Origin of the sequence: Actinotalea fermentans, assembly GCF_007991475.1 — a bacterium.
GTDB lineage: Bacteria > Actinomycetota > Actinomycetes > Actinomycetales > Cellulomonadaceae > Actinotalea > Actinotalea fermentans.
In genome coordinates this window covers 1-57671 of sequence record NZ_BJYK01000012.1, presented here as the reverse complement: position 1 = coordinate 57671, position 57671 = coordinate 1, and the positions used below count along the sequence as shown (strand labels likewise).

40 protein-coding genes and 1 pseudogene (1 of these 41 running past the window's edge) are annotated in these 57671 nt (G+C 74.0%); 23 read left to right on the top strand and 18 right to left on the bottom strand.

Annotated elements, in window-relative coordinates; translation table 11 throughout:
* A protein-coding gene (locus tag AFE02nite_RS15930) for a hydrogenase large subunit (protein ID WP_034246906.1) crosses the window boundary here: on the top strand, positions 1–806 show its 3' portion. It extends 694 nt beyond the left edge of the window; only the last 806 of its 1500 coding nucleotides appear in the window; its start codon lies beyond the left edge, outside the window; its stop codon occupies positions 804–806.
* Positions 807–913: 107 nt separating this feature from the next.
* Here the strand turns inward: AFE02nite_RS15930 and AFE02nite_RS15925 are convergent, their stop codons facing one another.
* The 8 genes from AFE02nite_RS15925 to AFE02nite_RS15890 form a co-directional block, all read right to left on the bottom strand.
* A complete protein-coding gene (locus AFE02nite_RS15925; RefSeq protein ID WP_034246908.1) occupies positions 914–2263 on the bottom strand; it encodes a glycoside hydrolase family 6 protein in 1350 nt (449 codons plus the stop codon).
* Positions 2264–2357: 94 nt separating this feature from the next.
* Positions 2358–5348: a glycoside hydrolase family 48 protein gene (locus AFE02nite_RS15920; RefSeq protein ID WP_052113755.1), complete on the bottom strand. Its 2991-nt coding sequence runs from the start codon at positions 5346–5348 to the stop codon at positions 2358–2360.
* A gap of 248 nt (positions 5349–5596) precedes the next feature.
* Positions 5597–7567, bottom strand: a complete 1971-nt coding sequence (locus AFE02nite_RS15915) for an allophanate hydrolase-related protein (RefSeq protein ID WP_146820021.1) — start codon at positions 7565–7567, stop codon at positions 5597–5599.
* Positions 7564–8277 carry a cysteine hydrolase family protein gene (locus AFE02nite_RS15910; RefSeq protein WP_034246909.1) on the bottom strand — a complete coding sequence of 238 codons (714 nt, stop codon included), beginning with the start codon at positions 8275–8277 and terminating at the stop codon, positions 7564–7566. The genes AFE02nite_RS15915 and AFE02nite_RS15910 overlap by 4 nt, the downstream gene beginning before the upstream one ends.
* Positions 8274–9320 (bottom strand): carbamate kinase, encoded by a 1047-nt coding sequence (locus AFE02nite_RS15905; RefSeq protein ID WP_052113756.1) that lies wholly within the window; start codon positions 9318–9320, stop codon positions 8274–8276. Before AFE02nite_RS15905 ends, AFE02nite_RS15910 begins: the two co-directional genes overlap by 4 nt.
* On the bottom strand, positions 9317–10693 hold the full coding sequence (locus AFE02nite_RS15900) for a YlbE family protein (RefSeq protein ID WP_034246910.1): 1377 nt from the start codon (positions 10691–10693) through the stop codon (positions 9317–9319). Before AFE02nite_RS15900 ends, AFE02nite_RS15905 begins: the two co-directional genes overlap by 4 nt.
* Positions 10690–12162, bottom strand: coding sequence for an acyl-CoA synthetase FdrA (fdrA, locus tag AFE02nite_RS15895; RefSeq protein WP_146820020.1), 1473 nt, complete (start codon positions 12160–12162; stop codon positions 10690–10692). Before fdrA ends, AFE02nite_RS15900 begins: the two co-directional genes overlap by 4 nt.
* Positions 12159–13034 (bottom strand): oxamate carbamoyltransferase subunit AllH family protein, encoded by an 876-nt coding sequence (locus tag AFE02nite_RS15890; protein ID WP_146820019.1) that lies wholly within the window; start codon positions 13032–13034, stop codon positions 12159–12161. Before AFE02nite_RS15890 ends, fdrA begins: the two co-directional genes overlap by 4 nt.
* A gap of 96 nt (positions 13035–13130) precedes the next feature.
* Here AFE02nite_RS15890 and AFE02nite_RS15885 point away from each other — a divergent pair, with 96 nt between their 5' ends.
* Positions 13131–14648, top strand: coding sequence for a PucR family transcriptional regulator (locus tag AFE02nite_RS15885; RefSeq protein WP_034247848.1), 1518 nt, complete (start codon positions 13131–13133; stop codon positions 14646–14648).
* A gap of 56 nt (positions 14649–14704) precedes the next feature.
* On the opposite strand, the gene AFE02nite_RS15880 is transcribed toward AFE02nite_RS15885, so the two are convergent.
* Positions 14705–16327, bottom strand: coding sequence for an MFS transporter (locus AFE02nite_RS15880; RefSeq protein WP_186814588.1), 1623 nt, complete (start codon positions 16325–16327; stop codon positions 14705–14707).
* Between the two features lie 120 nt (positions 16328–16447).
* On the opposite strand from AFE02nite_RS15880, the pseudogene AFE02nite_RS17965 reads away from it, so the two are divergent.
* Positions 16448–16633: pseudogene (locus AFE02nite_RS17965) on the top strand (TetR family transcriptional regulator); the annotation flags it as partial.
* Between the two features lie 143 nt (positions 16634–16776).
* On the opposite strand, the gene AFE02nite_RS17960 reads toward AFE02nite_RS17965, so the two are convergent.
* A complete protein-coding gene (locus tag AFE02nite_RS17960) occupies positions 16777–18708 on the bottom strand; it encodes a bifunctional lysylphosphatidylglycerol flippase/synthetase MprF (protein WP_034247847.1) in 1932 nt (643 codons plus the stop codon).
* A gap of 95 nt (positions 18709–18803) precedes the next feature.
* Between AFE02nite_RS17960 and AFE02nite_RS15865 the strand changes: the two genes are divergently transcribed.
* Complete coding sequence (locus AFE02nite_RS15865) at positions 18804–19970, top strand: alpha/beta hydrolase (RefSeq protein ID WP_052113918.1); 1167 nt, start codon at positions 18804–18806, stop codon at positions 19968–19970.
* Between the two features lie 14 nt (positions 19971–19984).
* Here AFE02nite_RS15865 and AFE02nite_RS15860 read toward each other — a convergent pair whose 3' ends face one another.
* The gene (locus AFE02nite_RS15860; protein WP_146820016.1) at positions 19985–21085 is read right to left on the bottom strand and encodes a hypothetical protein; all 1101 of its coding nucleotides are present in this window, start codon (positions 21083–21085) and stop codon (positions 19985–19987) included.
* 94 nt (positions 21086–21179) lie between these two features.
* Positions 21180–22988 carry an alpha/beta hydrolase-fold protein gene (locus AFE02nite_RS15855; RefSeq protein WP_146820015.1) on the bottom strand — a complete coding sequence of 603 codons (1809 nt, stop codon included), beginning with the start codon at positions 22986–22988 and terminating at the stop codon, positions 21180–21182.
* 403 nt (positions 22989–23391) lie between these two features.
* On the opposite strand from AFE02nite_RS15855, the gene AFE02nite_RS15850 reads away from it, so the two are divergent.
* The 5 genes from AFE02nite_RS15850 (at position 23392) to AFE02nite_RS15830 (ending at position 28919) form a co-directional block, all read left to right on the top strand.
* Positions 23392–24462: a LacI family DNA-binding transcriptional regulator gene (locus AFE02nite_RS15850; protein ID WP_052114024.1), complete on the top strand. Its 1071-nt coding sequence runs from the start codon at positions 23392–23394 to the stop codon at positions 24460–24462.
* A 39-nt stretch (positions 24463–24501) separates the two neighbouring features.
* Positions 24502–25680 (top strand): ROK family transcriptional regulator, encoded by a 1179-nt coding sequence (locus AFE02nite_RS15845; protein ID WP_146820014.1) that lies wholly within the window; start codon positions 24502–24504, stop codon positions 25678–25680.
* Between the two features lie 185 nt (positions 25681–25865).
* Positions 25866–27197: a hypothetical protein gene (locus tag AFE02nite_RS15840; protein WP_146820013.1), complete on the top strand. Its 1332-nt coding sequence runs from the start codon at positions 25866–25868 to the stop codon at positions 27195–27197.
* A 164-nt stretch (positions 27198–27361) separates the two neighbouring features.
* On the top strand, positions 27362–27775 hold the full coding sequence (locus AFE02nite_RS15835) for a YciI family protein (RefSeq protein WP_034249013.1): 414 nt from the start codon (positions 27362–27364) through the stop codon (positions 27773–27775).
* Positions 27776–27785: 10 nt separating this feature from the next.
* A complete protein-coding gene (locus AFE02nite_RS15830) occupies positions 27786–28919 on the top strand; it encodes an RNA polymerase sigma factor (protein ID WP_146820012.1) in 1134 nt (377 codons plus the stop codon).
* Between the two features lie 104 nt (positions 28920–29023).
* On the opposite strand, the gene AFE02nite_RS15825 is transcribed toward AFE02nite_RS15830, so the two are convergent.
* Positions 29024–30649 (bottom strand): methyl-accepting chemotaxis protein, encoded by a 1626-nt coding sequence (locus AFE02nite_RS15825; RefSeq protein WP_034249229.1) that lies wholly within the window; start codon positions 30647–30649, stop codon positions 29024–29026.
* A 148-nt stretch (positions 30650–30797) separates the two neighbouring features.
* Between AFE02nite_RS15825 and AFE02nite_RS15820 the strand changes: the two genes are divergently transcribed.
* Positions 30798–31274, top strand: coding sequence for a PPOX class F420-dependent oxidoreductase (locus tag AFE02nite_RS15820; protein WP_034249230.1), 477 nt, complete (start codon positions 30798–30800; stop codon positions 31272–31274).
* Here the strand turns inward: AFE02nite_RS15820 and helR are convergent.
* Positions 31201–33417, bottom strand: a complete 2217-nt coding sequence (gene helR / locus AFE02nite_RS15815; protein ID WP_261765668.1) for an RNA polymerase recycling motor ATPase HelR — start codon at positions 33415–33417, stop codon at positions 31201–31203. The two genes, AFE02nite_RS15820 and helR, sit on opposite strands and share 74 nt — an antisense overlap.
* Before the next feature lie 217 nt (positions 33418–33634).
* Here helR and AFE02nite_RS15810 point away from each other — a divergent pair, with 217 nt between their 5' ends.
* Positions 33635–34060: a DUF3237 domain-containing protein gene (locus tag AFE02nite_RS15810; protein WP_052113754.1), complete on the top strand. Its 426-nt coding sequence runs from the start codon at positions 33635–33637 to the stop codon at positions 34058–34060.
* Between the two features lie 33 nt (positions 34061–34093).
* On the opposite strand, the gene AFE02nite_RS15805 is transcribed toward AFE02nite_RS15810, so the two are convergent.
* Complete coding sequence (locus AFE02nite_RS15805) at positions 34094–35155, bottom strand: LacI family DNA-binding transcriptional regulator (protein ID WP_034246890.1); 1062 nt, start codon at positions 35153–35155, stop codon at positions 34094–34096.
* A 359-nt stretch (positions 35156–35514) separates the two neighbouring features.
* On the opposite strand from AFE02nite_RS15805, the gene AFE02nite_RS15800 reads away from it, so the two are divergent.
* From AFE02nite_RS15800 to AFE02nite_RS15775, 6 genes are read left to right on the top strand one after another with little or no spacing between them, the layout of a single operon-like run.
* Positions 35515–36882, top strand: coding sequence for an ABC transporter substrate-binding protein (locus AFE02nite_RS15800; protein WP_052113753.1), 1368 nt, complete (start codon positions 35515–35517; stop codon positions 36880–36882).
* A 1-nt stretch (position 36883) separates the two neighbouring features.
* A complete protein-coding gene (locus AFE02nite_RS15795) occupies positions 36884–37849 on the top strand; it encodes a carbohydrate ABC transporter permease (RefSeq protein ID WP_052113752.1) in 966 nt (321 codons plus the stop codon).
* Complete coding sequence (locus AFE02nite_RS15790; RefSeq protein ID WP_034246886.1) at positions 37846–38670, top strand: carbohydrate ABC transporter permease; 825 nt, start codon at positions 37846–37848, stop codon at positions 38668–38670. Before AFE02nite_RS15795 ends, AFE02nite_RS15790 begins: the two co-directional genes overlap by 4 nt.
* Positions 38671–38676: 6 nt before the next feature.
* Positions 38677–39669, top strand: coding sequence for an alpha/beta hydrolase (locus AFE02nite_RS15785; RefSeq protein WP_052113751.1), 993 nt, complete (start codon positions 38677–38679; stop codon positions 39667–39669).
* The gene (locus tag AFE02nite_RS15780; RefSeq protein WP_186814587.1) at positions 39666–40631 is read left to right on the top strand and encodes a nucleoside/nucleotide kinase family protein; all 966 of its coding nucleotides are present in this window, start codon (positions 39666–39668) and stop codon (positions 40629–40631) included. Before AFE02nite_RS15785 ends, AFE02nite_RS15780 begins: the two co-directional genes overlap by 4 nt.
* Complete coding sequence (locus tag AFE02nite_RS15775) at positions 40624–42315, top strand: alpha-amylase family protein (protein ID WP_034246883.1); 1692 nt, start codon at positions 40624–40626, stop codon at positions 42313–42315. The genes AFE02nite_RS15780 and AFE02nite_RS15775 overlap by 8 nt, the downstream gene beginning before the upstream one ends.
* 6 nt (positions 42316–42321) lie before the next feature.
* On the opposite strand, the gene AFE02nite_RS15770 is transcribed toward AFE02nite_RS15775, so the two are convergent.
* The 3 genes from AFE02nite_RS15770 to AFE02nite_RS15760 form a co-directional block, all read right to left on the bottom strand.
* Positions 42322–43356, bottom strand: coding sequence for a LacI family DNA-binding transcriptional regulator (locus AFE02nite_RS15770; RefSeq protein WP_034246881.1), 1035 nt, complete (start codon positions 43354–43356; stop codon positions 42322–42324).
* Between the two features lie 449 nt (positions 43357–43805).
* Positions 43806–46016, bottom strand: a complete 2211-nt coding sequence (locus tag AFE02nite_RS15765) for an alpha-galactosidase (protein WP_146820009.1) — start codon at positions 46014–46016, stop codon at positions 43806–43808.
* Positions 46017–46020: 4 nt separating this feature from the next.
* Positions 46021–48435 carry a glycosyl hydrolase family 95 catalytic domain-containing protein gene (locus AFE02nite_RS15760; RefSeq protein WP_146820008.1) on the bottom strand — a complete coding sequence of 805 codons (2415 nt, stop codon included), beginning with the start codon at positions 48433–48435 and terminating at the stop codon, positions 46021–46023.
* Positions 48436–48600: 165 nt separating this feature from the next.
* Between AFE02nite_RS15760 and AFE02nite_RS15755 the strand changes: the two genes are divergently transcribed.
* The 6 genes from AFE02nite_RS15755 (at position 48601) to AFE02nite_RS15730 (ending at position 57644) form a co-directional block, all read left to right on the top strand.
* Positions 48601–50235 carry a GH39 family glycosyl hydrolase gene (locus tag AFE02nite_RS15755; protein ID WP_261765666.1) on the top strand — a complete coding sequence of 545 codons (1635 nt, stop codon included), beginning with the start codon at positions 48601–48603 and terminating at the stop codon, positions 50233–50235.
* Positions 50236–50387: 152 nt separating this feature from the next.
* On the top strand, positions 50388–51407 hold the full coding sequence (locus AFE02nite_RS15750; RefSeq protein WP_034245023.1) for a LacI family DNA-binding transcriptional regulator: 1020 nt from the start codon (positions 50388–50390) through the stop codon (positions 51405–51407).
* 357 nt (positions 51408–51764) lie between these two features.
* On the top strand, positions 51765–53978 hold the full coding sequence (locus AFE02nite_RS15745; protein ID WP_186814586.1) for an alpha/beta hydrolase: 2214 nt from the start codon (positions 51765–51767) through the stop codon (positions 53976–53978).
* A gap of 416 nt (positions 53979–54394) precedes the next feature.
* Entirely contained in the window at positions 54395–55720 is a 1326-nt protein-coding gene (locus tag AFE02nite_RS15740; RefSeq protein WP_034245001.1) for an ABC transporter substrate-binding protein, read from the top strand.
* Between the two features lie 14 nt (positions 55721–55734).
* Entirely contained in the window at positions 55735–56745 is a 1011-nt protein-coding gene (locus tag AFE02nite_RS15735) for a carbohydrate ABC transporter permease (RefSeq protein ID WP_034245003.1), read from the top strand.
* Positions 56745–57644: a carbohydrate ABC transporter permease gene (locus tag AFE02nite_RS15730; RefSeq protein WP_034245005.1), complete on the top strand. Its 900-nt coding sequence runs from the start codon at positions 56745–56747 to the stop codon at positions 57642–57644. The genes AFE02nite_RS15735 and AFE02nite_RS15730 overlap by 1 nt, the downstream gene beginning before the upstream one ends.
* Positions 57645–57671: the final 27 nt, after the last annotated feature.

Sequence of the window (57671 nt, the reverse complement as noted above, 5' to 3'; positions counted from 1 at the left end):
AGGCCGCGCGCGCGGCGCTGCTCGAGCTCGAGCGGCTGTACAACCACGTCGCCGACATCGGCGCGCTCTGCAACGACGTCGGGTACGGCGTGCTGAACACGCACGCCCAGCGGGTGCGCGAGGGCCTGCTCCGGCTCAACGAGGAGGTCACGGGTCACCGGCTGCTGCGCGGCGGCGTCGTGCTCGGCGGGGCGCGCCTCGCTGCGGTGCCCGACGCCGCGCGCGTCGCGCGGATCGGGGACGAGATCGCGGAGATCGTCGACCTCGCGCTGCGCAACAGCGTGGTGGTCGACCGGTTCACCGGCACGGCCACCCTGGCCGCCGAGAACGCGCGTGAGATCGGGGTGCTCGGCTACGTCGCCCGCGCCAGCAGCGTCGACGTCGACGCGCGCCGGGACCACCCCTTCTGCGAGGCGACGACGGCGGTGCGGTCCGCGGTGCGGACCGAGGGCGACGTGCTCGCGCGGTTTCTCGTGCGAGCCGAGGAGGTGCGGGCGAGCGTCGAGCTCCTGCCGACCCTGCTCGCCGGCCTGTCGGCGGGCGACCTGGTCGCGCCGCCCCCGCGCGTCGGCCCGGCCCGCGCGGCCGGCGCACGAGCCGGGGTGGGGCTGGTCGAGGGCTGGCGCGGCACGATCGCGCACCGCGTCGAGCTCGGCGCGGACGGGCGCCTCACGCGCCTCAAGGTCGTCGACCCGTCCTTCTTCACGTGGCCGGCGCTCCCGGTGGCGTTGCGGCAGACGATCGTCGCCGACTTCCCGGTGACCAACAAGAGCTTCAACCTGTCCTACGCGGGCAACGACCTGTAGCGCTCGCCGGGGACGAGGCTCGCGCGCCGGAGGTCCCCCGGTCGGGACCGAGGGACCACCGGCGCGTCAGCTCACCGGCGAGTGGCGGCTCACCGGTGAGCGTCAGTTCACCAGGCGGCGTTGCGGGCGAGCTCGAGCGCGATCTCCTGCCACCACTGCCCGGCGGCGGGGCCGCCGTTGCAGGTGCCGTCGGACTCGCCCGGCAGCTTCACCCACAGCAGGGCGTCGAGGTTCGTGCCGTCGTCGACCAGGCGCGGACGCTCGCCGAGGGCGCGCCCACGCGGGTTGCACCACTCGCCGTTGGAGCCGTTGCCGTTGCGCGAGGTGTCGACGACGAAGTCGCGCCCGCCGACGAGCGCGGAGATCCGCTCGCCGTAGGCCCGCGACTCCGTGGTGGTCCGGTAGTTCGACGTGTTCAGCGCGAAGCCCACCGCGTGGCTGAAGCCGACGAGGTTCAGCCGGCGCGCGGCCTCCTCGGCGGACAGCCAGGCGGAGTGGCCGATGTCGAGGTAGACGCGCCCGCCGGCCTCGGTGAGGGACTGCGCGGCGTAGCGCAGGTAGCCGACCCGGTCGCCCTGGCCGCTGCAGTCGCCCAGCTGTGCGAGCGCGTCGGGCTCGAGCACGACGATCGGGTTGCCGACGATGGCGTCCGCCACCGTGTCGACCCAGCGTGCGTACTCGGACTCGGCGACGCCGCCGCCGGAGTAGGAACCGCAGTCACGGCCGGGGATCGCGTAGATCACCAGGGTGCCGGTGGCGCCGGCCTGCTGGGCGCGGCGCGTGTAGTCACCGGCCGCCGAGGCCGCCGCCGACGGCGACACCCAGCTGCCGATCCAGGTCGCGGCGGGCGTCGTCGAGATCTTCTCGATCAGCCGCTTCGTCTCGCCCGTGGCCGTGGCCGCCGCACGGGCCGCCTGGGTCGTCGGGTCGACGTAGAGCGCGCCCGACGGCGTCGGGTCCGGGGTGGGGTCGGGCGTCGGGTCCGGGGTCGGGTCGGGCGTGGGATCCGGGGTCGGGTCGGGCGTCGGCCCGGGGTCCACGACGCCGGTGCACGCCACGCCGTCGAGCTCGATGCCGGAGGCCGACAGCGTGCTCTGCCCGCGCGTGCCCTGGAAGCCCACGCTGATCGTCTGGCCCGTGCCGAGGCGCGCGTTGTAGCCCGCGTCCCGGACCGTGACCTCCCCGCCGGACTGCCCGGCGAGCGTCGCGTTCCACGCGTTGGTCACCCGGGCGTCGCCGGCGAGGTCCCAGCCCACGGTCCAGCCGTCGAGGGGGTCGCCCAGGTTCGTCACCGTGACGGTCGCGGTGAAGCCGCCGGGCCACTGCGACGTCGGGGCGAAGGTCGCCTGGCACCCCGCCGCGGCCTGGGCGGGCGTCGCGGCGACGAGCGCGATCCCGATCAGTGCCGCGGCGGTGCCGGCGGCGGTGGCCGTCCGGGTCCGTCGTTGCGTCGTCATGAGTCTCCTTGAGGTCGTCGTTGCATCCGCTTTCACGGCCGGTGGTGCCCGGGGTGGCCCGGTCCGCCACCGGACCGGGCCACCCCGGGGGTCGTCACGGCGTCGTGCAGGTCACGGCAGGCCCCGTGGTGGGCGCCGAGCCGGAACCGATGAAGCCGTAGCTGGTGGACGCCCCGGCCGCGAGCGCGCCGTTCCAGGCCGCGTTGGCGACGGTGACGGCGGAGCCGGAGCCGGACTGCGTGCCCGACCACAGGTGCGCCACGGTGGAGCCGGACAGCGAGAACGCCGTCGTCCAGCCGGTGATCGCCGACGTGCCCGCCTTCACCTCGACCGTGGCCTGGTAACCGCCGGGCCAGCTGTTGGCGACCGTGAACGTCGCCGTGCACGCACCCGTGCCGGTGCTCGGCAGGGTCCGGAACGAGACCGTGGCGGACGGGACCGACACGTTGCCGGCGGCGTCCGTCGCGATCACCCGCACCGCGTACGCCGTGTCGGGCGTCAGCGAGCCGAGCGTCACGCTCGTGGTCGTCGACGTCGCGAGCCGCGTGCCCGTGGCGGACTGCACCTCGTAGCCGGTCACCCCGACGGCGTCGGTGGACGCCGCCCAGGTGATCGTCGCCGACGTCTGGGTGATGCCCGAGATCGCCGGGGTGCCCGGCGCCGTGGGCGCCGTCGTGTCGCCACCCGCGGCCGTCCGGAACGTGACGGTGCCCGACGGCACCGAGACGTTGCCGGCCGCGTCACGGGCGACGACCCGCACCGTGTAGGACGTGTCAGCGGTGAGCCCGGTGAGGGCCGCGCTCGTGGTGCTCGACGTCGCGAGCCGCGTGCCCGTGGCGGACTGCACCTCGTAGCCGGTCACCCCGACGTCGTCCGTCGAGGCGGCCCAGGTGAGGGTGGCCGACGTCGCGGTCACGGCCGACGCCGTCGGCGTGCCCGGCGCCGTCGGGGCCTGCGTGTCCGGGTCGCCGGGGTCCTCGCCGCCGAACATCCGGTCGTAGTCCGCGAGCGCTTTGGCGATCTCGGCCTGTGCCCAGAACCGGTGGTAGCGGAACTCGGGCGCGGCACCGCCGTCGAGGTAGGCCTGGACCTTGGACCAGTCGGGGTCGTCCTCGTAGAACGACCGGATGTCCAGGAAGCTCACGCCCGGGGTGATGACGTCGCCGTTCGGCATGGTGCCGGACCAGCCCTGCGGCACGTAGACGCCGTCGCCGCTGGTGCTCGTCATGACGTCGTCGAACCGGCGGTAGTCCTCGCGGACCTCGGGCGCCGAGACGCCCTTGTCGTCCTGGTTGTTCGCCCAGATGGAGTCGAGCAGGTCCTTGGCGTTGGCCTGGGCCTCGTCGTCCCCGGACGCGGCCGCCCAGTAGATGAGGGTGCGGGCCAGGGAGCCGGCGACGCCGACGTCCTGGCCGTGGTCGCGGACGGTGACGTGCAGGTTCGCGTTGGCGCCCGGGTTCGCGGGGTTCCACGTGTCGGGCGCCCCGCTCCACGCGAGGGTGCCGGGCACGCGCCAGTCCGCGCCGGAGAAGGTCGTGTTCGCGGTCACCCACGGGACCCACGTGTCGAGCAGCGCCTCGGCCCGCTCGTCGCCGGTCTCGTAGTACAGCTCGGCGATGCGCTCCATGCCCCAGACCTGCATGCCGAACCACTGGTTGCTCGGCGGGTCGTTGTAGACCGGGGCCACCGTGTAGGCCATGCCGTAGAACGTCGGCGTGCCGGCCGGCGGCGTCGCGTAGGCGCCGTCCCAGCTGTTCGTCGCGCCGCCGGCGATGGCGCCGTCGGCCGACTGCAGCCAGCGGTAGAACTCGAGCTGCCGGTCGAAGCTCGCCGTCCAGTCCGCGACCGCCGTCGCGCCCTCGGGCTGCAGCGCCGGGACGGTCGACAGGGCGTAGGCCGCCATCGGGTTCTGGTAGCCGAAGTGCGCGTGGCTGGAGCCGATGCGCCAGGCCCAGGCCGAGCTCGTGTCGACCGCACCGCCCCAGGCGTAGTACCAGGACAGCAGGTAGTGGGCGCTGTCCTTGCCGGAGCCCGCCGCGCAGCTCGGCGACGTGCAGCCGATCGTCTTGAAGTACTTGTCGAACAGCGCGTACCGCAGGTAGTCGCCCATCCGTGCGGCCTTGGCGACCGTGCCGGCGATCTCGGCGGCCTTGCCCTGGTCGGTGGCCCACTCGTTCGCCCAGTAGATGGCCTGGATGGCGCGGGCGTCGGCGTCGGGCGCGTTCGTGTACTTCCACTGCTTGGCGTAGCTGCTGTCACCCGTGAAGAGGTCGAGGTAGCCGTTGCGGCCGCCGAACTCGAACTCCTCGCAGGACGGGTGCGGGATCGTCTCCCACACGGACTCCTGCGGGCCGCGCTGGAACGTGTTGATGTACGACGTGCCCTCGTAGTCCGGGCCGAGCGTGCAGCCGGCTCCCGGCGCGGCGCCGAAGCCGTAGACGTTGTCGACGTCGGCGAGCCAGTGCATGCCGTAGATGTCGCTGGTGCCGTAGGCGGACCGGAGCTCGGCCGCGATCGGGTCGCGGCCCACGGACACCCCGGAGCTCAGGGCCGACGGGTAGCGGCTCGGGTGGTTGTACTCCGACGCGTAGGTCGCCGGTGACGACGGGTTGTACGCGGCGTTGGTCGGCTGGTCCGCCTGCTGGGGGATCATGTACCGCTCCATGGTCGCCCACGCCTCGTTCAGCGGCTCCCACTCGCCGGTCACGTACCCGTAGACGGCCTCGAGCTCGATCCAGTAGCTGTAGGCCTCCGACGTGGTCTCGTGGCCGTAGTCGGGAGCCTCCACCATGAGGGTCTCGACGGCGTGGTACGGGATGCCCTGGTCGCTGAAGTAACCGTTGGCCGGGTCCTTGATCGTCGAGTACAGCGCCAGGAAGCGGTCGCGGTACTCACCGTCCACGGCGTCGGGGTCGGCGGCGGTGGCGACCGTCGTCGGTGCGGAGACCGGTGCCGCGACCTGCGTCGCGGGCGAGCCGGTCGCCGCGGGAGCGGCGGTGGCCGGTGCCCAGGCCGCCGCGGTCACGAGGCTGCCCAGTGCGCCGATGGCGATCCAGGCGTGGCGTCGTCGTCTCGGACCTGACATGTGTTCCCCCATCTCGGTGCCCGGCCGCGCTCGCGGCCCGGCCGAGCCAGGGGACGCGACGGTGCGGCGTGTGGTGGCGCCGTCGTGCGCTGACGACGGCGCTGCACCGACGGTGCGGCAGTGGGAGCGCTTCCGGTACCGCCTGAACCGTTTAGCCCTCGACGTTGCCGCCGGTGCCGCACGCCCGTCCGCCAAACGCACGAGGCCCTCCCGACGGTCGTCGGGAGGGCCTCGTGGTGGGGTGGCCGTCAGGCGGTGGTCACCGCCGCGCGGTACTGCCGCCAGCCGCCGTGCTCGGTGATCTCGGGGTGCTGCTCGGCGAGCTCGCGCCGGTAGAGGATGCCCGGGACCCTCCGGCCGTCGGCCAGCTCGACCGGGCCGCGGTAGAGCCCGGCGGGCTCGCCCTCGATGACCCGGAGCAGGACCTCGGCGGGCACGTGGTACAGCTCGCCGTGGATGGCGGCGCCGCCCTCCTCGTCGTCGGCCACCTGGTACATGCCGGGGTGGACGTCCCCGATGGTGTGCACCCGGTAGCGCGGCGCCGTGGTGGTCTCCTCGAGCAGCTCGGCACCGTCGAGGTTGCCGTGCAGCTCGAGCCCGCGCATGAGCGTCCCGTTGACGAACAGCAGCTCGTCGTCGAGGGTGTCGTCCTTCTCCCTGCGCAGGTACCAGCCGAAGGCCGCGAGCAGCGCCGCGAGGAAGAGATAGCCGAGGGTGACGCCCGGGGAGGCGTTCACGGCGACCTCGACCGCGTTGATCAGGCCGAAGAACGACAGCACCGCGGCGATGACGGCCGTCAGGGCGGCCGCGTACATCTTGCGGTCGATGACGAAGCAGGCGACCGCACCGAGCAGGATGCCCACGAGCACGGCGCCCTGGCCGAGCAGGTGGAGCCCGTCGTAGATCACGCCGTTCGCGATGAGGGAGTCGTGACCCACCTCGGCCGCCGTCGTCCCGGCCGCAGCCAGGGCGTTGTTGATCTGGCCGGTCGCCCACTCCGCGATGCTCGGGATCATCGCCAGCACGATGGCCGGCGCGTACCGGCGCGCGTTCACGTTGAACGCCTGGCCGCCGATGACGAGGCCGATGTAGAGCAGCACGGGCACGAGGGCCTGCATCGGGAAGACGGCGAGGAAGGTGCCGACGAGGCCGGTGAAGCAGACCACCGCGACCACGATGCCCGTGGCGAGCGAGTAGCCGACGCGACCGCCGACGGCCTTCCAGCCCGGGTGACCGATGTAGACGGCGGGCGGGAACGGCGAGCCGAGGAAGGAGCCGACGACGGCGCCGAGGCCGTCCGCGGCGAGCACCTGGCGGGTCGAGTACCGGTCGCCGGCCGCGGCCGCCGACTCGACGTTCGTCATGCCCTCGGTGAAGTTGTAGATGCCGAGCGGGATCGCCGAGGCGAGGAGCGGCGCGATGTCCGCGAGGCCGGTGACGACGTCCGTCGTCGGGAACGGCAGGTGCAGCGCGAGGTCGCTCAACGACTGGGAGACCGCGCTCGGCTCGAGGATGCCGGACCAGCCCAGCGCGACCGCGACCCACGCGATGGCCGTCGAGACGAGGACCGCGACCAGCCCGACGGGCGCGTCGAACGGCATCCGCCGCCCGCCGAGCCAGCCCACCAGGATGAAGCCGAGCGCCACGAAGGCGATCCACGGCGCCTGCCACATCTGGGCGGCAGGGCTCATCGAGATGAAGGTGATCGAGATACCGGCGAGGGCGCCCAGGAGCGCCGCGCGCGGGGTCCAGCGGCGGATCCACGGCCCGAACACGGCCCCGAGCAGGACGATGCAGCCGATGATGAACGCCCACGCCAGGCCGGCGCGCCAGGCCGCGATCGCGTCCTGCCGCTGCAGGTACACCGGCAGCATGACCACGAACACGACGATGAACGTGTGCGGGACGCTCGGCCCGTAGGGGAGGGCCGTCACGTCGGTGCGGTTCTCGCGGCGGGCGAGCCGGCGCGCCAGGATCGCGTACCAGATGTTGCCCAGGGGGAGGGCGATGCCGAGCGCCGGCAGGATCCGGCCGTAGACGGTGTCCGACGGGATCTGCACCACGGTCAGGCACAGACCCGTCAGGACGATGACGTTGAGCAGGACGTTGGTACCCAGGCCGAAGAGGCCGTTCCAGTCGCCCTTGGTCCACCAGGCCAGGCGGACCCGGGGCTCGGTGGAGCCGGTGGCGGCGGGCGCCGCCGGTGCTGTGGTGCTCACTGCCCGACCTCCTCGTCGGTCGTGACGGTCCCGGCCTTCGCCGGGGCGTGGGGGATGGCGTCGAGCAGGGCGTCGGACGTGCCGACCCAGCCGACGATCGCGCCCTGGGCGGAGAACATCGCCAGGGCGGACTCGTGGAACTCCGGGAAGTACGACCCGGTGCAGTCGGCGAGGATGAGCGACTCGAAGCCGCGGTCGTTCGCCTCCCGCACGGTCGACTGAACGCAGACCTCGGTGGTCACGCCGGTGACGACGAGGTGCGTGATGCCGCGCGCCCGCAGGATCGTCTCCAGGTCCGTCGCGTAGAACGAGCCCTTGCCCGGCTTGTCGAGCACGACCTCGCCCTCGACGGGCGCGAGCTCGGGCACGATGCCGTGGCCCGCCGAGCCGCGGACCAGGAGCCGGCCCATGGGTCCCTCCTCGCCGATGCGCAGGCTCGGGTTGCCCCGGTCGCGCTTGCTCGGGAAGAGGTCGGTGAGGTCGGGGCGGTGGCCCTCGCGGGTGTGGATGACCGGCCAGCCCTGGCTGCGGAACAGGTCGAGCACGCGCTTGGTCGGCTCGATCGTGGTGCGCAGGCGCGAGACGTCGTTGCCGAGGGACTCCCCGAAGCCGCCGGCCTCCATGAAGTCCCGCTGGAAGTCGATGCAGAGCAGCGCGACGTGGTCGGGGTCGAAGGTGAACGGGAACGGGTCAGCTGTGACGGTGATCATCGGTCCTCCTGTGTCCTCATCGGTGAGGCTGGCGCGGTCGGTGCGGTTCCGGGAAGCCCCCGGGCGGTCAGATGGGTCCCGGTGCGTCCGGCGAGCGCGTCGCGCAGGCGGGGCAGGGACGTGATGACGGCGTGCCGTCCGCCGTCGGCGACGAACTGCAGGGCGGACTCGACCTTGGGGCCCATCGATCCGGCCGGGAACTCCCCGGCGGCCAGGTGGGCACGGAGCTCGTCCGGTCCGACGTCGCGCAGCGCGCGCTGGTCCGGCGTGCCGTAGCCCACGTAGACCTCGTCGACGCCGGTCACGAGCACGAGCGTGTCGACGCCCGCGGAGGCGGCCAGGAGCGCGGAGGCGCGGTCCTTGTCGATGACGGCGTCCACGCTGTGCCAGGCGTCCTCCCGCTGGACGACCGGGATGCCCCCGCCGCCCGCGGCCACGACGACGGCACCGGACTCCATGAGCGAGCGGATCTGCGCCGACTCGACGATGAGTCGCGGGCGCGGGCTCGCGACCACCCGGCGGAACGTGCCGGGCGTCGTCTCCGTCACCGACCAGCCCTCCTGGGCCTCGCGCAGGCGGGCCGTCTCGGCGGTCATCGTGGAGCCGATCGGCTTGGTGGGGTGGGCGAAGGCCGGGTCCGCCGGGTCGACCTCGGCGTGCGTGAGGACGACGACGGCGCGCGTGGCGAGCCCACGTCGCTCGAGCTCGCTGTCCATCGCGAGGGCGAGGATGTGCCCGATGCCGCCCTGGGAGTCGGCGACCGCGAGCCACAGCGGCAGCTCGGGCAGCCCCTCGAGGGTCGTCTCGGGCGCGACGAGCTCGCCGCGGCGCAGGATGAAGCCGACCTGCGGGCCGTTCCCGTGGGTGACGAGGATCGTCCAGCCGTCCGCGACCAGGTCGGCGACCTGCTCGGCGAAGCGCGCCGCGCGCTCCTGCTGCCGGACGATCGAGCCGGGCTCGCCGTCGAGCACGAGCGCGTTGCCGCCGATGGCGACCAGCGCGGTGCGGGACGCGCCCGCCGGGGCGAGGGGGGTGGCGGTCATCGGGCGACCCTCGCCTGGTGCAGCGCGCGGACGGCCAGGACGAACACCTCGGACGGCGCCGTGACGATGCCCGCCCCGATCTGCCCGACGCCGGCCTCCTTGTGCGCGATGCCGGTGTTGATCACCGGCAGGACGCCGGTGTCCAGCACCTTGAGCACGTCGATCCCGCTGGGCGAGCCGGCGAAGTTCAGGGGCGGCAGCGGGAACGCCGGGTGCGGCCCGGTGGTGATGCGGCGCATCCGGCGGGTCGTCTCGACCGCGTCGTCGGGGGTGCCGCCCACGAACTGGGTGATGGCGGGGGAGGCGGCCATCGCGAAGCCGCCGATGCCGAGCGTCTCGGTGATGGCCGAGTCGCCGAGGTCGGGGTTGGCGTCCTCGATGCCGTAGCCGGGGAAGAAGAGACCGTCGGCGGGACCCACGGGCGCCGTGAACCACCGCTCGCCGGTGCCGGCCACGCGCAGGCCGAACTCCACGCCGTTGCGGGCCATCGCCGTGACGACGGTCGAGCCCTCGACGCCGACGGCGGCGTCCATGGAGAGCTTGGCGCCCGCCATCGACAGGTTGAGCGCGAAGTGGTCGTTGCCCGCGAGGAAGCGCAGCGCCTCGACGCCGTGCTCGTGCTGGGCGACGAACGGCGCGAGCCGACGGGTGAGCAGGCTGGTGGCGGCCATGTTCCGGTTGTGGCCCTCGTCGCCCATCGCCAGCGCCTGGCCGATGAGGGAGGTGACGTCGACCGGCCCGGCCGCCGCGAGGGTGGCGTCCAGCACCGGCCCGAGGACGTCGCGCATCCAGCGCAGCCGGGTCACGACCTCGTCGTCGAACGCGCCGAAGCGCAGCACCTTGCCGAGACCCTCGTTCAGGGAGGCGTACGCCTGGCGACCGCCGTCCTCCACGACGAGCACCGGCATCGACGGCGCGACCACGCCCGCCATCGGCCCGACGGCGCCGTGGTGGTGGCACGGGTCGACGGCGATCTGGCCGGTGTCGAGCAGGTGCTCCGCCTCCGCGGGCGTCGCCGCCCAGCCCTCGAACAGGGCGGCGCCGACGAGGGCCCCGCGCATCGGGCCGCACATCCGCGCCACCTCGATGGGCGGACCCGCGTGCAGCAGGGTCCGGCCCTGGTCCATGCCGGGCACGACCTCGCGCGCGGGCCGGATCCGGACCAGCTGGGGTCGCACCGCGTGCACGGCCGCCATGGCGCGCCGGTTCGCCTCGCGCGTGACGTCGTCGTCGAGCGCCACGGCGAGCCGCGCGGCCTCGGCGTCGCCGAAGGCCGGGGGACGCCAGTCCAGCTGGACCACGTCCTGTGCCGGGACGCCCTCCACGATGACGGGCAGGCCCACGTTGAGGACCCGGATGCCTCCGGTGATCATGCGAGCTCCTTCCGGGTGGCGACGGCCGCTGCCGTGCGGGCCGCCGCGGCGTTCGAGGGGTGGACGACGACGCCGGCCGCGGCGAGGGCCCGGCGCGCGGCGTCGACGTCCTGCGGGTCGGCGTCGGTGCCGCAGACCGAGCCGACGACGAGCAGCTCTCGCCCGTCGGCGCGCGCCGCCGCGACGGCGGCGGCGACGGCCTCGGCGAGCGGGGTGGCGGGGTCCGCGGCGGCCCCGTGCCCGAGCACCAGGTCGACGAGGAGGATGCCGATCTCGGGCCGGCTGCCGGCCTCGACGACCATCGCCGAGCGGCCGCTGGGGTCGATCATCGGATGCGGTCGGCCCTGCGTGTACTCGTCGTCGCCCAGGTCGAGGATCTCGGGCGTGACGCTGGCGCGGCCGAGGACGACCTTGGCCTCCGAGGCGAGGGTGCCGCCGGTGTACAGGCCGAGCACGCCGCGCGCGGCGGGCAGGGCCACGCCCTCGGGCAGGCGCGGCTGCTCGTCCCCGAGGTCGAGCTCGGCGCCCACGAGTGCGGCGGCGGTGCGGGCCCCGGCCTCGAGGGTGCCGCGCACCGGCACGGGGCCGTCGGCGTCGTCCTCGCCGAGCAGGCAGGCGACGGCGGGCTTGCCGAGGGTGGCCAGGCGCGCGAGCAGGCGCTCGGCGACCTCCGCGGCCGGCGGCTTGGAGACGACGACGACCACCTGCGTCGCGTCGTCCTCGGCCAGCAGGTCCAGGGCCAGGTGCGTCATCGTGCCGCCCACCGCGAACGAGAGGTCGCGGCCGCCGACGCCGACGACCTGGGACACGCCCGTGCCGGCCCGGTGCAGCAGGCAGCTGACCTCCTGCGCACCGGTCCCGGAGGCGGCGACGATGCCCACCGGCCCGCGCCGGACGACGTTGGCGAACCCGAGCGGGACGCCGTCGAGGATGGCCGTGCCGCAGTCCGGCCCCATGAGCAGGAGCCGTCGCTCGGCCGCCATGGCCTTCAGCCGCACCTCGTCCTCGAGCGGCACGTTGTCCGAGAAGCAGAAGACGTGCAGGCCCGCGCGCAGCGCCTGCTCGACGACGACGGGCGCGTACGTCCCGGGGGTCGACACGGTGGCGAGCGTGGCGCGGTCGCCGGTCGCGAGCCCCTCCGCCACGGTCTGCGGGGCCGGTGCCTCGTGCGCGCTGCGCGCCGACTCGACGGCGGTCAGGCCGGCCTCGGCGGCGTCCAGGGCGGCGGCGACGGTCTCCTCGTCGACGGCGCGCACGACGACGACCAGGTCGTCCGGCGCGGTGGCGAGATCGGCGGGTCGCATGTCGGACCGGTCGAGGATGTCGAGGTTGCCGGGGGTGCCCATCACGGCGCCGACCCGCACGACGCCGTCGCGCTTCTCGATCGTGGACGCGAGCGCCATGAGGGTCACGGAGTCGCGGTAGAGCCGCGGGAAGACCCGCGCGGCGAGAGTGGTGGTGGCGCTCATGCGCTGCTCCTCATCAGGAACGGGACGGTGGACGGGGAGGCCGTCGCGGCGGTCCCCAGGACGGCGGCGGCGGCGCCTGCCGCGAGGTCGAGGCCGGAGCTCGCGCCCCAGGTGCGGGCCTGCCGCACGACGGCGGGCACCAGGTCGGGGTGGGCGGTCGCGTCGAGCAGGCGGTGCACGCGCTCGGCGACCTCGCCGTGCAGGGCCGCCCGCAGGTCGTGCTGGGAGACGAGCGTCGTGCGCCGCAGGAGGGCGGGCAGCGCCTCGCGCACGCGCTCGGCGGCCGCGCGGGACCCGTGGTCGCCGCGGCGGTCGAGGCCCGCCAGCACGCCCACGACGACGTCGTCGCCGCTGGGGGTCGACCCCGGGCCCACGCCGACGAGGTGGCCGAGGGCGGCGTCGAGCGCCGTGCCCGGGCCCGTCACGGCCGCCGCCACGAGCGCGGGCGCCTGGCGCCGGACGGGCCGGGGGTCCATCGGGCCGCCGGTGCCACCCGGCGTGTCGCGCGGCGCGCGGACCGCCTCCGCCCACAGGGCGCGGGCGGCGCGGACGTCGGTGGCCCCGGGACGCACGACGAGATCGGTCCGCCGGGCGGCGGCGAGGACGGCGGACCAGGCGGTCAGGTCGAGCACCGGCAGGCGGCCGGCCGCCCGGGCGAGGTCCGCGGCGTCGTCGTCGGTGGTCAGGCACAGCCCGCCCGGGACGAGGCCACGGGCGGGTGCGGTGATCGGGAGCAGGCGTCCCGTCGTCGTGCGCAGGAGGATGCCGGTATGTCCGACATGGACGGTGGACAGCGCGGCCAGGTCAGCGGCGACCGGGCCGGTCGTCGCTGCGCGCAGAGCCCGAGGGCTCGCGGGCTGCCGTGTCGTCATACTGGGAAGGTACGAAGGTGGGGCGCTCCGGCGCTGCGTCCGCTTCGGACGGCGTTTGAGACGGGCATTGTCCTGAAAGGACAACAGGAGAGGGCCATGGCGACAGTCACGGTGCGCGAGATCATGACTCTCGCCCCCTTGCACGGGACCTACGTCCTGGCGGGTGCGAGCGGTCTGGACCGGGTGGTCACCGGGGTCAACGTCATGGAGGTCCCGGACATCGAGCGGTACGTCAAGGAGGGCGAGCTCCTCCTGACCACCGCCTACCCGGTGCGGGACCGGCCCGAACGCCTCGTGGAGCTGCTGCCCGTCCTGCACGCGCGGGGCCTGGCCGGCCTGGCCATCAAGCCCCTGCGCTACCTCGAACGCCTGCCGGACGGTCTCACCGAGCGCGCGGACGAGCTCGGCTTCCCGGTCCTCGTCGTGCCCGACGACACGTCGTTCAACGAGGTCATCGGCGCCGTCCTCGCCGTCGTGCTCGCCGAGTACGGCGCGGAACCGGCGCGGACGGAGGCCATCCGCGAGCGGCTGACCGGCATCGCCCTGTCCGGCGGCGGTCTGGAGGAGATCGCCCGGACCCTCTCCGCCGCGCTCGACCGCTCCGTGACGATCGTGGACCACGACGCGATCGTGCTCGGTGGGCAGGCCGGCCCGGTCGCGGGTGGCGGCGACGACGGCGACGGCGACGGCGACGACGCCGCGCACGGGCGCTGGCAGTTCCCGATCACCGTGGCCGGGGTGCCGCGCGGGCGCGTGCTCGTCGGCGGGCAGGACGAACCGACGCTCGGGCAGCGGCGCCTCATCCGCCAGGCGTGCTTCGCCGCCGGGATGCACATCGCCCAGGCGCTCGCGAGCATCGAGCTCGACCGGCGGCTCGGCGTGGTGTTCCTCGAGGAGCTCGTGGCGGGGACCCGCCTGGACGACGCGGCGCTCCGGCGTCGGGCGCGGCTGTTCGGCTGGGATCTCGAGGGGGCGACGGTCGTCGTGGTCGCCGCCTGCTCGGCCGAGCCCGCCGAGGCGGAGCTGCAGGCGGTGGTCCGTCGCGTCCTGGGCCCGCGCGCGGTGGCCTGGCTACGCGGGACGCAGGTGGTGGCGATCGCGCCCGTCGCCGACGCGCGGTCCGCCGTCACGACGCCGGAGGAGGCGCTCGTCGGGGCGCTCGAGGGGACGGGCGCGGGGCGCGCCGTCGTCGCGTCGGGGGCACCGGCCGCGGACCTGACGCAGCTGCCCGTGAGCCACGCGACGGCGCAGGAGGCGCTGCGGATCGCGCACGTGACGCACCGCACCGCGGCCCGGCACGCCGACCTCGGCTTCGAGCGGCTCGTGCTGAGCCTGCCGCGGGCCGAGCTGCTCGCGTTCGTCGAGGACCAGGTCGGGCCCCTGCTCGCGCACGACGAGCACGGCGACGGCGACCTGTGCCGCACGCTCGACGTGGTGCTGGGTCTGGGCAACGCCGCCGAGGCCGCCCGGCGGCTGTTCGTGCACTACAACACGATGAAGCACCGGCTCCAGCGGATCGGCGACCTGCTCGGGGCGGACCTGCACGACCCTCGCACGCGACTCGCGCTCGCCCTCGCGCTCGAGGCGCGGCGGCTCGTGGCGGCCGCGCACTGACGGCGCCCGGTGGACCGTGGGGTCCCCGGGCGCCGACGGTGCGGGTCTGCTGACTCTCAGTGCTGGGCCGTGCCCGCGCCGCGGGGCCGGCGGCGGGACGCCGAGGAGGCGGCGGCGTCACCGGCAGCCTCCGGCGGGGTGTGCGGGAGCGCGAACGTGGCGGCGAGGCCGATGAGCAGGACGCCCGCGGCGATGCCCGTGGTGATCCGGCTCGCCTGCACCAGGGCCTCCTCGGCGTCGACGGCGGCGTCGGCGGTCGCGGGGTTCGCGACGAGCGCCGGGATGCCTGCGCCGGCCGTGTCGTGCACCAGCGTGACCACCTGGTCCTGCTGCTCGGGCGGGAGGCCGGAGTCGGCGAGCCGGTCGCTGGTCTGGGACGTCGTCGTGGCGATGAGGAGGCCGCCGAGCAGGGCGACGCCGAGGGCCGAGCCGAGCTGACGGATGGTGGTCTGGAAGCCCGACGCCTGGCCGCTCTCGGCGACCGGCACGTCCACGAGGATGACGCTCGTCAGCTGTGCGGTGGCCATGCCGACGCCGACGCCGTAGAGGAAGAGCCAGACGGCGAGCAGCACGCTCGAGATGGACGTGCTGAGGGTGACGGCCAGCCCGGCGATGGCCAGGGCCTCGAGGCCGAGACCCACGCGGACGACGGCCGTCTGGCCCATCCGGGCGGCGAGGCGGGGGGTGGCGCCGGAGACGAGGAAGGTGCCGAGCGCCAGCCACAGGAGGAGCCACCCGGTGCCGAGTGCCGTGTAGCCGAGCGCGCCCTGCAGGAGCAGCGGCAGGGTGAACAGCAGGCCGAACTCGCCGAGCGCGACGATGAGCGCCGCGATCACGCCGAACCGGAACGAGCGGATGCGCAGCAGGCCGAGGTCGACCAGGGCGACCTTCCCGGCGAGCACCCGCCGCTTCTCGACGGCGACGAACGTGGCGACCAGGGCGACGCCGATCACCAGGGCGAACGGGACGGGCGAGAGGCCGCCGGAGGCGCTCGTCCACCAGCCGTAGTAGTCGCCCTGGATGAGGCCGAAGACGATGCCCGCGAGGCCGAGGCTCGACAGCAGCACGCCGGGGACGTCGGAGCCGCGGACCAGTGTCGTGTCGCGCGTCTCGTCGAGGGTCTTGACGATGCCGACGAGGGCGAGCAGCCCGAACGGGATGTTCAGCCAGAACGCCCAGCGCCAGCTCACGTCGGTGGCCAGCCACCCGCCGACGAGCGGGCCGACGGCGGCCATGCCGCCGATGGTCGAGCCCCAGATGGCGAAGGCGATCCCGCGGGTGCGGCCGTGGAACATCGCGTTCAGCGTGGACAGCGTGCTGGGCAGCACCATCGCCGCGCCGAGCCCCTGGACGAAGCGTGCGGCGATGAGCATGGCCGGGCCGGTCGCGGCTCCGGCGAACAGGCTCGCCGCCATGAAGACCACCAGGCCGATGCCGTACATCCGCCGCCGCCCGTACAGGTCACCGAGCCGCCCGACGGTGAGCATGAGGGACGCGAACACGAGCGAGTAGATGGCGTTCATCCACTGCGCACCCGAGGCGTCGAGCCCGAGGTCCTCGATGACCACCGGGAGCGCGACGTTGACGATCGTCGCGTCCATGATCACGAGGGAGACACCCAGGGACAGGGTGCCCATCGCCAACCAGTGACGACGAGGGATGGGGGCGTTCTCCGACATCGACGTGCTCCTCGAGGAAGACAGGAACGGCCGGGCGCGATCCCGACGCGACTGACGGTAACATGCCGACACAGGTGTCGGGAAATTGCCAGGTGGCGCTTCGTTGGACACAATGGCCAGATGCCCCGGATCGAGGCTCCCACCGTCGCGGAGCACCACGTGATGCGCCGCAGCGCGCTCGTGGCCGCCGCGCGGGAGCTGCTCGCCACCGGCGGTGCCTCGGCCGTGACGCCCGCCGCGGTCGCCGCCCGGGCCGGCCTGGCGCGCACGAGCGTCTACCAGTACTACCCGTCGACGGGCGCCCTCGTCGCCGCGGCGGTCGAGGCGACGTTCGCCGAGGGGAACGAGGCGCTGGCGGCGGCCACCGACGACGGGGACCCCCGGGCGCGCATCCACGGCTACGTCCGCCAGGCGCTGCTCCTGGCGGCGCGCGACCACGGCCCGTTCCGTCAGCTCTCGTTCGTCGACCTCCCCCCGGAGTGCGTCGCACGGGTACGCGAGCTGCACGCCGCGATGCTGGCTCCGCTGCGCTCCGCGGTCGAGGACCTGGGCGTCCGCGACGCCGCCCTGGGCACGGCCCTGGTCTTCGGCGCCGTCTCGGCGGCCGCCGAGGTGGTCGAGCGCGGCGCCGACGCCGAGGAGACGGCGTCGCGCGCTCTCGCGTTCATCGACGCGGGACTCGACGCCGCCCGCTGACCTCCCGCCGGGCCGAGGAACCGCCCGAGCACGGGCACCTCGGTCACGCCCTCGGCGCCGGCCATCACCAGCGCCTGCGTGGCGACGAACTCGACGGCGTCGACGACGACGAACCTCGGCTCCCAGCGGGGACCGAACTTCTCGTTGAAGGAGGACAGCGAGGCCATCTGCGTGCGCTCCGACATCTGCAGCAGCATGGAGCGGAGCTGGGCCGACCAGGGTCCCGTCGGCGCGCCCTCGAGCCGCTCGCGCAGCACCGCGAAGTTCAGGCTGAGGCCGTGCTGTCCCCGGCGGGCCACCTCGGCGATCGTCGCCACGACGCACGCGTCCATGACGCCGTTCGGCACGTCGTCGGCGATCCGGCGGCGCATGACGTCCAGGGACCAGCCGTCGACGCCCGGCGCGGGCACCCACTGGCAGAAGGCCTCCACGCGGCCCGCCGGGTTGCGTGTGACGGCGAGCAGGAGCCCGGTGTCGGCCGGGTCGAAGAGCCGCGACAGCGTCATGGAGAAGCCGCGCTCGGCGCCGCCGCGACGGCTGTCGTCGCACATCGCGAGGATCTGCGCGCGCAGGTCGGCATCGACGGCCGCGGGGTCGTGGAACGTCGTCGTGCAGCCGGCGCGGGCCACCCGGTGCACCGCCTGGCGGAGCGCGCGCCGCGCCCGCCCGTCGAGCGAGAAGTCGGGGCAGTCGACGACGGCCTCGTCGCCCAGGTAGACGGCGCGCAGGCCGCTGGCCTCGTACATCGGCACGGTCGCCGCCGTCGCCCCGAGCACCGCGACGGACCAGCCGTGCTCCTCGGCGTGTGCGAGGAAGTCGACCCAGGCGCCGAGCCGCTCGTCGGGGGGCCCGACGGGATCGGGGGAGACCAGGCAGACGCCCGACCGGACCGTGTGCGCGACCAGCGTGTCACCGGAGAAGTACCAGTCCTTGTCGTCGCGCAGCGCGAAGTAGTCGAGCGTGCCCGCCGACCATCGCTGCACGACGCCGCGCGCCCGCTCCCGCTCCTCCCGGTGCTCGGCGGCCGTCGGGCGCCGCGGCGGGTGGGGCGACGCGAGCACCCACAGCGTGGCCCCGGCCAGCGCGAGGACCGTCGCCGTCGCCATCGGTGTCGCGAGGTGCTCGCCGAGCAGCAGGCCGCGCGGCGCCTGGCCGTGGTCGTGGCGGACCAGCATGCTCAGCCCGACGGACACGCCGACGACGACGCCCGTCACGGGCAGACCCCAGGCGAGCACCCGTCGCACGACGGCGCGTGCGGGACGCACGGGGAACGCCTCGCGCCGCCGGGCGAGCCACGCCGCACCCAGCCCCGTGGCGATCGCCTCCGCGAGGTCCGGGCCCTTCGTCAGGTGCAGGATCGTGGACGCGCCGAGCAGGGCCAGCGTGACCGCCCACGCGAGGCGCTGCCCCCGGCGCAGCCCGCGGGAGGTCAGCAGCAGTCCGACGGAGACCCACACGAGCGTCGTCCCCGCGGTGCGCGAGAGCAGGTGCGGCTGACCCGGGACGAGCGGCAGCAGGGCGTCGACCGCCCGCAGCTCGCGCCAGGCGGGCCGGGACACCGCGGAGACCAGGCCCAGGACGCCGAGCACGCCCATGACGCGCGCCGTGAGCGCACGCGTGCGCACCCGGCGGCGGTGCGCGCGGATGCCGGACGGGAGCTGGCTCGGCCCGATCGCCCGCGTCATGCCCCCGACGGTCGCGGGCCTGGCTGAGCGGACGCTGAGGATCCTCTCAGCGTCCGCCAAGCGCACGCTGGGCCGACCCGACCTAGCGTCGCGACGTGACGACTGGATCCGGGACGCTGCCGCCGGGCTTCTCGACCACCCACGGGGGCTGGGTCGCCTCGATGCCGGTCGCCGTCGTGGTCGTCCTGGTGGCGATCGCGCTCGCGGTGGTCGCCGTGCTCGTGCGCCGACGGGCGCGTCGTCGTGGGGGGCGGGCGCGCTCGCCGTGGCTGCTGTGGCCCGCCGCCGTCCTGGCTCTGGTGGTGGGCGTCGCCGTCGGGGTCAACGCCTGGGCCGGCTACCTGCCCGACGTGATGGCGGTGCGGACCTGGCTCGCCGGGCAGGGCATCGGGACGTCGCCCCTGACGGCCGCTGCGACGCGCGAGGGCTCCACGACGTCGGGCGCCGTCCAGCGGGTCGCGGTCGACGCCCCCGCCGGGCTGGGCGTGCAGGACGACCCGATGTGGGTCTACACGCCGCCGGGCTACGACCCCGACCATGCGCGCTACCCGGTGGTGTACCTCATGCACGGCTCGCCGGGGACCCCGGCGGACTGGTTCGCGGGCGGGGACGCCGCAGCCACGCTGGACGCCCTCATCGACGCCGGCAGCATCCAGCCGGTGCTCGTCGTCGCCCCGGACCTCGACGGCACGCACAGCACCGACACCGAGTGCCTGGACTCCACCACCGGCGGGCCCCAGGTGGAGACGTACCTGCTCGACGTCGTCGTGCCGTACGTCGACGCCCACTACGCGACCGTCGCCGACCGGTCGGGCCGGGCCGTCGGCGGCATGTCGTCCGGCGGGTTCTGCGCCGTGGACCTCGGCCTGCACCACCAGGACGTCTTCTCGGCGATCGCGGCGATCGAGCCGTACACCGAGCCCGGCGACGGCGGCCGCGCGATGCTCGCGACGCAGGCCGAGTTCGACCGGCACGACGCCGCGCACTACCTGCCCGGGCTGGAGTTCGCGCACCCGATGCACGTGTTCGTCGACATCCCCGGCGCGGCGCGCGACACCATCAGCGGACGCGAGTCCGCGGCCCTGGTGCGGATGCTCGAGGACGCGGGCCAGGACGTGCACGTGCGGACCGAGCCCGGCCAGGGGCACACGTGGACGACGGCGCGGCTCGCGCTGCCGTACGCGCTCGTGGACCTCGTCCCGGACCTCGCGCCCGGTCCGGCCACCACGGCCGGGGCCGCGAGGTCGGCGTCCCCGCCGTGAGCCGGCCCGGCTGGTCAGGCGTCCCGCGCCTCCACGGGCTCCGGGGCACCGGCCGCACCGGCGGCCGTGGCGGCCGCGACCGCCGCGTCGATCCGGGCCTGCACCCGGGCCGCGCTCCGTCGCCGCGCCCGACGGGCGAGGAGCACCCCGGCGACGAGGGCGAGCAGCAGGGCCAGCTGTGACCACGGCACGGTCCAGACCGTGAACGACGCCGTCGCCGGCGACAGGGCCGCGCCACCGAGGTCGTCCTCCCCGACGACGACGGGCGTCACCGTGACCTCGCCCCACGCCATGACCAGGGGCGGGACGGCGACCTCGACGGTGCTCGTCGTCGTCGTGCCGGGCAGCACCTCGCGCTGCTCGTCGGCCGCCGAGGTGGGTGCCACGCCCGCGGGCCCGGCCAGGGACGTCGTCGTGCGCGCGCCCAGGCGCACGTTGCCGGCGTTGGTGACGGTCGTCGTCACCGTCAGCGTGCCCGGCGCGAAGGGGTTCCAGGACGGTGTGTAGGAGGCGGTGACCGTCTCGGGTGCCAGTGCGGCGGCGACGTCGCCGGACACCCGCAGGTGCACCCGCACACCGACCCGGGACGTGAGCTGGACCGCGCTGCCGGCCCCCTGGACGAGCTCGGCGACCACGCCGGCCGGGTGGTCGCCGGGGGTGGCCTGCGCCGGGACGGCGATCCCGACCGGCACCAGGGCGGTCGCGCCGGCGGCCAGCTCCAGGACCAGGCCGCCGCCGTCGCGAGCCTGCGCCCCGTCGACCGGCCCGACGGTGATCCAGGCGCCGCCGTCGACGGGCGCCTGCCCCGAGGCGAGGACGTCGAAGCTGCCGTCGGCGGTCACGACGCCGTCGCTGGCGTACACCGCGAACGTCGCGGGGCGGTCGCTGAAGTTCGTCAGGGCGACCAGGTCGTCGGCGCGAGCCCCGCCGTCGACGACGTGGCGCAGCGAGATCCGTCCGTCCGGGCCGTCGGCGGTGGCCGGCTGCAGGGCCCAGGTGGTCGACGTCGCGGGGTCGGGTGCGACCGCCGCGGTCGCCGTCGGGGCCGCGGCGACGGGCAGGCCCAGGACGGAGCCGAGAACCACGGCGAGCAGGGACAGGGCGCGGAGCGGCACGGCAGCCTCGATCCTCCTCGGGCGGGCCGAGTGGCCGGCCGGCGGGTGCCGGCCGGCCACACGGACCTGCAGGGGTGGGTCTCCCGTCGACGGGTCAGTCGACGGGGAACAGGGACAGGGTGAGCATGCCGGTGTAGGTGCCCGGCTGGGTGTCGGTGGGGACCTCGAGGGTGAGGTCGGCACCGAGGGTGGCGGTTCCCCAGCGTCCTTGGGTGTCGGCGGAGGCGAGCCGGGCCGGGGTGGCCAGGCCGGGTCCGCCGTCCAGGACGGTGGTGATGGTGGCGCCGGCGTTCAGGCCGGGTCGTGGGGTGAGTACCTTCGGGGTCCAGCCGAGGTGGTCGGCGGTCAGTGGGCGGCTGGCCGAGGTGAAGGTGTCGGCCTGGCCGGAGACGGCCCATCCGCCGGTGCCGGCCTGGGTGGCGGTGCGGGAGTCGGTGATCTTGACCTCGGGCAGGGTGCCGGTCATGCGCAGGCGGTCGCCGACGTTCTCGGGCGCGGACAGCTGGACGGCCTCGCCGAAGTCGGCGACGGTGAGCGCGAGCGCGCCGTCCTCGCCCTCGGGGATCTCGGCCTGGATCGGCACGCCGTCACGGGTGTCGGCGTTCGCCCACAGGTAGTCGCGGGCGTAGATCGTGAACAGCTGGCCGGCGGTCATGCCGTCGTGCGCACCCGGCACCTGGGCCGTGGCGGCCGGGATGCCGCGCGACCGGAAGTTGTCCGCGATGGCGTTCGCGGACGCGAGGGTGCCCTCGAAGACGCCGTTGCCCAGGAACACCGACATCCCGTTCTCGCCGACGGCGGCCGCGATCGCGTCGAAGTTCGCCTGGGTCAGCGACGGGTTGCCCGAGAAGTGCCCGTAGTACCCGAACGTCGTCGGGTAGGAGTTCATCACGAACCCGCCGGTCGAGCCGCCGTAGGAGAAGCCGCCGTAGGCGCGGCCCTCGCGCTCGTCGGCCACGTTGTAGTGCTCCTCCATGTACGGGAGGATCACCTGCACCAGGTTGTCCGCGGCGTTCTGCCGGTTGTACGAGGCGAAGTTCAGCCCGGTGCCGGTGAAGTGGTTGCCCATGGTGACCACGACGGTCGGCTCGATCTCGCCCCTGGCCTGCATGTTGTCCAGGATGTTGGGCACGTTCGCCGGGACCATGAAGTCGGTCTCGTCGCCGAAGATCCCGTGCGAGAGGTAGACCACCTTGTAGGGCTCGGGCCGGTCGGCGTCGTAGCCCGGCGGCAGGTAGATGCCCAGGTAGTGGCCGTCGTCGCCGAGGATGGTCGTGTACTCCTCGTAGTGCACGGAGCCACGGTCGGCCGGGTCGGCGGCGGGCAGCTCGTACTGCGCGCGCTGCTCGAGCACCGGGTCGGCCTGCTTGGGGTCGTACGGGACGTAGACGGCGCCGAGGACGTCGTTGTTCCGCACGCGGAACGACGCGTCACCCGGCGGGCGGGGGTGCGACGAGGCGGGGTCCCAGATGCGCTTGTTCACCCAGCCCTGCGTGGGGTCCCAGACCCGGTACCAGTAGCTGAGCGCGCCCGCGTGCAACGGCAGGGAGACCGACCAGTTGCCGTCGGCGTCCTTGGTCATGTCGCGCAGGAACTCGGTGCCGCCCGACGCGTACCGGCCCGGCTGGAACTGCTCGGGCTGGTACCGCGTCGTACCCGTGCCGATGCCGAGCAGGGTGAGGTCGCCGGCCAGGCGGACCTGCGTGGCGTCGGGGTTGTGGTAGACGAACGTCACGGTGTACCCGGTGGGGGAGTCGGGGTTCGGGGTGACCGTCGCCCCTTGCGCAGGTGACGTGTCTGCGAGTGCGGGCGGCGCGAGCGCCATCCCGGCGGCCCCCAGGGAGAGGGTGGCGACCAACGACGCGAGGGCACGGCCTCTGCGCCTTCCGACGGGCATGTTCATCTGGCTACTCCTTCGTAGTCTCACTGCCTGGTCGTCGCGCGTCTGCGTAGCGGCAGCCTCGGGGGCCGGTGCGCCTCACCTCCGTTCCTGGGGTCCGCCCGCATCCACGGTTCGACGGCGGCGCGGGCCGCCGTCGGGTGCCTGACGGTGTGCGGTGGCGTCGGTCGTGGTGAGGGCCGCGTCGTGGGGGATGGGTGTGCACGCGGATCTCCGTTGATCGTCGGCCAGCCGCCCGGGCGTCAGTTCTGGGCAAGGTACAACGTTATATCGCCGAATGGAACCCTTCCGTGGCATCTCGTCCGGGCGGTGCCGATGTGCCCGATGGGTCCCACGGGAACCCTCCGGACTCTGCGCGCGCGAGTGCGGCCCGTCGGGACCGGCCGCGGCCTACGATGACGGTTCTATGGCCCAGTCCCAGCGTCCGGCGGACCGGCCGCACGGGAGGCAGGCGGCGCGCGTGACGCTCGCCGAGGTCGCCAAGGCGGCCGGGGTGTCGGTGGGCGCCGTCTCGCAGGTGCTCAACGACAACCCGAACAGCCGCATCTCGCCCGAGGCGCGCGCCCGCATCGTGGCCGCGGCGCGCGACCTCGGCTACCGGCCGAACATGATCGCTCGCACGCTGCGGACGTCCCGGAGCCACACGTTCGGCTTCGTCTCCGACGCGGTGACGATCACGCGCTTCGCGAGCGGCATCCTGCGAGGCGCCCTGGCGGCCGCGCGCGCGGAGGGCTACTTCCTGCTCATCGCCGAGACGGCGGGCGACGCGCGGCAGGAGGAGGAGGCGATCGCCTCCCTCGCCGACCGCGGCGTCGACGGCATCGTGTTCGCCGCCATGAAGTCCCGCTCCTCGGGCACCCACGCGACGCGCGGCATCCCGACCGTCAACGTCAACCTGGCCGGGGACGGCGGCGCGACGTCGATCCTGCCGGACGAGCACGCAGGGGGCCGCACGGCCGTCCGCACCCTCGTCGAGGCGGGGCACCGCGGCGGCATCGCGCTCGTGGGCCACGACTTCCGGCTGCCGGTCGACGGCGGCATCGCGCTGACCGCCCGACGGCGGTTCGCGGGCATCGCCGACGAGATGGCGGCGCACGGGCTGGACTTCACCGACCAGCAGGCGTGCGCGGACTGGCAGCCCGAGCAGGGGTACGCGGCCGCGCGCCGGATGCTCCGGCGCGGATCGGTCACCGCCCTGCTGTGCCTGAACGACCGGCTCGCGTTCGGGGCCTACCAGGCCGTCACCGAGGCGGGTCTGCGCATCCCCGAGGACGTCTCGGTGATCTCCTTTGACGACGACGAGCTGGCGACGGCGCTGCGCCCGGGGCTCACCACCGTGGCGATCCCGCACGAGCGCATGGGCGCGCTCGCGATCGAGGCGCTGACCTCGCCTGCCGAGCCTGCGGTCGAGGTCCTGGTCCCGATGCCGATCCACGTCCGTGCCTCGGTCGCGGCGCCTCCCGCCGCGCGCACGTGACGCGGGTCGCGCCGCAGGTGGGCGGCTAGCATCCGCGCCATGAGCGCTCCGTCCGGCGTGTCCGGGTCCGCACCTCGGGCCGTCCTGGGTCGCCTTGCCGACGGTCGTGGCCGGACGGCCGGCGAGCTCGCCGCCGAGACCGGGCTGGCGCGCAGCACGGTGGTGCACGCCCTGAACCGGCTGGTCGCCGCCGGCACCGTGGAGCCCGGGGCCGCCGGCCTGCGCGGGCGCGGTCGCCCGGCCCGGACGTGGGCCCTGACCGCCCGCCCGGGGCCCCTCGCCGTCGTGGTGGCCGCCGCGCACGGGTCGCTGGCGGCCGTGGTGACGAGCGAGGGCGACGTGCTCGCGCTGCGCGACGCCGGGCCGATGGTCGTCGAGGTGGACGGCCTGCGCCCGGAGCCGGTGCTGGCCGCGCTGGACGAGGTCCTCGCGCAGGCGGGCGTCGCACCGGCGGACCTGTCGATGGCCGTGGTGGGCGTGCCGGGGCAGTCCGCGTTCGGCGCGACGTCGGCGGCGGCGGCGCCGTCGCCGAGCGGCCACCTGCGCCGCTTCGGGACCTGGGCGGGCCGCCCGCCCGCCCAGGTGCTGGGGGAGCGGCTCGGCTGCGCCGTGCACACCGAGAACGACGCGAACCTCGCCGCCCTGGGCGAGGCCGTCTTCGGCGCCGCCCGCGGCATGCCGACGGTCCTGCACGTCAGCCTCGCGTTCGGCACGGGGTCGGGCCTGGTGCTGGACGGGCGGCTGCACCGCGGGCGCTCGGGGCTGGCCGGCGAGATCGGTCACCTGCACGCCGACGACGACGGCCGGCTGTGCCACTGCGGGGCGCACGGCTGCTTCTGGCAGACCCAGAGCGTGCCCGCTCTGCTCGAGGCCCTGGCCGAGGCCCACGGCCGCCCGTTCACCCAGCCCGACGTCGCGCGCGGGGTCGACGACGACGACCCGGACGTGGTCAGGGCGCTGCTCGGCTTCGGGCACGCGCTCGGGCGGCGCCTCGCCGACGCGATCGTGTTCCTCGACCCGCACGCCGTCGTGGTGGACGGCAGTCTCGGGCCCGCCAGCCGCGTGGTCGCCGACGGCGTCCGGGAGGCGATCCGGCGGTACGCCCCGCCGACCATGGCCCGGGGGGCGACGGTGCTCGTCGGCGCCTTCGGGGAGCAGGCGTACGCGCTCGGGGCGGTGGCCCTGGCGCGCTCGGAGCACCTCTTCGCGCGCCGGTAGCCGGCGCTCAGGGTGCGGTCCGCCTGAGCTCGACCGCGCCCTCCTTTACGACAAGATCGGCGAATATCCCCACCTCTGACGGCACGTCTTTCGTCTATTGACACGGTCATGATCGGGTCAATACGGTCCGGATGGGTCGCCACGCAGGGCAACGACGCCGGGCCGGCCCAGAGGGAGGTTCACCCATGTCCACACGACTGACGTCCGCCCGGGCCCGAGGGGTGGCGGTCGGCGCCGCCGCAGCCGTCTCGCTCCTGGCGGTCACCTCCGCCTCCGCCGGAGCAGCGGGCCAGCCCGAGTCGGGGATCCGCAACGTCATCCCCATCACCGAGATCCTGTCCTACGGGCAGAAGGTGACGGCCGTCGCCGTCGAGTACGCCGCCGACGTGAACCCGCGCACGCTCGATCTCGACACCTTCACGGTCTCGGACAGCCTCTACAACTTCCGCTTCAACCCGATCGCCGACCTCACGGACCCCGCGAAGCGCGGGGACCGCACCGTGACCGCGATCTACACCAACGACACGCCCTCGCTCGAGCCCGACCAGCAGTCCGACCGGGGCCGGTACGTGATCATCGAGCTGGACCCGATGGATCCGGGCGGCAGCACCGTGATCGCCTGGAACGGTGGCGTCAAGGTGAACCCCGACCTGCAGACCCGCGTGGTCCAGAACGCGGACGTGCGCGCGCAGGCCGGCAACGGCCAGGGCAACGGCCCGCTGCTCGCCAAGGCCTCCGCCACCGAGCTGACGCCCACCCAGCCCGCGGTGAACCTGCTGTACGACGACTTCACCTTCGAGCGGTTCATGACCGCCTCGGGGACCGACGTCCCCTACGCCTTCTGGGTGCCCGAGGACTACGACCCGGCGCAGCAGTACCCCGTCGTCGTGATCCTGCCCGGCCAGGGCCAGGGCCTCCTCCCGAACGCCGCCGGCGAGGACAACGAGGGGGTCCAGGTGGCCTCCGACATCCCCGCCACCGCCTGGCTGCAGGAGGAGTGGACCGGCACGGACGAGGACGTCATCGTGCTCGCGGTGCAGAACCGCCGGGTCGGCAGCGCCACCCAGCAGTCGGAGCTCATGGTCGAGCTCGTGACCTGGTTCACCGGCCAGTACTCGATCGACCCCGACCGCATTTACGCGTCGACCGTCTCCTACGGGTCCACGCTCGCCTGGGCCGCCCTGACGAACCACCCCGGCCTGTTCGACGGCGTCCTCCTGACCGGAGGCTTCGCCGCGAGCCAGGCCCAGGCGGACGCGATCGCGGCCTCGGGCACCCCGGTCTGGATCACGCACGGAACGGGTGACCACCTGCTGCGGGTGACCACCACCGGGCAGGCGTCGTTCAACCGCATCTGGAACGCCTACATGGCGCTCGGCAAGACCCCGGCGCAGGCGACCGCGCTGGTCAAGTACACCGAGTACCCGCTGGCCGCCTTCTACGAGCCGGACCAGCACCTCGCCGCCGCACCGACCTACGAGGACTCCTCGATCCTGCGGTGGCTCCTGGCGCAGTGACGCGCGCCACCCCGTGACACGGGCCCCCGGTCGCCTCGGCCGGGGGCCCGTTCCACGTGTCCGGCACTGGCGACCCGACCGATGTCGAGAACCGCGCGCCTGCACCGTCCCAGGGGTGTGCCGCCGACAATGGCGCCACGCGTCGATCGACCGGAGGACCCACGATGGCCAAGTACCTGCTGCTCAAGCACTACCGCGGCGGCCCGGAGCAGATGCCCAACGCGCGCACCCCGATGGACCGGTGGACGCCGGACGAGGTCGGCGCGCACATCGCGTTCATGGAGCACGTCGCCGACGTGCTGCGGGAGCGCGGGGAGTTCGTCGACGCCCAGGCGGTCTCGCCCGAGGGCGCGTTCGTGCGGTTCGACGGCGCGGGCCGGCCGCCCGTGACCGACGGGCCCTTCGCGGAGACCAAGGACCTGATCGCCGGCTGGATGATCATCGACGTCGAGTCCGTCGAACGGGCGCACGAGGCGGCGGCCTTCCTGTCGTCCGCTCCCGGACCGGGTGGCGCCCCGCTCCAGGAGTGGATCGAGGTGCGCCCCTTCCTCGAGATGCCGCCCACGGTGACGGACTGACGCGCATCCCGTGGACGACCTGGTCCGGGAGCTGATCCCGCAGGTGATCGGCCTCCTCGTCCGCCGCGGAGCAGGCTTCGCGGCGGCCGAGGACGCCGTCCAGGAGGCGCTCGTCGAGGCCGTGCGCCGCTGGGACGACGACCCGCCCACGGACCCGAAGGGCTGGCTGGTCACCGTCGCGTGGCGCAAGCTCGTCGACGCCGGACGGTCCGAGGCCGCCCGTCGCGCCCGCGAGGAGCGGGTGGCCGACGAGCCGCCGCCCGGCCCTGCCGAGCAGGCCGACGACACCCTGCTGCTGCTCTTCTGGTGCTGCCATCCGGCACTGACGCCCGCCTCCGCGGTGGCGCTCACGCTGCGCGCCGTCGGCGGCCTGACGACCCGGCAGATCGCCGAGGCGTACCTGGTGCCGGAGGCGACGATGGCGCAGCGGATCAGCCGCGCGAAGCGCGCGCTCGCGGACGAGGAGCTCGGGCGGCCAGGCGACCTCCGGGCGGTCCTGAAGGTCCTGTACCTGATCTTCAACGAGGGCTACACCGGCAAGGTCGACCTGGCGGCCGAGGCCATCAGGCTGACCCGGCTGCTGGCCCGGGCCAGCGACGAGCCCGAGGTCGCCGGGCTGCTCGCGCTGATGCTGCTGCACCACGCCCGGCGTGCCGCCCGGTGGTCCGCGGACGGCGCCCTCGTCCCGCTCGCCGAGCAGGACCGCGCGTCGTGGGACACCGGGCTCGTCGCCGAGGGCGTGGCCGTGCTCCAGGCGGCGCTGGCCCGTGACCGGCTGGGCGAGTACCAGGCGCAGGCCGCCATCGCGGCGCTGCACTGCGACGCCGCCTCGGCCGAGGAGACCGACTGGCCGCAGATCCTGCAGTGGTACGACGAGCTGCTGCGGCTGACGGGCTCGCCCGTCGTCGCCCTCAACCGCGCCGTCGCCGTGGGCGAGGTGGACGGCGCGCTCGCGGGCCTGGCCGCGCTCCGCGGGGTGCCCGACGGCGTCCCGCGCCGCGCTGCCGTCGCCGCCTGGCTGCACGAGCGGGCGGGCGACGTCGGGAGGGCCGCGGCGCTGTACGCGCAGGCGGCGGCCGCCGCGAGCAACGCCGCCGAGCGCGACCACCTCACGCGGCAGGCGGCCCGGCTGGCGACCCGCTGACGGGCCGCCGTCGGCGCACGCGCCCGCCTTCACCGGCTGACGAGCGAGAACGGCCCTCCCGGTCCTGGGACCGGGAGGGCCGCGTCCGTACGGCTGCGGCGTCCTCAGACCCTGAAGCGCCCGACGAGCTCGTCGAGGTGCTGCGCGCCGCGCGCGAGCTCGTCCGCCGAGGACCGGACCTGGTCGATGGTGCCGACCATCGTCTGCGACGTGCCCGCGATCGACAGCACGTTCTCGGCGATCGTCGAGGCGCCGACGGCGGCCTCGGAGACGCTGGCAGCCATCGCGGTGGTCGTCGCGCTCTGCTCCTCGACCGCACCGGCGATCGAGCTCTGGTGGTCGTTGACCTGGCCGATCACCGTCGTCGTCGTGGAGATCGCGGCGACCGCCGTGTCGACGTCGGCCTGGATCTGGCTGATCCGCGACGTGATCTCCTCGGTTGCCTTGGCGGTCTCCTGCGCGAGCTCCTTGACCTCGCCGGCGACGACGGCGAAGCCCTTGCCGGCCTCGCCCGCGCGGGCGGCCTCGATGGTCGCGTTGAGGGCCAGGAGATTCGTCTGCTGCGCGATCGTGTTGATCAGGGCGACGACGCCGCCGATGGCGGCCGACGACTCGCCGAGGCGGCCGATCGTGGTGTTCGCGTCGTCGGTGCTGGCGACGGCGGTCTGGCCGGCGTTGCTCGCGTCGCTGGCGCTGCGCGCGATCTCGTGGATCGAGGCGCCCATCTGCTCGCTCGCGGCCGCGACCGTCTGCACGCTGGAGGACACCTGCTCGGCCGCGGCCGCGGCCATCGACGCCTGCTGGGCCGCGTCCGCGGACTGGCGCGTCATCTCGGCCGCGATGACGGACAGCTCCTGCGCAGCAGCCGACGACGTCGCCGCGCTCTCGCTGATCTGGCGCACGAGCGTGGCGATGTTGCCCACGAAGCGGTTGAACACGGTCGCCAGCGCGCCGATCTCGTCCCGTCGCGAGTCGTCGACGCGCTGGGTCAGGTCGCCGTCGCCGTCCGCGATCTCGCGCAGTCGTGCGGTGAGGCTGTTCACCGGCCGGGTGATGCTGCGGGTCAGGAACAGGGCCAGCACGATGACGATCAGGACGACGGCCGACGTGCCACCGAGCACCGCGACCGACGTCGTCGCCGCGCTCTGGTCCGCGCTCTCGGCGCGCTCGGCGAGCAGCGCCCGCTCGGCGCCGACGATCTCGTCGATGATGCCGCGGATCTGGTCCATGACGGCCTTGCCCTGGTCGGTCAGCACGATCTCCTGGGCCGCCTCGAAGCCGTCCTGGTCGCGGACGTCGATCGTCTCCTGCATCTCGGCGAACTTGGCCTGGACGAGGGGCTCGAGCGCGTCGAGCCGGGCCTGCTGCTCGGCGTTGTCGATCGTCAGCTCGCGGACGCTCGCGACCGCCTCGGCGAGCGCGGCCTGCGCGGCGGTGTAGGGCTCGAGGTAGGAGCGCACGCCCGTGATCAGGTAGCCGCGCTGCCCGGTCTCGGCGTCCTTGAGCGCCGAGGTGATCGCGTCGGTGCCGTCGAGCACCTCGTGCGTGTGCTCCACCCAGTCGCTGTTCTCGACGAGGGCCTGGGTGTTCGTGTAGGACACGGCGCCGATCGCCGTCATGAGGACCACGACGAGCGCGAACCCGGCCGCGAGGCGGCGTCCGATCGTCCAGCTCCAGCCGCGCGCCGGCGGCGCCGTGGTGGGGGTGAGGGCGGGGGCGTTCTCCGGCACGGGGTCTCCCTGGTTGCGCTGATCGACTTCCCGGGACATCGGCCGACGTCGACGGCGTGTGAGCGTTAAGCACGGGTGAACGGCGGGAAACGCGCGGGCCGCCGAGCCCGGCGAGCAGGCCGACGAGCCCCCCGCCTAAGGTCGTGGCATGGCCCGCACCATCGCGACGTCGCGCACCGTCGACCTCCCCGAGCTCCTCGCCTTCGTCCGCCCCCGGCACCACCTGCTCCTCGTCACGACGCGCGGCGACGGGCGACCCCAGGTCTCGCCGGTGAGCGGCGGCGTGGACGACGCCGGGCGGATCGTGGTCTCGACCTACCCCGCCCGGGCGAAGGCGCGCAACGCCGAGCGTGACCCGCGGGTGTCGGTCGTCGTGCTCTCGGACGACTGGGACGGCCCCTGGGTGCAGGTCGACGGCGAGGCCGAGGTGCTGCACATGCCCCAGGCCGAGGACGCCCTCGTCGACTACTACCGGTGCATCGCCGGCGAGCACCCCGACTGGGCGGAGTACCGCGCCGCGATGCGCCTGCAGGGCAAGAGCCTGATCCGCGTCACGCCGACCCGGTGGAGCCCGATCGCCACGGGCGGCTTCCCGGCCGATGTGGCCGCGCGCCTGGACGGCTGAGCACCGCGAGGCGCTGCGTCGCGCGGGTCATCGACACGTAGCGGTCGACCGCGCCCGCGACGTCGTCGGCGCCCGCGCGGAAGGACTCGGGGTCGACGAGCACGACGAGGTCGAACTCGAGCCCCTTGACGAGCTCGGGCGGCAGCGAGCGGACGCGCTCGTGCTCCTCGAACGACGCGTCGCCGACGACGCACGCGACCCCCTCCGGGTGCTGCGCGAGCCACGCGGCGAGCAGCTCGTCGCGCTCGTCCGCGTGCCCGTGGTGCACCGGCACGCCCGTGCTGCGCACGGAGACGGGCACGTTCGCGTCGGGGACCACTGCACGGATCACGGCCTCGGCCTCGGCCATCACCTCCGCGGGCGTGCGGTAGTTGACGGTCAGCGTCGACGTGCGCACACCGGTCAGCCCCGCGCCCTCGAGCCGCTCCTGCCAGGTGCCGGCGAACCCGTGCCGTGCCTGCGCGCGGTCGCCGACCACGGTCAGGCTGCGCGACGGGCAGCGCCGCAGGACCATCGCCCACTCGGCGTCCGTGAGCTCCTGCGCCTCGTCCACGACGACGTGCGCGAAGGGGCCCGCGAGCGCGTCGCGGTCGTCGGGGGCGGCGTCGTCGACGAGGGCGTCCTGGAGGTCGCTGCCCCTGAGCATCGACATGAGGAGGAGGTCGGAGTCGTCGGCGGCGATGAGGTCCGCCGCGACCTCGGCCCGCCGCTCGCGCTCGGCCGCGGCCGCCGCGCGGCGACGCCGGTCGCGGCGCGCGGCCTCGGCGTCGCCCAGGCGGGCTCGTGCCGCGTCGAGCAACGGCAGGTCCGCGACGGTCCAGGCCGCGGGGTCCGCGCGCTGGAGGCGGGCGACGTCGTCGGGCGCGAGGTGCGGCGCGCAGAGCCGCAGGTACGCGGGGACCGTCCACAGGTCACCGACCAGGTCCGTCGCCTCGAGGAGCGGCCACGCGCGGTTGACCGCGCCCGCCAGGTCGCGGTCGCGGGCGAGCGCACGGCGCAGGACGCCCGCGTCGACCTCCTCGTCGCCGCCCAGCCGGTCGAGCACGATCTCCACGAGCGCGTCCCACACCTGTTCGCGCGCCTCGTTGTGCGGCGTGCCCGGCTCGGCTGCCTCGAACGCCTCCGCCCAGTCGGCCGGCCCGAGCTCGACGTCGGCCCACGGCGTCTCCACGGTGCACGGCTGCGTCGGCGGGCGCTCGTAGAAGGCCACCGCGCGGTCGATCGCGTCGACCATGCCCCGCGAGCCCTTGAGCCGCGCGACGGCGAGGTCCGGTTCGGCGGCGGCTGTCGCGCCCTCGGGCACCAGGTCGCGCAGCGTGCACGTCCGCACGCCCTCCTCGCCGAGGCTCGGCAGCACGTCGGCGACGTACGCCAGGTAGGGCTCGTGCGGTCCGACGACGAGGACGCCCCCGCGGCGGTGGCCCAGCCGGGGGTCGGCGTAGAGCAGGTACGCGGTCCGGTGCAGGGCCACGACCGTCTTGCCCGTGCCCGGCCCGCCATCGACCACGAGGGTGCCGCGCGAGCTCTCGCGGATGATGGCGTCCTGGTCCGCCTGGATGGTGCCGAGCACGTCGCGCATGCGGTCGCTGCGGCTCGCGGCGAGGCTCGCGACGAACGCCGACTGGTCGTCCAGAGCGGGGTGCGACGCGAGGTCCAGGCCGTCGGCGGAGAACACCTCGTCCCAGTAGTCGGCCACGCGCCCGTCCGCCCAGCGGTACCGGCGCCGGCTCGCGACGCCCATCGGGCGCGCGTGCGTGGCTCCGAAGAAGGGCTCCGCGGCGGGCGAGCGCCAGTCGACCAGCAGGCGCCGGCCGTCACGGTCGGTCAGCCCGACGCGACCGACGTACACGGGCTCGCCGCCGCCGTCGGGCACGGTGCGACCGAGGCAGAGGTCCAGGCCGAAGCGCCGCAGCGTGCGCAGGCGGGCGCTCAGCCGGTGGATCTCCTGGTCGCGTTCGAGCGCGGCGGTGCCGGCGCGGCCCGGGGCCAGGCGTGCGGCGTCGAGGCGCGCGGTCAGGTCGGCGACCGCGTGCTCGAGGGTCGTGGCGATGGCGGCGAAGTGCCGCTCGTCGTCGGCGACGAGGGCCGGGTCGGCCTTGGCGGCGAGGGCGGTGGGCAGGGCGAAAGCGCTGGCGGGGTTCACGACGCGCGGCTCCCGTGGGTCGGGGTGAGTGGGCGAGGCCGGCGATTCTCCGCGGGGAGGGGGGCCTTGCCGCAAGACCCCGGGTCGGCTATACGTTGACAGTGGCAAGGAGCGGTCGGCTCCTTGCCTTCGTCGTCTCCCCCTCCCGCCACCCGCCGAGCTCCGGTCTCGCGTGGGATGGGCGGGTGGCCGGCCGCCCGGCTGGCAGAATCCCCGCGTGACCGCGCTCGCGTCGACGCCCCTGTTCACCGCCGAGATCCTGCTCGGCCCGGTCGTCGAGGTCGGACCGACGCCCACCGGGTTCCGGCGGGTGATCCCGATCGTCGGCGGCACCGTGTCCGGCCGCCTGGCGGGCGAGGTGCTCCCGGGCGGGGCCGACTGGAACCTCGAGCGCCCCGACGGGTCCACCGAGCTCTGGGCCCGGTACGAGCTCCGGCTGGTCGACGGGACCGTCGTCTCGGTCGTCAACACCGCGCTGCTCGCACCCGGGGCGGACGTCCCGTTCCTCACGCACCCCGTCTTCGAGGTGGGCGACGACGGCCCGGTCGCCCTGCGCTGGGGCCTGTACGTGGGCGTCCTGACGCCGGCCGCCGACGGCGGTTCGGTGCACCTGGACGTCCTGCGGATGGCGCCGCCGGCGTGATGGCGCGGGCGGCGACCAGTGCGCGCCGCCGGCTCAGGAGCGGGGCGGAGCCACCGACTCGCGGGCGCGCAGCGGCATCGGGAGCCGGTGGACCCCGGCGGGCGCCGGGCCGCCGTCGCGCCGGGCCGCGATCGTCTCGAGGAGCAGCTCGACCGCGCGGTGCCCGAGGTCGTAGTGCGGGATCGCGAAGGTGGTCAGCCCCGGCCGCAGCCACTCGGCGACCGGTGCGTCGTCGAACGACACGAGGGACATGTCCTGCGGCACCCGGAGGCCGGCCTCGTGCAGTGCCTGGTAGGCGCCGAAGGCGAGGCGGTCGTTGAACGTGATGATCGCGGAGCCGGCGCCGTCGGCGGCGAGGATCCGCTGCGTGGCCGCCCAGCCGTGCTGCGGCAGCCAGTCCTCGTGCAGGTAGCCGCTGGTCGGTTCGAGCCCGGCGTCGGCGAGCACCTCGAGGATGCCCTGGAGGCGCTCCCGGCCGGCGACCGTGCCGGGCGGGGTGTCCTCGCGCCGGGGACCCGCGCCCACGAGGTGGATGGAGCGATGGCCCGCCTCGAGGAGCAGGCGGGCGGCCGCGCGTCCCGCCTCGAGCTCGTCCGGCACGACCGACGGGATGGTGGGGTGCGGCTCGCGGGGGAGCGCGTTGAGCAGGACGGCCGGACCGTGGTCCAGACCCGACGGGAGCCGCCGCGTCTGGGTGAACATCGAGGCGAGGACGACGCCGTCGACCTGCCGGTCCAGGAGCGCGTTGAGGAGCCGGCGCTCGACCTTCGGGTCGCCCTCGGACTCGGCGATGAAGAGCATGAGCCCGCGCTCGTGCGCGGCCTCGAGGGCGCCCTTGATGAGGTCGCCCGCGAGCTGGGAGGTCGCGACGGTGTCGGACACGAAGCCGAGCGCGAGGCTCGAGCCCCGGCGCAGGCCGACGGACAGGATGTTCGGCCGGTAGCCGAGCGACTCGGACACCTCGCGCACACGGTGCTGCACGGTGTCGGAGATGCGCAGCTCGTCGCCGCGCCCGGAGAGCACGAGCGACGCCGTCGTCGAGGAGACCCCTGCCGCGAGCGCGACGTCGGCGAGTGTGACCCTGCCTCGACCCACCTCACACCCCCTCGTCCGTGCGCATCGTAGTGGGGGAGCGGCGGCGCTCCGCCGTCGATCCCACCCCGCCGAGTGGAACGAAAGTGCGGTGGTTCGGCGTCGAGTGGAACGACGGTGGAGCGCGGCGTTCCACTCTGCGGGGATGGGGGGTCGCCGCCGGGGAGAGGACGACGCGCGGGGCCGTGGGCGGGAGCGTGACCATGGCCACGATTGGGTAACGAAGCCCGCGTGCGCTTCGATCCCGGCTTGACACCGCATTCGGCATCTCCCCAGACTGCAGGTGCTAAGACGATTTAGCAACCGTCGGGACGGGGGGCCCGGCGAACCCCCGGACGGCTCTTCGACGAAGGGAGACACTGGTGTCTCGACGTGGTGGATCAGCACGACGGACGGGCCTGGCGGCCACCGTGGTGGCGAGTGCGCTGGTACTCGCCGCCTGCAGCGCGCCCGGTTCGAACAACGACGCGGAGGAGCCGGAGGAGTCGGCGCCCGCGACCGAGGACGCGAGCGCGCTGGACTGCGGCACCGAGCCCGTGACGCTCAAGGCGTACATCGAGACGGGCTTCCCGCTCGCCACGGAGCTCTTCGACGAGTTCGAGGCGCAGTACCCGAACGTGACCTTCGACGTGCGAGAGGACCAGTTCGCCGTCCTCACCCAGAACGCGCCGCGCGTCCTCGTCGACGACCCGCCGGACCTCATGCGCCTGCCGCAGATGTCCGAGCTCGCCAGCGACGGCCTCCTGCTCGACCTCGACGAGTACGCCGCGGCGTTCGGCTGGGACACCTGGCCCGCCTCGCAGCTCGAGCAGATGCGCGTGGACGACGAGGGCCGGCGCGGCAACGGCCCGCTGTACGCCATGGGCCTGAACTTCTCGATGACCGGCGTCTTCTACAACAAGGAGCTCGCCGCCCAGATCGGCATGGAGGAGCCCCCGGCCACGCTGGCGGAGTTCGACTCCTACCTGCAGGCGGCCAAGGACGCCGGCCTCGTGCCGATGGCCCAGTTCAACGGTGGCGCCACCGGTGGCCTTGCCTTCCCGCTGCAGGGGCTCATGGCCTCCTACGGTGACGCGGGCGAGATCAACGACTGGATCTACCAGCAGCCCGACGCCACGATCGTCACGGACACCAACGTCCAGGCGACCGAGCACCTGCAGTCGTGGATCGAGGCCGGCTACTTCGCCGACGACATCAACTCGATGGACTACGCGATGATGATGAGCCGCTTCATCGAGGGCAACAGCGTCTTCATCTTCAACGGCGACTGGGAGTCGGGGAACCTCGACGCCCAGATGCCGGGCAACGTCGGCTTCTTCCTCATGCCCCCGGTCGAGGAGGGTGGCTCCTTCGGTGCGATGTCCGCCCCGCTGACCTACGGCATCTCGGCGAACGCCGCCAACCCGGCCTGCGCCGCGTTCTTCCTCGACTGGATCGCCACGAACGACGAGGCCCGCACGATCGCCGTCGAGATCGGTGGCTCGCACCCGATGGGCCCGGCCGACGCCTTCATGCCGGCGGTCGCCGAGGGCTCCGTGACCGCGGAGACCCTGGCCGCGGGCGCGGCGATCGGCGCGCAGGACGGCGCGATGGACTTCATCGCCAACGCCACCGGCTCGGTCTACGCCGAGGGCTGGACGCCGAACCTGCAGAAGCTCGTCGCCGGCGAGATCGACCCGACCGCGCTCCTCGAGGCCGTGCAGGCCGAGTACGAGTCCTCGGTCGGCTGACATGAACCAGCGGCTGACCGGCCGAGCGTCGGCCCGCCGCGAGGACACCCCGGCTCTGGGTAGCCCGGAGAGCAGGCGCCGCGCCATCAAGGCGCGGCGCCTGCGCCGGGGCGGGCTGGCGCTGCTCCTCGTGGCTCCCGCAGCGCTCGCCTACATCGTGTTCGTCCTGCGCCCGATGGCGCAGTCGATCCAGTTCTCGTTCTACGAGTGGAACGGCGTCACCGAGTCCACCTGGGTGGGCCTGGACAACTACGCCGCCATCCTGCGCGAGCCCGAGATGTCGGGCTCGATCCTCAACGCGTTCCAGCTGATCATCTACTTCAGCTTCATCCCCGTGCTGCTCGGCCTCTTCACGGCCAACACCATCCGCGGCTTCGCGACGAGCCGGCTGGCCATCGTGTCCCGCACCGTGCTCTTCCTGCCCCAGATCATCCCGCTGGTGGCCGCGGGCATCATGTGGAGCTGGCTGTACGCGTCGAACGGCATGGTCAACCAGGTGCTCGAGGCGATCGGCCTCGGCGGCGTCGCCCGCGCCTGGCTCGGCGACTTCGACACCGCGCTGCCCGCCGTCGGCCTCATCGGCGCGTGGGTGGCCCTGGGTCTGTGCATGCTCCTGCTGCTCGCCGGCATGACGAAGATCGACCCGGCGCTCTACGAGGCCGCGCGCATCGACGGCGCCGGCCCGTGGCGCGAGTTCTTCGCGATCACGCTGCCGAGCCTGCGCCAGGAGATCGCCGTGTGCGTGACCGTGACGGTCATCGCGGCCCTGGCCAGCTTCGACATCATCTACATCTCCACGCAGGGCGGGCCCGGCAACCGGACCCTCGTCCCGGGCCTGGAGATCTACCGCCTGGCGTTCTTCAACCGCGAGATCGGCCAGGCGTCCGCCCTCGCCGTCGCCCTCATGGCGCTCGTGCTCCTCGTCGTCCTCCCGCTGCAGCGGCTGAACCGGGAAGGTGACTCGTGATCGTCTCCCGCCGAGAGACCTGGCTCGGCCGCACCATGCTCATCCTCCTGATGGCGGTCACGATCCTGCCGTTCATCAGCCTCTTCGTGACGGCGCTGCACCCGTCGGGCACCTACCCGTCCGGCCTCGAGTGGCCCGAGTCGCCGCAGTGGTCGAACTTCGTCGACGCCTTCAAGGTCGCCGACATGGGCACGCTGCTGTGGTCCAGCTTCCTCATCGAGATCGCGGTCGTGCCCGTCTCGCTGTTCATCGCGACGCTCGCGGGCTTCGCGCTCGGGCACCTGCGCCCGCCGGGCGCGCGAATCATCCTCGTCGCGTTCGTGCTCGGCCTGACGCTGCCGCGCGAGGGCGTCATCGTGCCGCTCTACTACCAGATGCGCGACCTGGGTCTGCTGAACACCCGGTGGGCGATCATCCTGCCGCTCATCGGCCTGTACATGCCCTTCGCGGTGTACTGGATGCGTGCGCACTTCGTGAACATGCCCGAGGACATCTCCGAGGCGGCGCGCATCGACGGCGCCTCGACCTGGCAGATGTTCTGGCGCGTGCACGTGCCGCTGTCGATGCCGGCGCTGTCGTCCCTGGCGATCCTGCTGTTCCTGTGGACGTGGAACCAGTTCCTGCTGGCGGTGGTCCTGGTGTCCGACCCGGCCCAACGGACCATGGCGGGCGCCCTCGGGGCCTTCCAGGGCCAGTGGGGCACGGACATCCCGCTGCTGTGCGCGGGATCGCTGCTGATCCTCGCGCCGACGCTGATCGTGTTCCTCGTCTTCCAGCGCCAGTTCGTCAGTGCGCTGCTCCAGGGCTCGCTGAAGGGCTGATCGACGTTGCGTCCACCGTTCGACCCTGAGCTGGAGGCTGCCCTCGTCCGCCGTCGCGACGAGGTGGTCCGTGCGCTCGAGGCCCACGAGATCGTCGGTCTGCGTGACCGTTCGACCACCCCGGCGGCCGTCGAGGAGGCGGCCGCCGGGCGGTTCCGGACGTCGGTCCTCACCGCCGTCCGCGACGGCCGGCCCGGCGTCGAGGTCGTGCTCCTGCGCCCGGCCGAGGCGGCCGGGCCCGTGCCGTGGCTCCTGCACCTGCACGGCGGCGGCCTCGTCACGGGCACGGCCTGGGACGACGTCGTGCCCCTCCTCGACCTGGCCGCCGACGCCGGCTGCGCCATCGCGTCGGTGGGCTACCGCCTGGCGCCGGAGCACCCGTACCCGGCCGCGCTGCACGACGCGGAGACGGCGCTGACCTGGCTCGTCGCGCACGCGGGGGAGCTGGGCCTGGACCCGGCGCGCGTCGTCGTCGAGGGCATCAGCGCCGGGGGCGGGCTCGCCGCGGCGCTCGCGCTCCTCGTGCGCGACACGGGCGGCCCGGCGCTCGCCGGGCAGCTGCTGACGTGCCCGATGCTCGACGACCGGAACGACTCCGGGTCGGCCCGGCAGATGGCCGGCCACGGCGCCTGGGACCGGACGGCGAACGCCACCGCGTGGCGCGCCTACCTGGGTGACGCCGTCGGGGGTGCGGACGTCCCCGCCCACGCCGCCCCGGCCCGCGCGTCGGACCTGAGCGGCCTCCCGCCGGCGTTCCTGGACGTAGGCTCGGCGGAGACGTTCCGGGACGAGGTCGTCGACTACGCCCGGCTCCTGTGGCGCGGCGGTGGCGCCGCGGAGCTGCACGTGTGGCCCGGCGGCTTCCACGGCTTCGATTACTTCGAGCCCACGGCGACGCTGTCGCGGCAGGCGCGCGAGGCGCGGCGGCGCTGGGTGCACCGGCTGCTCGCGCGTACGGCACCCGCGGTGGCGCCGCGGATCGTGGAGGGACAGCGATGAGGGACGTCGTCGGGGCGCTCCGGGCGTGCCTGCCGTGGCGGCCGGTCGAGGTGCCGGCCGAGATCCCGACTGGTGACATGCCGGGGGACCGGGTGAGCATCGGCCCGGCGCACGTCGCGAAGGCGAACGCCCTGCTGCCGATGGTGGTCGACGCGCTGGTGCCCGCCGTCGCGGCGAACCCGTCCGCGCGCGCGGTGGTCGCGGTCGCCGGCGGTTCGGGGGTCGGCAAGTCGGAGATCGCCTCGCTGCTCGCGTTCTTCCTGCGCAGCGCCGGCGTCGGGGCGTACACCCTGTCCGGCGACAACTACCCGCGGCGGATCCCCGCCCAGAACGACGCCGAGCGCCTGCGGGTCTTCCGCGACGGCGGCGTCCGCGGCCTGGTCGTGGACGGCCTGGTCACCCCGGAGCGCACCGCAGCGCTGCGTGCGCTGCAGGCCGACGACGCCGACGCCGACCCCGCGCACGTGGCCCAGCACCCGTGGCTGGCCTCCTACCAGCGCGCGGGGCGCTCGGCCCTGGCCGGGTACCTCGGCACGCCGGCGGAGATCGACTTCGACCACCTGTCGGCGATCCTCGGCGAGTTCAAGAACGGGGCGTCCCGGCTGCACCTGCGGCGGATGGGGCGCGGGCCGGCCGACCTCTGGTACGAGGCGGTGGACGTCACCGGCGTCGACGTCGTCGTCGTGGAGTGGACGCACGGTGCGAGCCGGCACCTGCGTGGGGTGGACGTGCGCATCCTGCTGAACAGCACCCCGGCGGAGACCCTGGCGCACCGGCGGGCGCGCGGGCGGGACGGCGCGACCGACAGCCCGTTCACCGCCCTGGTGCTGGGCCTGGAGCAGGAGATGCTCGACGCCCAGGCGCCCGACGCGGCGATCATCCTCGCCAAGAGCGGCGAGCGGCTGACCTTCCCGCAGTACCGGGCGCTCATGGCGCGCGCGGAGGAGGGGACCGATGGCTGACGCCGCGGGCGTGCCGAGCGCGCGCCCTCTGCTCAACGCCTACCCGGACAGCCTCGGGGGGCGGCTCGCCGACGCCGTCGCGCTGCTGCGGCGGCCGGAGCTCGCCGGCGTCTTCGACGGCTTCTACGTGCTGCCGAGCGTGTTCAACACGGACCTGGACCGTGGCTTCTCCGTCATCGACTACGGGCTGGACGAGCTGGTCGCCACCGAGCAGGACCTGGCGGACCTGCGCGGGCTCGGGGTCGAGCTCAAGCTCGACGTCGTGCTCAACCACTGCTCCGTGCTGTCGCCGCAGTTCCAGGACCTGCTGCGGCGCGGTGAGGACTCGCCCTACCGGGACTTCTTCATCGACTGGAACCGGTTCTGGGACGGCCACGGCACGATGACGGACGCCGGCTACGTGCAGCCGGACCCGGAGCTGCTGGAGCCCATGTTCTTCCGCAAGCCGGGGCTGCCGATCCTCATGGTCCGGTTCCCGGACGGGCGCGAGGTGCCGTACTGGAACACCTTCTACCAGGAGGTCGTGCACCGGCGCCCGGACGTGCCGGAGCTCGTCGGGCTCGGCCTGCAGTACCGCACGGCCGTCGCGGTCGCCGCCCTGGTGGGCCGCGCGCTCGACGACGGCGTGGCGCCCGGCGACGCCGACTGGGGCCGGCTCGCGCGGCACCGGGAGACGGTCCTGGAGCACCTGGCGTCGACGCGCAGCTACCTCGGCCAGATGGACGTCAACATCGCGTCGCCGCTGGTCTGGGAGTTCTACGACGAGACCCTGCGCACGCTCGCCGGGTACGGCGCGCGCATCGTCCGGCTCGACGCGTTCGCGTACGCGCCGAAGGCCCCGGGCCGCCGCAACTTCCTCAACGACCCCGAGACGTGGGAGCTGCTCGCGCGCGTGCGCGGGCTCGCCGACGCGCACGGGCTCACGCTGCTGCCCGAGATCCACGCGAGCTACGCGGAGGGCACGCACGAGCGGATCGCGCGCGAGGGCTACCTGACCTACGACTTCTTCCTGCCCGGGCTGGTGCTGGACGCCCTCGAGACGGGCAGCGCCGCGACCCTCGCCGGCTGGGCCCGCGAGGTGCAGGGCAAGGGGATCCGCACGGTGAGCATGCTGGGCTGCCACGACGGCATCCCCCTGCTGGACCTGAAGGGACTCGTGCCCGACGCGCGGATCGAGGCGCTCATCGAGACGGTCGTGGGCCGCGGCGGGTACGTGAAGAACCTGCACGGCAGCACGCAGATGTACTACCAGGTCAACGCCACGTACTTCAGCGCGCTCGGGGAGGACCCGCGCGCGATGCTGCTGGCGCGGGCGCTGCACCTGTTCATGCCGGGCAAGCCGCAGGTCTGGTACCTCGACCTGCTCGCGGGGACGAACGACCACGACGCCGTCGCGAAGGCCGGGCCGGGTGGTCACAAGGAGATCAACCGCACCAACCTCACGGTCGAGGACGTCGTGGCGCGGCTCGGCCAGGACGTGGTGCGCGACCAGCTGACGCTGCTGCGCTTCCGGTCCGCCTCGCCCGCGTTCGGCTTCGACGCGCACCTGGACGTGCACGCGGACGGCGGACGGCTGGTGCTGCGCTGGACGAACGCCGGTGCGACCGCGGTGCTCGAGGCCGACCTGGCCACGCGGTCCTTCACCGTCACCGACGGGGACGGGGTCGTCGTCCTCGCGCGGTGAGGCGGGTCAGGGCGCCGGCGCCGTCGAGTCCCGCACGGTGAGCGTCGTGACGAGCTGGACCTGCCGGGAGGCCGGCTGGCCGCCGTCGGCCATCGCGAGGACCGTCTCGACGGCCATCCGGCCCATGCCGGTCAGGGGCTGGTGCACGGACGTGAGCGCGGGTGTCGTCCACAGCGCCTGCGGGGTGTCGTCGAACCCGACGACGCTCAGGCGCTCCGGTACCGGCACCGCGAGCTCGTGCGCGGCGGCGAGCAGGCCGACCGCGATCTCGTCGTCGCCGCAGACGACGGCCGTCGGCGGGTCGGGCAGGCGCAGCAGCTCCTGGCCGAAGGTGACGCCCGTCTCGACCGAGAACAGGCCGCCCCGCACGATGGTGCGGTCCAGGCGCAGCCCGGCGGAGTCGAGCGCCGCGGTGTAGCCGTGGAACCGCTCGCGCGCGGCGGCGGACGCCTCCGGGCCGCCGATCCAGCCGATGCGGCGGTGACCGAGGCCCAGGAGGTGCTCGGTCGCGGTCCGCCCGCCGGCCCAGTTGGTCGAGCCGATGGTCACCACCGTGGGGTCGTGGATGTCGACCGGGTCGACCATCACGAACGGCATGCCGACGTCCTTCGCCGCCTGCAGCACCGCGGCGGGCTCGCCGAGCGTGAGCCCGATGATCCCGACGACGCCGGCCTGCTGCTGCTCGGCGACCCAGCCGCGCGCGGCGGCCCGCGTGGCGCGGACCGAGCGGTCGGGTGGGAGGCGGACCAGCAGGTTCGTGTCCGCGGCGGTGGCCGCGGCGAGGATGCCCTGCAGCACGTTGGTGAGGTAGGGCGAGTCGAGGGCCTCGAACACGACGGCGAGGGTGCGGGTGCGCGGCGCCTCCCACTGCGACCGTGGCGGCCGGTACCCCAGCTGCTCGACGGCGGCGAGCACCCTGGCGCGCGTGTCCGCGGCGACGTCGCTACGGTCGTTGAGCACCTTCGACACGGTGCCCTTGGTCACGCCCGCTGCGCGAGCCACGTCGACGAGCGTCACGCGGCTCGGGGACCGTCCGGCCATCCACCCTCCCTCCTCGAAACCAGTTTCGAGGATAGCGCCGTGCCTGTGGCCGCTCCATCTCGGTTCGCCGCGCGGCGTTTCGGGCTCTTGACGCGCCGTCGCCCCCGTGGCTACCCTCGCCGCCTGAGCAGAAGGTAGCGAAACTGTTTCGACCGGTGGCGAAGGTGCCGGCCGGGCGGATCCGGTACCGGACGCAGCGCCTGCGTCGCGCAGGCTCAGCGTGGTGGCGGGCATCATGAACGGCGCCTTCAAGGGCTGGCAGGGGACGGACGTCGACGCTCGGCCGGTGTCTCCTCGGCCCCGTGGCGGGTTGCCGCCACCGCCCGGCCTCCGCGTCCCTGCCTCGGGGGGCGCGGAGGTCGGCACGTGCCCCGCCCGGGCGCGTGCGCGGCGCCGTCGCGGGTACCCCCTGCGTACCCGCGCAGCCCGCGGCGACCCGCGCTGCGCGGCTACCGCGCCCGTGCGTGCACGACGACGACGCGGTCGGGCGTGAACGTCGGCACGTCCAGCCCGACCGTCGACAGCAGCCCGCCGGCGTACCCGGGCGCGTCGGCCCGCGCGTCGGGCTCGCCGAGCGGCGGGGCGGCGCGCAGCCACGCCGGGACGAGCCACGGCGGCGCGACGTGGGACCACGCGGCGGCGAGCCGGTACGACCGGTCGGGGTCGAGCCCGGGCAGCCGGACGCGGCGCCGCGAGTCGGCCGACAGAGCCGGCGTGACCACGGCGAACACCCCCTCGCTCCCGTCCCGCGCGACCACGCCGCGGACCGACGGTGTGTCGTCCTCGTCGCCGTCGGTGACCACGTGACCGGACGCGAGGAGGCCGCGCAGCCCCTTGTGCACCGCGACCCACCGGGCGAGCTCGGCGCGCTCGGCCACGTCGGCCTCGGCCAGGTCCCACTCGATGCCGAAGTGCCCCAGCAGCGCCGCCGCGCAGCGGGTGTTCAGGTCGTGGGTGCGGCCGGTGCCCTGTGACCGCGGGGACGCGACGTGCGAGCCGAGCATCTCCGGCGGCACGAGCAGCCCGGTCCAGCGCAGGATGCGCACCCGGTCCAGGGGGTCGTGGTTGTCCGACGGGTGCACGCGGTCGGTGCGCTCGAGGATCCCGAGGTCCACGCGGCCGCCGCCGGACGCGCAGCTCTCGATCTCCAGGTCCTCGTGCCGCGCCCGCAGCTCGTCCATGAGCCGGTAGGTGGCGAGGGTCTGCTCGTGCACGGCGGCCGAGCCCGTGCCGGGGTGCCCGGCGTCGACCAGGTCGCGGTTGTGGTCCCACTTCAGGTAGCGCAGGCCCAGCTCGCCGACCAGCGCGTCGAGCGCGCCGAGGATGTGCGCGAACGCCGCCGGGTTGGTGAGGTCGACCACCTGCTGGAAGCGCCACCGGTCCGGCAGCTCCGGGCGCGCGCGCAGGATCCAGTCCGGGTGCGCTCTGGCCAGCCCGGAGTCCTCGTTGACCATCTCCGGCTCGACCCACAGCCCGAGCTCCATGCCGAGCGAGGCGACGTGGCGCGCGAACGGTGCGAGCCCCTCCGGCCACACGGTGGGATCGACCGTCCAGTCGCCGAGGCCCGCGCGGTCGTCGCGCCGGCCCAGGAACCACCCGTCGTCGAGCACGAAGCGCTCGACGCCGAGGGCCGCCGCCGCCGTGGCGAGGTCCGCGAGGGCGGCCGGGTCCTGGTCGAACAGGACGGCCTCCCACACGTTGTAGGTCACCGGCCGCGGCCGGCGCCCCGCCCGCGACCGCTCGCGGAGGAAGGCGTGGTACCGGTGCGCCGCGGCGTCGAGCCCGTCGGCCCAGCTCCCGTACACCCACGGCGAGACGTACTCCTGCCCGACGCCGAGGCGCACCTCGCCGGGGAACAGCAGCTCGGCGCCCCGGAAGGCCTGGTGGCCGTCGGTGCGCTCGACCGCGTGCTCGTGGTTGCCGCCGATGCCGACGTGGCAGAGCCAGACCTCGCCGGCGCGCGAGTCGAAGCCCGGGACGCCGACCGCGAGGGTGCCGGTCGCGTCCAGGCCGGTGCGCCCGCGGCGCGACTCGCGGGTGTAGGTGCCCACGGTGACCGCGTGGCGCTGGGGCACCCTCTCCGTGCCCCAGCGCCCCCCGAAGTCGAGGACCTCGCGCGCCCGCGCGGGGACGGCGAGCGAGGGGCTCACCTTGGCCACCTCGAGGGGCGCGACGGTGGCCCCGCCGGCGTCGGCGCCGCCCGGCTCGTTGCGCACGGTGGCGCGCGTGCGGAGCAGCCCGTGGGTGGTCAGCTCCACCTCGAGCGTGACCGTGACCCCGGCGTCGTCGTCGCGTGCCCGGACGCTCAGCAGGCCCGGCCCGGTCTGCGCCACCTCGCCCGGGCCGACGGCGCGGCCGTCGACCGTCACCGAGGTCACGGTGAGCCGGGGGGACCAGCCGGCGCCCGCGCGGTGCAGCTCCAGGCCCGGCCGACCGGCCCAGCCGCGCGTGTGCTCCGGGAGCATGCTCGGCTCGTACGGCACGTCGGACCCGCCGTCCATGCCCGGGCGGTGGCCCGCGTCGGCGAGGGCCACCAGCTCGGCGTCCGACGCCCGGACGCCCCGGCCCCAGTGCGCCAGCGTGGGGAGCAGGCCGCCGCGCTGGACGAGCAGCACCGAGACGCCGTCGGCGGCCAGGTGGATCAGTCGGGCGGGGTCCATGTGGTCATCCCTCGGTCAGCGGGTCGTGGGCGGGGCCGGTCCAGGTCAGGTGCACCGTCGTCGGCTCGGCGGACAGGTGCAGGTGCGCGCCGGCGAGGGCGCGGCCCGCCGCGGTGAAGGGGCGGCCCGCGCGCAGCCGGGTGCCGCCCGCCGGCGCGAGCCACCGCGCGTCGGGCAGGCGCCGCAGCGTGAGGGCGCACCCCTGCGGGTCCCACGCGAGACGGTCGACGACGACGCCGCCGCGCGCCCGCAGGCCGGTGACCTCCCCGCGCGGCCACGCGCCGGGCAGGGCGGGCAGCGCCGTCAGGTCGTCGCCGGTGGAGCCGAGCAGCATCGCGGCCACCAGGGCCGGCAGGCCGCCGCTCGCGTCGACGTTGAAGACGGCGCCGGCGTCGTGCGTCGTCGTCAGCGCCGGGCGCCAGTGCTCGAGGGCGAGCCACTCGACGCACTGCAGCGCCGCGTCGGCGTCGCCGAGGGCGGCGGCCGCGAGCCCGAGCTGCACGAGGCCGAAGGCCATCTCCATCCGACCCGGCGGGGGCGTGGGGTCGGCGGCGCGCCAGGCGATCTTGGCCCGGACGGTGGCCGCCGCGGCAGCGCGCAACGGCGCCCCCGCCGGGCCCAGGAAGGCCGGGTCCACCTCGTACCACAGCGGGTAGAGCTGGGACGCGTGCCGGTGGGCGATGTTCTCGCACCACGGCGCCGCGATCCACTCCGCCAGCGTGCCGTCGTCGGCCACGCGGTAGCCGGGCAGGGCGGCGGCCAGGGCGGACCAGCGGGCGTCGAGCGAGTCGTCGCCGCGGGCCGTGCCCAGGAGCCTGGCGGCCCGGGCGGCGTCGCGCAGGATCGCCACCTCCATCGTGGCGTCCGCGGTGATCGCCCCGGCGGCCCCGGTCGGGGTGTTCTCGGGGGAGTAGCCCGGGACGAGGTGCCGGCGGCCGCCACCCGGCACCGTCGCGGTCTCCGCGAAGCGGAGCACGCCCTCGACGAGCGACCACAGGCGGTCGTCGACGAGCGAGCGGTCGCCGGTCGTGGCGACGACATCGGCCGCGACGCGCAGCACCCAGCCGCCGCAGCCGGTCCAGAAGACGTGGGGGTAGGCGGCCGCCACGTGGTTCGCGCGGCCGTGCGTCGACATCCGCGCCGGGAGGAGCATCCCGTCGGCCCCGAACACGCGGCGGGCGTTCTCGCGGTAGTCGCCGAGGTGCGCCAGGACGAGCGTGAGCAGGGACGTCGCGAGCTCCGGGGTGCCGGTGGGCACCAGGCTCGCGAGACCACCGTTGAAGAGGTTCCCGTTCGTCGTGTAGTCGGCCGACCAGGCCGGCCGCCACGTGCCCTGCCAGACGCCCTGCAGGGTCGGGGGAAGCTCGCCGGTGGCGGCGATCGCGTGCGCCCGGCCCGCCAGGTAGGCGATCTCGACGGCGCGGCGCCGCGCGGCCGGCTCGCCCGCCCGGGCAGCGGCCCAGACCTCCTCGGTGCAGGCGTCGAGGTCCTCGTGCCCGGCGAGGTCGAGCACCGACGCGCGGACGAGGCGCCCGTGCGTCGCGCGCTGGCGTTCCCGCACGCCCGCCCAGTCCACCGCGGCCGTCGCGGGTGGGGCCGCCCGGCCCGGTGCGGCGCCGGAGGTGACGTGGACGTCGACGCGCAGCGTCGTCGGCGTCCCGCCGCGCACCTGCAGGCGAGAGCTCAGTCCAGGTCCGTCGGGTGTCCACGGCGCACCGGTGCGAGCCACGACGAGCGCGGTCGAGTCCGCGGTCACGGCCCGCAGCCGGCCGTCCAGCCCGGCGGCGAGGTCCACCCGGATCGCCGTGGAGCCGTCGGGGACCCCGGTGTCGAGCGCGGTCTCCTGCGCCCCGCCCAGGGCGAGGTGCCAGGTGACGGCCAGGTCGCGCTCCGTCTCGAGCCGGACCAGCACCGCCGGCTCGTCCCGGGGCGCGACGACGCGCAGGACGCAGCGGCCGCCGGCCTCGTCGTCCCAGAGGGTGGCGACCTCGCCGTGGACGAGGTCCACCTCCCGCTCGAGGCTCGCGTCGGCCGCGCCGCCCGTGCGCAGGGTGAGCGTCGCGCAGATGCCCAGCGGATCGGTCCAGATCAGGCCGTCGGGGTAGCCGCTCGCGCGGATGGCGGCGGTGAGCAGCTCGCTCGCTGCGCCGGCGTCCCCGTTGGCCACGGCGCGACGGATGTCGGCGAGCACGGGGCGGACGTCGGGAGCGGGCGGCCGTGGGCCCGTGGGCACGAAGAAGCGCTCGTGCGCGAGCGTGAGCACCTGCCGGCCCGGTGGCCCGTGGAGCACGACGCCGACGCTCCCGCCGCCGCAGACGAGGCCGTCCTCCCAGGTCCGCGCGGCCGTGCGGGTCCGGAAGCGCGAGCCGACGGACGGCGCCGCATCTCGAAACCGTTTCGACGGTCGTGACCGGACCATGGCGGGAAGGATCGCACGCGTTCGAACCCTGCCGCCAGGCTGGAACGCGCGTGGATCTCACCCTTGGCCGCCTCCTTGACCCGTCGTCAGGTCGCCGGTAGCGTCCCGCCATCGACGAACGGTTGCGAAACTGTTTCGACCATGCCGACCGGGAGCGCAGACACGGTGAACGACACGCAGGCCGTCCGGCCACTGACCGTCGACGGCCAGCGGCCCGACGACGCCCCGCTCCGGCACGTCTGGAACGCATGCGTCGGCGCCGGCCGCGCCAACGAGGCCCTCCGGGCCGACTGGCAGGAGCACTTCCGCGAGGCCGTCTCGGTGCTCGGCGCGCGCTACGTCCGCTTCCACGGCCTGTACCACGACGACATGTTCGTCTACCGCGCGACCTACGGCGGCGGCTTCGGTCCGCCCACGGTCCTGGCCGAGCCGCAGCACACCTTCAGCTACGTGGACAAGGTCTTCGACGCGGTCCTCGACGCGGGCGCGCGGCCGTTCGTCGAGTTCGGCTTCATGCCACGCGAGCTCGCCACGCAGACCGAGACGCTGTTCTGGTGGAAGGCGCACTGCAGCCCACCGACCGACATGGCGCGCTGGTCCGCGCTCGTGACCGCGACCGTCGAGCACTGGGTCGAGCGCTACGGCGTCGACGAGGTGCGGCAGTGGCGGTTCGAGGTCTGGAACGAGCCGAACCTCGTGCCGCACTTCTGGACCGGGACGCGGACCGAGTACTTCGAGCTCTACGAGGCGACCGTCCGGGCGGTCAAGGGCGTGGACCCCGCGCTGCTGGTCGGCGGGCCGGCCACCAGTGTCTTCGTGCCCGACTCGCGGTACGCGGGCGAGGTCGAGGACCGCTCGGCGCAGGCCGCGACGGCCGCTGCGGACGACGTCGACGCGCTCGACTGGCGCCCGGTCTGGGTGGAGGAGTTCATCGCCTGGTGCGCGGAGCGAGGGCTGCCCGTCGACTTCCTCTCCACCCACCTCTACCCGACGGACTACGCGTACGGGTCCGACGGCCAGCCGCGCGACATCCGCCGCCACGTCGACGCGACGGAGGACGACCTGCGTCTGCTGCGGTCGATCATCGCGGGCAGCCCGTACCCGGACGCCGAGCTGCACATCACCGAGTGGTCGACCTCGCCGTCGAGCCGGGACTTCGTGCACGACACGGTGTTCGCCGCCACGTACATCACCCGGGCCTTCCTGCGCTGCGCGGCGCTCGCGGACTCGATCTCGTACTGGACCTTCACCGACGTGTTCGAGGAGGGCGGGGCGGGTCTCGGGCCCTTCCACGGCGGGTTCGGGCTGGTCAACGAGCAGGGCATCCACAAGCCGACGTTCCACGCGTTCGCCATGCTGGCCGGCCTGGGCGACCGGTTGCTCGCGGCGACGCCGGACGGCGTCATCACGCGGCACAGCGGCACGGACCGCGTGGCCGCCGTCTTCTTCAACTACCCGACCGAGATGGGCCGGGCGGCCGTCGGCTCGGAGGTGACCTACGAGGCGACGCGGGCGCTCGCCGAGGTGGGCACCGCGCGCCGGGTGCGGCACCGCGTCGAGGGCGTGCCGGCCGGCGCGGCCTTCGACGTCGAGCTGATGGACTGGGACCACGGCAACGTGACCGAGGCCTGGCACGCGATGGGTCAGCCGCTCAACCTCACGCGCGCGCAGGAGGCCGAGCTGCGTACGGTCGCGGACGGGCTGCGGCGGTGGCGGCTGGAGGCGAGCGCCGACGGCGTCCTCGAGATCGACCTGGAGCTGCCGGCCTGGGCCGTGGTCGGGCTGCGACAGGCGTCCTGAGAGGCCGGCCCGTGGGCACGTGACCACCGGCCGGATCGTCCCCACCCGCGCGGCACGTGATCGGGTAGATTCACTGACCGCCGCCCCCGAGGCAGGTCGCGGACGGAGTGTCGGCACCAGTGGGACGAGCGAAGGGGAAGCCCGTGGCGACGATGGTGGACGTCGCTGCCCTCGCCGGGGTCTCGGTGAAGACCGTGTCCAACGTGCTCAACGGCTACCCCTACATCCGCGACACGACGCGGGACCGGGTCCTGGCGGCCATCGACGAGCTTGGCTACCAGGTCAACGTGACCGCGCGCAGCCTCCGCTCGGGCCGCACCGGGATGATCGGCCTCGCGGTGCCCGAGCTGGGCCAGCCGTACTTCGGCGAGCTCGCCGACGACATCCTCGCGGCCGCGCGTGAGCAGGACGTCCAGGTGCTGATCGAGCCGACGGGGTTCACGCGGGAGGGTGAGCTCGCGGCCTTGCGGGAGCCCGGCCGCGGGCTGATCGACGGGCTCCTCTTCAGCCCCGCCGCGCTCGAGCAGACGGACGCCTCGCTCCTCGAGGTGGACTACCCGCTGGTGCTCCTCGGCGAGCAGATGTTCTCCCCGCGCGTGGACCACGTGACGATGCGCAACACCGAGGGGGCGCGGGCGGCCACGGACCTCCTGCTCGACCATGGCCGCCGGCGCATCGCGGTCATCGGCATGCTGCACGCGCAGGGCGCCGGCTCCGCCGCGCTGCGCTACGCGGGCTACCGCCAGGCGCTCGAGAACCGCGGCCTCGCCGTCGACCCCGCGCTGTTCGGGTGGGCGGACGACGGCTGGCACCGCGGCAACGGCGCGCTCGCGATGGCGGCCATCCTGGACGCCGGCGTGGACGTGGACGGCGTCGTGGCCTTCAACGACGCCCTGGCGATGGGCGCGATGTTCGAGCTGCAGGTGCGCGGTCGGCGCATCCCCGAGGACGTCGCCGTCATCGGGTTCGACGACATCGAGGACGCCCGGTACACCGTCCCGTCGCTGACGACGGTCGACCCCGGCCGCCGCGAGATCGCGCGGGTCGCCGTCGAGCTCCTCTGCCGCCGCGTCCGTGAGCGCGGCGATCGCGACGGCGTGCGGCCCGAGGCCGTGCTGCACCTGGCCGACATGCGGATCGTCGAGCGCGGCAGTACCCCGGCCCGCGCCTGAGACTCGTCGCGGGGACCTGCCTGCCCGCATCGCCACGCATGGGCGCAGAGGCCCCGGAGCCGTCCGGAGCCCCCAAAAACCGGTCCAACCAGTGTCTTGACGGCATGGTGCGCGAAGGCCACGATAGGCCGCATCCCCGCGTTCTACGACGTTGTAGAACCGCTGTCGTCTACAACGATGCAGGAAGGGGAGCGGGGGGCCGCATCGCGCTGGGGGGAACAGCTTCTCCGGGGGGCGGCGGGCTCGGTGTCGCGTGGCGGCGTGGCACGCCGGGCCGACGACAAGGAGGAATCGATGACGATGACTCATCCCGTACGAGCGGGCCGGCGGTCCGTCGGCCGGCGGATCGGAGCGTTCGTGGCAGGAGCTGCAGTCGCGCTCGGGACCGCCGTCGTGGCCACGCAGGCCGTGGCAGCGGAGGCCCCGGCCACCGACTCGTGGGTCACGACGACCCCCGAGGGGTACTACCGCTTCACGGTCGCGCAGGCGACCGTCGAGCAGATGCTCGGCGCGAAGCCGTCCGTGCTGGAGCTCGAGGGGAACATCGGGCCCGCCGGCACCTGGTCTGCGGTGGCGATGGACCCGAGCGGCGCGAACTACGAGGCGATGTGGGGCCCGGTCCCGCCCGGCCTGTACTACTACCAGTACACCGCGACGATGGCCGACCGGACGAAGATCTCCTTCCGGAACCCCGACTCGCCGGTGACGGTCACGTCCCAGCCGAACTGGAACACGTTCTTCGTCCCGGGTCCGGGCGTCGAGTGGATGACCGACGTCGCCGAGGGCGGTGGCACGGTCAGCGAGCTCGCCTACCAGAGCGTCGTCACGCACGAGGAGCGCACGGCGCTCGTCTGGACGCCCGCGGACTACCAGGCGAACCCGCCCGCTCCCGGCCCCGGCCGCGGCCCCGGTCACGGTCCGGGTCACGGCCCGGCCGCCAAGCCGCTGCCGGTGCTCTACCTGCTCGCTGACGAGGGTCAGAGCGCCCGCGAGTGGGCGGAGCTGGGTCGCATCCCGCAGGTCCTCGACAACCTCGTCGCGGCCGGTGAGATCGAGCCGATGGTCGTCGTCATGGCCGACGTGAACGTCGCCGACCCCCGGGCCGAGCTCCTGCGCTCGCTGGTGCCGGCCGTGCGGGACGCGTACCGCGTCGCGCGCGACGGTCGTCAGCAGGCCGTGGCCGGCATCGGCACCGGCGCCGGGACGGCGCTGGACCTCCTGGTGCACCAGCCGGGCACCTTCCGGTCGGTCGGCTCCCTCTCGGGCAGCCTGGACGACCTGTCGATCCGCCGGCCGGACGCCCACCGCATCAACGGGCGGACCGACCTGCTCCGGCTGTACGTGGGCAACGTCCTCGACCCCGCCTACAACGGCACCGAGGCACTGCTGCGCGCCTTCGAGCGCGCCGGCGTGCGGCACCAGTTCGACGGCGTGGACCCGGACCAGGGCGCGACCTGGGACACCTGGCGTGAGGCCGTGCGCGACTTCGCGTCGCGGGTCTTCACGCGCGGCACCGCCCCCGGCCCGCGGGACGGGAACCTGCCCCTCGACGAGCCGTACGTGGCGCCCGCCACGGGCTCGATCACGACGCCGCACATCGACGAGAACGGCATCGTCACCTTCGAGACGGGTACCCAGTGGGCGGACGCCAAGGACGTCACCGTCTGGGCGAACTGGGCCCCCAACGGTGCCTGGTTCCGCATCCCGATGACGAAGGTGGACGACCGCTGGCGCCTCGCCCTCGGTCCGCTCGACGGCTTCTACTACTACCGGTACGTCGTCGACGGGGTGGACGTGAAGGACCCCGAGGACACGGTGAACACCCTCACGGGTGTCAGCCCGCTCTTCGTCCCGGGCGAGACGGACCTGCTGCTCGCCGACGCCCCCGAGGCCGACCGCGGCAGCGTGGACGTCCTGACCTACGCCAGCGCCCTGACGGGCACCGACCGCAACGCGTACGTCTGGACGCCGCCGGACTACGACCCGGCGCGCGCCGAGCCGTACCCGCTGTTCGTGCTCAACCACGGCGGCGGCCAGAACTGGGGCGACTGGGTCGAGGTCGGCCGGGCGCCGCAGATCCTCGACAACCTGTACCGCCAGGGCGAGATCGAGCCGATGGTCGTCGTGATGCCCGACGGCAACGTCTCGAACTACCAGGTCGAGCTCCGGGAGAACGTCATCCCGGCCGTCCAGGCGGGGTACCACGTGAGCGAGGACCCGCAGGAGCGGGCGATCGCCGGCCTCTCGATGGGCGGCATGAACTCGCTGGCCACCTGGCTGATGTACCCGGGCGAGTTCGCGTACGTCGGCGCCTTCTCCGGTGGCCTGTTCTGGTGGCCGACGGTGGACGCGGCTGCGGTGAACGAGGGCACGACGCTCGCGCGGATCTACGTGGGCGACGTGAGCGACTTCGCCGCCGGCTGGGTCTACGGCACCATGGCGGGCCTCGACGAGCGCGGCGTGGAGTACGAGTTCGCGGGTCCGTCGGTCGGTCCGCACGGCTTCGACGTGTGGTCGGCGAACCTGATCGACCTCTTGCCCCGCCTGTTCCAGGAGGCGCCGCAGGGCTGACCTCCTCGCGCCGCGGACCTCGGCTGCCGCGGCCTGCACGACGGCTGCGGCCGGTGGGACGTCGACCCCGCCGGCCGCAGCCGCGCACGGCCACCGCGGCGGAAGCGCTCCCGCCCGGCGGTGGTGGCGAAGCCGTGACGGAGCGGTGCCGAAATCGTTATCTGCCGCGATTGACGCGCTCCCGCCCCCGCTGAGAGGGTGCCTACATCGTCGTTGTACAACGATGGAGAAGTGGCGACTGCCCAGCAGTGCGGCTGGCGTCGGTCCCGGCGTGGTCCGTTCCCCACGTGCCGGGGACGAACCGGGGCCGGCCGGACGGCGGCGCGGTCTGCAGTGAGCGGCCTCGAGCCGCAGCGGATGTCCCGCGACACGGCGTCGTGTCGCGAAACTCAACGAGGAGAAAGAGGACACATCGCATGAACACGAGGAAGGTGTTCGCGGCCTCGACCGCGGCCTTCGTCCTGGTCGCGGGTCTCGCCGCGTGCTCCAGTGACGACGAGGGCGACACCGGCACCGACACCGGCACGGACGAGGGCACCTCGACCGACGCCGAGCCCGTCACGATGACGTTCTGGCACAACGCCACCACCGGCCCGGGTGTCGAGTTCTGGGAGGCCACCGTTGCCGCCTTCCAGGAGGAGAACCCGAACGTCACGATCGACATCCAGTCGATCCAGAACGAGGAGCTCGACGGCAAGCTCCAGACGGCGCTGAACGCCGGCGACGCCCCTGACATCTTCATGCAGCGCGGTGGCGGCAAGATGGCCGCGATGGTCAACGCCGGCCAGCTGATGGACCTCACCGACCTCATCACCGACGAGACCAAGGCCCTCATCCCCGAGGGCTCGTTCGCGGCGAACTCGCTCAACGGCAAGGTCTACGCCATGCCCGTCGCCGTGCTCCCGGGCGGTATCTGGTACAGCCAGGACCTCTTCGCCGAGGCCGGCATCGACGAGGTCCCGACCACGATCGACGAGCTCAACGACGCCGTCGAGGCGCTCAAGGGCACCGGCGTCGCGCCGATCGCCCTCGGTGCCAAGGACGCGTGGCCCGCTGCGCACTGGTACTACCACTTCGCCCTGCGCGCCTGCAGCCCCGAGACCCTCGAGGCCGCCGGCCAGGAGATGAACTTCGACGACGAGTGCTGGATCGACGCGGCGCAGAACCTCGCCGACTTCGCGGCGACCTCGCCGTTCAACGAGGGCTTCCTGACGACCTCCGCCCAGCAGGGTGCTGGCTCGTCGGCCGGTCTGCTGGCGAACCACCAGGCCGCCATGGAGCTCATGGGCGCCTGGAACCCCGGCGTCATCGGCTCGCTCACGCCGGACCAGCAGCCGCTGGCCGACCTGGGCTGGTTCCCGTTCCCCGAGGTCCCCGGTGGCCAGGGTGAGCCCGGTTCGATGCTCGGTGGCGTCGACGGCTACTCCTGCTCCGCGGACGCTCCGCCGGCCTGCGCCGACTTCCTGAACTACATCGCGCGCACCGACGTCCAGGAGGCCTACTACGTGGCCTTCCAGGCTCCGGTCGTCAACACCGAGGCCCAGGCCGTCATCGAGGAGCCGTACCTGCAGTCCGTGCTCGAGGCCTGGAACGCGGCCCCGTACGCCTCGCAGTGGCTCGACACCGTCTACGGCCAGAACGTCGGCAACGCGCTGAACATCGCCGTCGTCGACATGCTCGCGGGTGCTCGTGACGCCGCTGGCATCGTGGACGCGGTCAAGGAAGCCGCGGCCCGGGGCTGAGGACTGACTGACACATGACATCCATCAGCGAGAGCTCACGCCCCGCGAAGGGCTCGCGCGTGGATCTCACGGCCGGCGGGGGCGACAACGCGTCGCCCCCGCCGCGCCGGCGGCGCCGCGGCCTCGGATGGGCCGAACGCCTCGAGATCGCGGCGCTCACCGGTCCGGCCACGCTCGTCTTCCTGACCTTCGTCATCTTCCCGGTGGCGATGGCGGCGTACTACGGGTTCTACAAGTGGTCGGGCTACGGTGCTCCCACCGACTTCATCGGGTTCCAGAACTACATCACCATCCTCAAGGACCCGCTGTTCCACGACGCCTTGAAGCACAACGCCTTCATCGTCGTCATGTCGCTCGTGCTGCAGGGCCCGGTGGCCATCGGCCTCGCCCTGCTGCTCAACCGGAAGATGCGCGGGCAGTCCCTGATCCGCGTGCTCATCTTCGTCCCGTACGTCATCGCCGAGGTCGTCGTCGGGACCGGCTGGGGCCTCATGCTCCAGAGCCGCGGCGCGGTCAACGACCTGCTCACGAAGATGGGCCTGGACCAGTTCGTCACGGAGTGGCTGTCCGACCCGGACATCGCCATCTGGACCCTGATGGGCATCATCACGTGGAAGTACGTCGGCTTCGCCGTGATCATCTTCCTCGCCGGCCTCCAGGGGATCCCCGACGAGCTCTACGAGGCGGCCTCGATCGACGGCGCGTCGTACTGGCAGGTGCAGCGGCGCATCACCCTGCCGCTGCTCGGCCCGACCACGCGGATCTGGGCGTTCCTGTCGATGATCGGTTCGCTCCAGCTCTTCGACCTCGTCTACATCATCTGGGGCCAGTACATCGCCTCCACGGCGGGCACCTCGACGATGGCGACGTACATGGTCTCCTACGGCCGTAACGCCGGCAGCTTCGGCTACGGCAACGCGGTCGCCGTCGTGATCTTCCTGATCTCGATGATCGCCGCCCTGTTCTACCAGCGATTCGTGCTCCGTCGGGACACCGAGGGTGCGATCACGGGAGGTGCACGCTGATGGCCGCCCAGACCGTAGCCCCGCCGCCCCTGAGCAGCGACCGGCCGTCGGCGAAGCCCGCCCGCAAGCCGCCGCGCGGCGGCCTCAAGCGGGCCAACCCGGGCGTGTACGCGGTCGCGGTGCTGCTCATCCTGATGATGCTGGCGCCGGTCGCCTACATCATCATCGGCGGCTTCCGCACGAACGCCGAGATCACCCAGGACCCCTCCGGGCTGCCCTCGCCGTGGCAGGTCGGCAACTACGTCGACATCCTCAAGGGTGACGTCTTCTGGCGGCAGGTCTGGAACTCCACCATCGCGGCGGTCACGACGACCGTCGGGGTCGTGGCGCTGGGCCTGATGGTGAGCTTCGCCATCGCGCGGTACAACTTCCGCGGCAAGGCGGCGCTGTACTCGCTCTACGCGGCCGGTCTGATGTTCCCGATGACGGTGGCCATCACGCCGCTGTACATCATGGTGCGCAGCCTCGGCCTCATGAACGAGATCGGCGGCGTGATCCTGCCGCAGATCGCCTTCGGCCTGCCGATGACGGTGATCATCCTGGTGCCGTTCCTGCGGGCCATCCCCAACGAGCTCCAGGAGGCCGCCGCCATCGACGGCTGCAGCCGCCTCGGGTTCTTCTGGCGGATGGTCCTGCCGCTGTCGCTGCCCGGCGTCATCACCGTCGGGATCCTGGCGTTCATCGGCAGCTGGAACAGCTACCTGCTGCCCCTGTTCATCCTCAACGACGACGCGGCCTACACGCTGCCCCTGGGCGTGCAGGCGTTCGCGTCGCGCTACTCCGTGGACACGGCACGCGTGCTCGCGTTCACGTCGCTGGCCATGCTGCCGGCGCTGGCGTTCTTCAGCCTGTTCGAGCGCCGCATCGTCGGTGGTCTGACGGGAGCCGTGAAGGGCTGAACGACCGGCGTGGCCCGCCCCTCGGGG

What these genes read in the sequence shown, in the direction of transcription:
- AFE02nite_RS17960 (WP_034247847.1), bottom strand. Translation starts at nt 18,708, where the DNA reads ATGACGCGGGCGATCGGGCCGAGCCAGCTCCCGTCCGGCATCCGCGCG.
- AFE02nite_RS15795 (WP_052113752.1), top strand. Translation starts at nt 36,884, where the DNA reads ATGAACCAGCGGCTGACCGGCCGAGCGTCGGCCCGCCGCGAGGACACC.
- AFE02nite_RS15890 (WP_146820019.1), bottom strand. Translation starts at nt 13,034, where the DNA reads ATGACGACACGGCAGCCCGCGAGCCCTCGGGCTCTGCGCGCAGCGACG.
- AFE02nite_RS15900 (WP_034246910.1), bottom strand. Translation starts at nt 10,693, where the DNA reads ATGATCACCGGAGGCATCCGGGTCCTCAACGTGGGCCTGCCCGTCATC.
- AFE02nite_RS15770 (WP_034246881.1), bottom strand. Translation starts at nt 43,356, where the DNA reads ATGGCCGGACGGTCCCCGAGCCGCGTGACGCTCGTCGACGTGGCTCGC.
- AFE02nite_RS15850 (WP_052114024.1), top strand. Translation starts at nt 23,392, where the DNA reads ATGGCCCAGTCCCAGCGTCCGGCGGACCGGCCGCACGGGAGGCAGGCG.
- AFE02nite_RS15845 (WP_146820014.1), top strand. Translation starts at nt 24,502, where the DNA reads ATGAGCGCTCCGTCCGGCGTGTCCGGGTCCGCACCTCGGGCCGTCCTG.
- AFE02nite_RS15835 (WP_034249013.1), top strand. Translation starts at nt 27,362, where the DNA reads ATGGCCAAGTACCTGCTGCTCAAGCACTACCGCGGCGGCCCGGAGCAG.
- AFE02nite_RS15740 (WP_034245001.1), top strand. Translation starts at nt 54,395, where the DNA reads ATGAACACGAGGAAGGTGTTCGCGGCCTCGACCGCGGCCTTCGTCCTG.
- AFE02nite_RS15730 (WP_034245005.1), top strand. Translation starts at nt 56,745, where the DNA reads ATGGCCGCCCAGACCGTAGCCCCGCCGCCCCTGAGCAGCGACCGGCCG.
- AFE02nite_RS15885 (WP_034247848.1), top strand. Translation starts at nt 13,131, where the DNA reads ATGGCGACAGTCACGGTGCGCGAGATCATGACTCTCGCCCCCTTGCAC.
- AFE02nite_RS15760 (WP_146820008.1), bottom strand. Translation starts at nt 48,435, where the DNA reads ATGGTCCGGTCACGACCGTCGAAACGGTTTCGAGATGCGGCGCCGTCC.
- AFE02nite_RS15765 (WP_146820009.1), bottom strand. Translation starts at nt 46,016, where the DNA reads ATGGACCCCGCCCGACTGATCCACCTGGCCGCCGACGGCGTCTCGGTG.
- AFE02nite_RS15920 (WP_052113755.1), bottom strand. Translation starts at nt 5,348, where the DNA reads ATGTCAGGTCCGAGACGACGACGCCACGCCTGGATCGCCATCGGCGCA.
- AFE02nite_RS15750 (WP_034245023.1), top strand. Translation starts at nt 50,388, where the DNA reads ATGGTGGACGTCGCTGCCCTCGCCGGGGTCTCGGTGAAGACCGTGTCC.
- AFE02nite_RS15855 (WP_146820015.1), bottom strand. Translation starts at nt 22,988, where the DNA reads ATGAACATGCCCGTCGGAAGGCGCAGAGGCCGTGCCCTCGCGTCGTTG.
- AFE02nite_RS15840 (WP_146820013.1), top strand. Translation starts at nt 25,866, where the DNA reads ATGTCCACACGACTGACGTCCGCCCGGGCCCGAGGGGTGGCGGTCGGC.
- AFE02nite_RS15905 (WP_052113756.1), bottom strand. Translation starts at nt 9,320, where the DNA reads ATGACCGCCACCCCCCTCGCCCCGGCGGGCGCGTCCCGCACCGCGCTG.
- AFE02nite_RS15820 (WP_034249230.1), top strand. Translation starts at nt 30,798, where the DNA reads ATGGCCCGCACCATCGCGACGTCGCGCACCGTCGACCTCCCCGAGCTC.
- AFE02nite_RS15775 (WP_034246883.1), top strand. Translation starts at nt 40,624, where the DNA reads ATGGCTGACGCCGCGGGCGTGCCGAGCGCGCGCCCTCTGCTCAACGCC.
- AFE02nite_RS15780 (WP_186814587.1), top strand. Translation starts at nt 39,666, where the DNA reads ATGAGGGACGTCGTCGGGGCGCTCCGGGCGTGCCTGCCGTGGCGGCCG.
- AFE02nite_RS15735 (WP_034245003.1), top strand. Translation starts at nt 55,735, where the DNA reads ATGACATCCATCAGCGAGAGCTCACGCCCCGCGAAGGGCTCGCGCGTG.
- AFE02nite_RS15880 (WP_186814588.1), bottom strand. Translation starts at nt 16,327, where the DNA reads ATGTCGGAGAACGCCCCCATCCCTCGTCGTCACTGGTTGGCGATGGGC.
- fdrA (WP_146820020.1), bottom strand. Translation starts at nt 12,162, where the DNA reads ATGAGCGCCACCACCACTCTCGCCGCGCGGGTCTTCCCGCGGCTCTAC.
- AFE02nite_RS15925 (WP_034246908.1), bottom strand. Translation starts at nt 2,263, where the DNA reads ATGACGACGCAACGACGGACCCGGACGGCCACCGCCGCCGGCACCGCC.
- AFE02nite_RS15910 (WP_034246909.1), bottom strand. Translation starts at nt 8,277, where the DNA reads ATGATCACCGTCACAGCTGACCCGTTCCCGTTCACCTTCGACCCCGAC.